Annotated in this window: 56 protein-coding genes and 1 tRNA gene (1 of these 57 running past the window's edge); 39 read left to right on the top strand and 18 right to left on the bottom strand. The window is 56.4% G+C overall.

Features of this window, described 5'->3' with window-relative positions:
* From miaB to IIA05_00205, 17 genes are all read left to right on the top strand, one after another.
* A protein-coding gene (gene miaB, locus IIA05_00285) for a tRNA (N6-isopentenyl adenosine(37)-C2)-methylthiotransferase MiaB (protein MCH9025539.1) crosses the window boundary here: on the top strand, positions 1–657 show its final stretch. Its footprint begins 684 nt before the window's first position; 657 of the gene's 1,341 nt are visible here — the last part of the coding sequence; its start codon lies beyond the left edge, outside the window; it ends in the stop codon at positions 655–657.
* Positions 658–1,614, top strand: coding sequence for a PhoH family protein (locus IIA05_00280; GenBank protein MCH9025538.1), 957 nt, complete (start codon positions 658–660; stop codon positions 1,612–1,614).
* A complete protein-coding gene (gene ybeY, locus IIA05_00275) occupies positions 1,589–2,086 on the top strand; it encodes an rRNA maturation RNase YbeY (GenBank protein MCH9025537.1) in 498 nt (165 codons plus the stop codon). Before IIA05_00280 ends, ybeY begins: the two co-directional genes overlap by 26 nt.
* A 60-nt stretch (positions 2,087–2,146) precedes the next feature.
* A complete protein-coding gene (locus tag IIA05_00270; protein ID MCH9025536.1) occupies positions 2,147–3,025 on the top strand; it encodes a CBS domain-containing protein in 879 nt (292 codons plus the stop codon).
* An 18-nt stretch (positions 3,026–3,043) separates the two neighbouring features.
* A complete protein-coding gene (lnt, locus tag IIA05_00265) occupies positions 3,044–4,543 on the top strand; it encodes an apolipoprotein N-acyltransferase (GenBank protein MCH9025535.1) in 1,500 nt (499 codons plus the stop codon).
* A 76-nt stretch (positions 4,544–4,619) separates the two neighbouring features.
* Entirely contained in the window at positions 4,620–7,070 is a 2,451-nt protein-coding gene (locus IIA05_00260; protein MCH9025534.1) for a leucine--tRNA ligase, read from the top strand.
* Positions 7,057–7,554 (top strand): hypothetical protein, encoded by a 498-nt coding sequence (locus IIA05_00255; GenBank protein ID MCH9025533.1) that lies wholly within the window; start codon positions 7,057–7,059, stop codon positions 7,552–7,554. Before IIA05_00260 ends, IIA05_00255 begins: the two co-directional genes overlap by 14 nt.
* Positions 7,555–7,823: 269 nt before the next feature.
* A complete protein-coding gene (holA, locus tag IIA05_00250; protein ID MCH9025532.1) occupies positions 7,824–8,813 on the top strand; it encodes a DNA polymerase III subunit delta in 990 nt (329 codons plus the stop codon).
* On the top strand, positions 8,810–9,469 hold the full coding sequence (gene nadD / locus IIA05_00245; GenBank protein ID MCH9025531.1) for a nicotinate-nucleotide adenylyltransferase: 660 nt from the start codon (positions 8,810–8,812) through the stop codon (positions 9,467–9,469). Before holA ends, nadD begins: the two co-directional genes overlap by 4 nt.
* 27 nt (positions 9,470–9,496) lie before the next feature.
* Positions 9,497–9,853 (top strand): ribosome silencing factor, encoded by a 357-nt coding sequence (rsfS, locus tag IIA05_00240; GenBank protein ID MCH9025530.1) that lies wholly within the window; start codon positions 9,497–9,499, stop codon positions 9,851–9,853.
* A gap of 14 nt (positions 9,854–9,867) precedes the next feature.
* Positions 9,868–10,338, top strand: a complete 471-nt coding sequence (gene rlmH / locus IIA05_00235) for a 23S rRNA (pseudouridine(1915)-N(3))-methyltransferase RlmH (GenBank protein ID MCH9025529.1) — start codon at positions 9,868–9,870, stop codon at positions 10,336–10,338.
* Between the two features lie 43 nt (positions 10,339–10,381).
* A complete protein-coding gene (gene maf / locus IIA05_00230) occupies positions 10,382–10,990 on the top strand; it encodes a septum formation inhibitor Maf (GenBank protein MCH9025528.1) in 609 nt (202 codons plus the stop codon).
* Positions 10,980–12,449: a ribonuclease G gene (gene rng / locus IIA05_00225; GenBank protein ID MCH9025527.1), complete on the top strand. Its 1,470-nt coding sequence runs from the start codon at positions 10,980–10,982 to the stop codon at positions 12,447–12,449. The genes maf and rng overlap by 11 nt, the downstream gene beginning before the upstream one ends.
* 16 nt (positions 12,450–12,465) lie before the next feature.
* Entirely contained in the window at positions 12,466–16,317 is a 3,852-nt protein-coding gene (locus IIA05_00220; protein ID MCH9025526.1) for a TIGR02099 family protein, read from the top strand.
* A gap of 17 nt (positions 16,318–16,334) precedes the next feature.
* On the top strand, positions 16,335–17,168 hold the full coding sequence (locus tag IIA05_00215) for a carbon-nitrogen hydrolase family protein (protein MCH9025525.1): 834 nt from the start codon (positions 16,335–16,337) through the stop codon (positions 17,166–17,168).
* Positions 17,165–18,607, top strand: coding sequence for a metalloprotease TldD (gene tldD / locus IIA05_00210; protein ID MCH9025524.1), 1,443 nt, complete (start codon positions 17,165–17,167; stop codon positions 18,605–18,607). Before IIA05_00215 ends, tldD begins: the two co-directional genes overlap by 4 nt.
* A 96-nt stretch (positions 18,608–18,703) precedes the next feature.
* The gene (locus IIA05_00205) at positions 18,704–18,934 is read left to right on the top strand and encodes a hypothetical protein (GenBank protein ID MCH9025523.1); all 231 of its coding nucleotides are present in this window, start codon (positions 18,704–18,706) and stop codon (positions 18,932–18,934) included.
* A gap of 15 nt (positions 18,935–18,949) precedes the next feature.
* On the opposite strand, the gene IIA05_00200 is transcribed toward IIA05_00205, so the two are convergent.
* The 5 genes from IIA05_00200 to IIA05_00180 all read right to left on the bottom strand — a co-directional run bounded on the left by IIA05_00200 (position 18,950) and on the right by IIA05_00180 (position 26,147).
* Positions 18,950–20,131, bottom strand: coding sequence for an AAA family ATPase (locus IIA05_00200; GenBank protein ID MCH9025522.1), 1,182 nt, complete (start codon positions 20,129–20,131; stop codon positions 18,950–18,952).
* Between the two features lie 133 nt (positions 20,132–20,264).
* Complete coding sequence (locus tag IIA05_00195; GenBank protein MCH9025521.1) at positions 20,265–20,813, bottom strand: DUF615 domain-containing protein; 549 nt, start codon at positions 20,811–20,813, stop codon at positions 20,265–20,267.
* On the bottom strand, positions 20,810–22,510 hold the full coding sequence (locus tag IIA05_00190; protein MCH9025520.1) for a Mur ligase: 1,701 nt from the start codon (positions 22,508–22,510) through the stop codon (positions 20,810–20,812). Before IIA05_00190 ends, IIA05_00195 begins: the two co-directional genes overlap by 4 nt.
* Before the next feature lie 6 nt (positions 22,511–22,516).
* Entirely contained in the window at positions 22,517–25,303 is a 2,787-nt protein-coding gene (cphA, locus tag IIA05_00185) for a cyanophycin synthetase (GenBank protein ID MCH9025519.1), read from the bottom strand.
* Between the two features lie 25 nt (positions 25,304–25,328).
* Entirely contained in the window at positions 25,329–26,147 is an 819-nt protein-coding gene (locus tag IIA05_00180; GenBank protein ID MCH9025518.1) for a cyanophycinase, read from the bottom strand.
* A gap of 150 nt (positions 26,148–26,297) precedes the next feature.
* On the opposite strand from IIA05_00180, the gene pmbA reads away from it, so the two are divergent.
* Positions 26,298–27,647: a metalloprotease PmbA gene (pmbA, locus tag IIA05_00175; protein MCH9025517.1), complete on the top strand. Its 1,350-nt coding sequence runs from the start codon at positions 26,298–26,300 to the stop codon at positions 27,645–27,647.
* A gap of 10 nt (positions 27,648–27,657) precedes the next feature.
* Here pmbA and IIA05_00170 read toward each other — a convergent pair whose 3' ends face one another.
* From IIA05_00170 to IIA05_00160, 3 genes are read right to left on the bottom strand one after another with little or no spacing between them, the layout of a single operon-like run.
* On the bottom strand, positions 27,658–29,010 hold the full coding sequence (locus IIA05_00170; GenBank protein MCH9025516.1) for a YihY/virulence factor BrkB family protein: 1,353 nt from the start codon (positions 29,008–29,010) through the stop codon (positions 27,658–27,660).
* A 42-nt stretch (positions 29,011–29,052) separates the two neighbouring features.
* Positions 29,053–29,964, bottom strand: a complete 912-nt coding sequence (locus IIA05_00165) for a phosphoribosylaminoimidazolesuccinocarboxamide synthase (GenBank protein MCH9025515.1) — start codon at positions 29,962–29,964, stop codon at positions 29,053–29,055.
* A gap of 12 nt (positions 29,965–29,976) precedes the next feature.
* The gene (locus IIA05_00160) at positions 29,977–30,507 is read right to left on the bottom strand and encodes a hypothetical protein (GenBank protein ID MCH9025514.1); all 531 of its coding nucleotides are present in this window, start codon (positions 30,505–30,507) and stop codon (positions 29,977–29,979) included.
* Between the two features lie 78 nt (positions 30,508–30,585).
* Between IIA05_00160 and djlA the strand changes: the two genes are divergently transcribed.
* The 3 genes from djlA to IIA05_00145 all read left to right on the top strand — a co-directional run bounded on the left by djlA (position 30,586) and on the right by IIA05_00145 (position 32,939).
* Positions 30,586–31,419, top strand: a complete 834-nt coding sequence (gene djlA / locus IIA05_00155; protein MCH9025513.1) for a co-chaperone DjlA — start codon at positions 30,586–30,588, stop codon at positions 31,417–31,419.
* A gap of 224 nt (positions 31,420–31,643) precedes the next feature.
* Positions 31,644–32,312, top strand: a complete 669-nt coding sequence (gene rpe / locus IIA05_00150; protein MCH9025512.1) for a ribulose-phosphate 3-epimerase — start codon at positions 31,644–31,646, stop codon at positions 32,310–32,312.
* 18 nt (positions 32,313–32,330) lie between these two features.
* Entirely contained in the window at positions 32,331–32,939 is a 609-nt protein-coding gene (locus tag IIA05_00145; protein ID MCH9025511.1) for an aminodeoxychorismate/anthranilate synthase component II, read from the top strand.
* 53 nt (positions 32,940–32,992) lie between these two features.
* Here the strand turns inward: IIA05_00145 and crp are convergent, their stop codons facing one another.
* Positions 32,993–33,649 (bottom strand): cAMP-activated global transcriptional regulator CRP, encoded by a 657-nt coding sequence (gene crp, locus IIA05_00140; GenBank protein ID MCH9025510.1) that lies wholly within the window; start codon positions 33,647–33,649, stop codon positions 32,993–32,995.
* 193 nt (positions 33,650–33,842) lie between these two features.
* On the opposite strand from crp, the gene speD reads away from it, so the two are divergent.
* The gene (gene speD, locus IIA05_00135; GenBank protein ID MCH9025509.1) at positions 33,843–34,643 is read left to right on the top strand and encodes an adenosylmethionine decarboxylase; all 801 of its coding nucleotides are present in this window, start codon (positions 33,843–33,845) and stop codon (positions 34,641–34,643) included.
* Positions 34,644–34,658: 15 nt separating this feature from the next.
* Here the strand turns inward: speD and coq7 are convergent, their stop codons facing one another.
* Both coq7 and IIA05_00125 read right to left on the bottom strand, forming a co-directional pair.
* The gene (gene coq7 / locus IIA05_00130; protein ID MCH9025508.1) at positions 34,659–35,300 is read right to left on the bottom strand and encodes a 2-polyprenyl-3-methyl-6-methoxy-1,4-benzoquinone monooxygenase; all 642 of its coding nucleotides are present in this window, start codon (positions 35,298–35,300) and stop codon (positions 34,659–34,661) included.
* Positions 35,301–35,305: 5 nt separating this feature from the next.
* Positions 35,306–36,595: a (Fe-S)-binding protein gene (locus tag IIA05_00125; protein MCH9025507.1), complete on the bottom strand. Its 1,290-nt coding sequence runs from the start codon at positions 36,593–36,595 to the stop codon at positions 35,306–35,308.
* A gap of 131 nt (positions 36,596–36,726) precedes the next feature.
* Between IIA05_00125 and IIA05_00120 the strand changes: the two genes are divergently transcribed.
* The 9 genes from IIA05_00120 (at position 36,727) to IIA05_00080 (ending at position 42,729) form a co-directional block, all read left to right on the top strand.
* Positions 36,727–37,449 (top strand): DUF481 domain-containing protein, encoded by a 723-nt coding sequence (locus IIA05_00120; GenBank protein ID MCH9025506.1) that lies wholly within the window; start codon positions 36,727–36,729, stop codon positions 37,447–37,449.
* A gap of 28 nt (positions 37,450–37,477) precedes the next feature.
* Positions 37,478–37,816 carry a (2Fe-2S) ferredoxin domain-containing protein gene (locus tag IIA05_00115; protein MCH9025505.1) on the top strand — a complete coding sequence of 113 codons (339 nt, stop codon included), beginning with the start codon at positions 37,478–37,480 and terminating at the stop codon, positions 37,814–37,816.
* Positions 37,817–37,947: 131 nt separating this feature from the next.
* Positions 37,948–38,376, top strand: a complete 429-nt coding sequence (gene rplM, locus IIA05_00110; protein MCH9025504.1) for a 50S ribosomal protein L13 — start codon at positions 37,948–37,950, stop codon at positions 38,374–38,376.
* Between the two features lie 28 nt (positions 38,377–38,404).
* Positions 38,405–38,794, top strand: coding sequence for a 30S ribosomal protein S9 (rpsI, locus tag IIA05_00105; GenBank protein MCH9025503.1), 390 nt, complete (start codon positions 38,405–38,407; stop codon positions 38,792–38,794).
* 30 nt (positions 38,795–38,824) lie between these two features.
* Positions 38,825–38,898, top strand: a tRNA-Gln gene (locus IIA05_00100).
* Between the two features lie 115 nt (positions 38,899–39,013).
* Positions 39,014–40,057, top strand: a complete 1,044-nt coding sequence (locus tag IIA05_00095; protein ID MCH9025502.1) for a tyrosine-type recombinase/integrase — start codon at positions 39,014–39,016, stop codon at positions 40,055–40,057.
* Entirely contained in the window at positions 40,050–40,688 is a 639-nt protein-coding gene (locus IIA05_00090; GenBank protein MCH9025501.1) for a hypothetical protein, read from the top strand. The genes IIA05_00095 and IIA05_00090 overlap by 8 nt, the downstream gene beginning before the upstream one ends.
* Positions 40,689–41,335: 647 nt before the next feature.
* A complete protein-coding gene (locus tag IIA05_00085; protein MCH9025500.1) occupies positions 41,336–41,719 on the top strand; it encodes a helix-turn-helix domain-containing protein in 384 nt (127 codons plus the stop codon).
* Between the two features lie 197 nt (positions 41,720–41,916).
* Positions 41,917–42,729 carry a hypothetical protein gene (locus IIA05_00080; protein MCH9025499.1) on the top strand — a complete coding sequence of 271 codons (813 nt, stop codon included), beginning with the start codon at positions 41,917–41,919 and terminating at the stop codon, positions 42,727–42,729.
* 519 nt (positions 42,730–43,248) lie between these two features.
* On the opposite strand, the gene IIA05_00075 is transcribed toward IIA05_00080, so the two are convergent.
* Both IIA05_00075 and IIA05_00070 read right to left on the bottom strand, forming a co-directional pair.
* On the bottom strand, positions 43,249–43,494 hold the full coding sequence (locus IIA05_00075; protein MCH9025498.1) for a hypothetical protein: 246 nt from the start codon (positions 43,492–43,494) through the stop codon (positions 43,249–43,251).
* Between the two features lie 5 nt (positions 43,495–43,499).
* Complete coding sequence (locus IIA05_00070) at positions 43,500–43,784, bottom strand: hypothetical protein (GenBank protein ID MCH9025497.1); 285 nt, start codon at positions 43,782–43,784, stop codon at positions 43,500–43,502.
* Positions 43,785–43,914: 130 nt separating this feature from the next.
* Between IIA05_00070 and IIA05_00065 the strand changes: the two genes are divergently transcribed.
* The gene (locus IIA05_00065) at positions 43,915–44,172 is read left to right on the top strand and encodes a hypothetical protein (protein ID MCH9025496.1); all 258 of its coding nucleotides are present in this window, start codon (positions 43,915–43,917) and stop codon (positions 44,170–44,172) included.
* 195 nt (positions 44,173–44,367) lie between these two features.
* On the opposite strand, the gene IIA05_00060 is transcribed toward IIA05_00065, so the two are convergent.
* Together IIA05_00060 and IIA05_00055 are read right to left on the bottom strand one after the other, a co-directional pair.
* A complete protein-coding gene (locus IIA05_00060; protein ID MCH9025495.1) occupies positions 44,368–44,538 on the bottom strand; it encodes a hypothetical protein in 171 nt (56 codons plus the stop codon).
* 118 nt (positions 44,539–44,656) lie between these two features.
* A complete protein-coding gene (locus IIA05_00055; GenBank protein ID MCH9025494.1) occupies positions 44,657–44,935 on the bottom strand; it encodes a hypothetical protein in 279 nt (92 codons plus the stop codon).
* A 281-nt stretch (positions 44,936–45,216) separates the two neighbouring features.
* Here IIA05_00055 and IIA05_00050 point away from each other — a divergent pair, with 281 nt between their 5' ends.
* From IIA05_00050 to IIA05_00040, 3 genes are all read left to right on the top strand, one after another.
* Positions 45,217–45,570 carry a hypothetical protein gene (locus IIA05_00050; GenBank protein ID MCH9025493.1) on the top strand — a complete coding sequence of 118 codons (354 nt, stop codon included), beginning with the start codon at positions 45,217–45,219 and terminating at the stop codon, positions 45,568–45,570.
* Positions 45,560–46,384, top strand: coding sequence for a hypothetical protein (locus tag IIA05_00045; GenBank protein ID MCH9025492.1), 825 nt, complete (start codon positions 45,560–45,562; stop codon positions 46,382–46,384). Before IIA05_00050 ends, IIA05_00045 begins: the two co-directional genes overlap by 11 nt.
* A gap of 84 nt (positions 46,385–46,468) precedes the next feature.
* On the top strand, positions 46,469–46,798 hold the full coding sequence (locus IIA05_00040; protein ID MCH9025491.1) for a hypothetical protein: 330 nt from the start codon (positions 46,469–46,471) through the stop codon (positions 46,796–46,798).
* Positions 46,799–46,954: 156 nt separating this feature from the next.
* Here the strand turns inward: IIA05_00040 and IIA05_00035 are convergent, their stop codons facing one another.
* From IIA05_00035 to IIA05_00025, 3 genes are all read right to left on the bottom strand, one after another.
* Entirely contained in the window at positions 46,955–48,664 is a 1,710-nt protein-coding gene (locus IIA05_00035; GenBank protein ID MCH9025490.1) for a hypothetical protein, read from the bottom strand.
* A 355-nt stretch (positions 48,665–49,019) separates the two neighbouring features.
* On the bottom strand, positions 49,020–50,753 hold the full coding sequence (locus tag IIA05_00030; GenBank protein MCH9025489.1) for a zinc-ribbon domain-containing protein: 1,734 nt from the start codon (positions 50,751–50,753) through the stop codon (positions 49,020–49,022).
* Positions 50,754–50,929: 176 nt separating this feature from the next.
* On the bottom strand, positions 50,930–53,098 hold the full coding sequence (locus IIA05_00025) for a hypothetical protein (protein ID MCH9025488.1): 2,169 nt from the start codon (positions 53,096–53,098) through the stop codon (positions 50,930–50,932).
* A gap of 191 nt (positions 53,099–53,289) precedes the next feature.
* Here IIA05_00025 and IIA05_00020 point away from each other — a divergent pair, with 191 nt between their 5' ends.
* From IIA05_00020 to IIA05_00005, 4 genes are all read left to right on the top strand, one after another.
* A complete protein-coding gene (locus IIA05_00020; protein MCH9025487.1) occupies positions 53,290–53,937 on the top strand; it encodes a tyrosine-type recombinase/integrase in 648 nt (215 codons plus the stop codon).
* A 347-nt stretch (positions 53,938–54,284) separates the two neighbouring features.
* Positions 54,285–54,977, top strand: coding sequence for a hypothetical protein (locus IIA05_00015; protein MCH9025486.1), 693 nt, complete (start codon positions 54,285–54,287; stop codon positions 54,975–54,977).
* Between the two features lie 377 nt (positions 54,978–55,354).
* The gene (locus tag IIA05_00010) at positions 55,355–56,518 is read left to right on the top strand and encodes an IS30 family transposase (GenBank protein MCH9025485.1); all 1,164 of its coding nucleotides are present in this window, start codon (positions 55,355–55,357) and stop codon (positions 56,516–56,518) included.
* Between the two features lie 319 nt (positions 56,519–56,837).
* Positions 56,838–57,464, top strand: coding sequence for a DsbA family protein (locus IIA05_00005; GenBank protein MCH9025484.1), 627 nt, complete (start codon positions 56,838–56,840; stop codon positions 57,462–57,464).
* Positions 57,465–57,671: the final 207 nt, after the last annotated feature.

Here is a 57,671-nt window from a genome sequence, read left to right as displayed (position 1 = left end):
GGCGGTGTCGAGCGGATCCGCTTTACGACTTCACACCCGGTAGAGTTTAGCGACAGCTTGATCGCAGCCTATGCCGAGATTCCCAAGCTGGTCAATTTCCTGCACCTGCCGGTGCAAAGCGGCTCGGATCGCATCCTCGCCCTGATGAAGCGCGGCCACACGACGCTCGAATACAAGCAAAAGATCAGGCGCCTGCGCAAGGTACGGCCGGGTATCTCGATTTCGTCGGATTTTATCGTCGGCTTTCCCGGCGAGACCGAGCGGGATTTTGCCGCCACCATGCAGCTGATCGCCGATGTCGGTTTCGACCAGTCCTTCAGTTTTATTTACTCGGCTAGACCCGGCACGCCGGCCGCCGCATACGCCGATGAATGCAGCGCTGAAGAAAAGCAGCGGCGCTTGGTTGTGCTCCAACAGCGGATCAACCAGCAGGCGCAGGAAATCAGCCGCGCGATGGTGGGCACGGTGCAGCGGGTGCTGGTCGAAAAGCCATCGCCGAAGAACCCCCGCCAGCTGTCAGGCCGCACGGAAAACAATCGCTGGGTGAATTTTGACGGCGACCGGTCGCTGATCAATCAGTTCGCCGACGTAGTTATCACCGAGGCGCTGCCGAATTCCCTGCGCGGCCGCCTCGAAATCGAGCGCCGCGTTGCCTGAATGAGCGAACGATTGCTGGAACTGACAATGGAACCCGCCGACAACCAACGGCTGGCCCGGCTGTGTGGCCAGTTCGACCAGCACCTGAAGCTGATCGAGAAGCATTTCGGCGTGGATGTCAGCGCCAGGGGAAACCACTTCAACATCGCCGGCGACCCGCAGAACATAGAGACCGCGGGCACGGTTTTGACGCAACTCTACCGGCAGGCGGGCGATGAAGACCTGGATCCCGAGAGTGTCCACATGGCGCTGCGCGAAGCCGGCATGACGCCGGTTGACGAAGACAGCACGCTCAATGGAGAAGTGCGCACGCGCCGCAAGGTGATCCGTTGCCGCGGCCGCAACCAGCTCACCTACCTGCACAACATGCGCAGCAGCGACCTGACTTTTGGTATCGGTCCGGCCGGTACGGGCAAGACCTACCTGGCGGTGGCGCGCGCGATCGAAGCGCTGGAGCAGGAAGAGGTTCGCCGCATCATCCTGGTCAGGCCGGCGGTGGAAGCCGGCGAGCGACTCGGGTTCCTGCCCGGGGACCTGATGCAGAAGATCGATCCTTATCTGCGGCCGATGTACGACGCCCTGTATGAAATGCTGGGCTTTGAGCGGGTCGCCCGGCTGGTGGAAAAAAGTATTATCGAAGTGGCGCCACTGGCGTTCATGCGCGGGCGGTCGCTGAGCGAGAGCTTTGTGATCCTGGACGAAGCACAGAACACCAGTGCCGAGCAAATGAAAATGTTTCTGACCCGCATCGGTTTCGGGTCGCGTGCGGTGGTGACCGGCGACATCACCCAGACCGATCTGCCGCGCGGGCAGGAATCGGGACTCAACCAGGTCGTGCGCATCCTGTCCAGGGTCAAACGCGTCAGTTTCTCCCGCTTCGACGCGCAGGATGTGGTTCGCCATCCGCTGGTGCAAGCCATAGTCGAGGCCTATGCGAAACACGACGAAGAGGACTGACGCCTTGCCCGGGCCAGGTGTCGAGCTTGCCGTGCAGGTGCTTTGCGATTTGGCAACGGTACCCGGTGAGAAGCAGTTGCACGCCTGGGTCAGCGCTGCCTTGCAGCGGCGCCGCGGGGAACATGAAATTACCATTCGTATCGTCGGTGAACCTGAAAGCCAGGCCATGAACAAGAAATACCGGAGCCAGGACCGGCCGACCAACGTGTTGTCGTTCCCGGCCGATCTGCCGGGGGGGGTTGACCATCCATTGCTGGGCGACCTGGTAATCTGCGCGCCGCTACTCGAGCGCGAGGCGGCGGCGCAGGGCAAGGACTCGCATGCGCACTGGGCCCACCTGGTTATCCATGGCGTTTTGCATTTGCTGGGGCACGATCATCAGCAGGCGGACGAGACAGCCAAAATGGAAGCCCTGGAAACCGCCATCCTGGCCTCGATCGGTTACCCGGATCCTTATGAGCATCCCGGCTAACGCCAGCCAGTTTGGCTGCACCATGCTTAGCCAGGGCCGGTTACCGTGGTAGACTGAGCTATGTCCGACGACCAGCCTCCAAGTACTAACGGTCCGCGGCAGCGCCGCTGGCTGAGCCGGATCAGGCAACGGTTCGGCGCCGCTCCGAAGGATCGCGCAGAAGTTGTCGAGTATCTTCGGAGGGCCAGCAAGAAAGGCCTGTTTGATGCTGATGAACAGGCGATGCTGGAAGGCGTATTCGAAGTTTCCGACACCCATGTCCGCGAAATCATGGTCCCGCGCTCGCTAATGGTGGTCGTGGAGCACGATGCCGATGCGCGCGACATATTGCCGATTATCATCGAATCCGGCCACTCGCGTTTTCCCGTTATCGGCGATTACCGCGACGAGGTCGCCGGTATCCTGATGGCAAAAGATTTGCTGCGCTATTTTGCCGATGGCGGCAACAGCGCGTTCGATATGCGTGAGTATATGCGCGCTGCGGTATTCATCCCTGAAAGCAAGCGCCTGAAATCCCTGCTCAAGGAATTTCGCGCCAGCCACAATCACATGGCGATCGTCGTCGATGAATACGGCGGAGTGGCGGGTCTACTGACCATCGAGGACGTGCTCGAGCAGATCGTCGGCGATATCGACGACGAGCACGATATCGAGGAAGACATTTTTATTCAGCGCGACAGTGCGACCCAGTTCAGCGTGCACGCGCTGACCCGTATCGATGATTTCAACGAGTACTTTGGCAGCGAATTCAGCGATGAAGACTATGGCACTGTCGGCGGCCTGATCCTCAGCGAAATGGGCAAACTGCCCGGGCGCGACGAAACCGTCACCATTGACGGTTTCGCGTTCAAAGTGACTCGCGCGGGCCGTCGTCGCATAGATACTCTCCAGGTAACGGTCAGCGGAAAGGACATCCCCGGTGTGGAAAAAGACCAGTAGCACGGGGTTGGCCGCCCTTTGATCGGATGGTCGCGCGGTCGCCGGGGGGACCTGGCAGCGTCGGTCTCGGGCTTGCTGTTGCCGATGGCATTCGCGCCGTTGCAATGGTGGCCGCTGGCGCCGCTTTGCCTGGGCGTCTTGTTTCTCTGCTGGCAGACCGACGATGCGAGGCAGGCGGCACGCAAAGGCTTCCTGTTCGGCGCCGGCGTTTTCCTTGCGGGCACCTACTGGCTTTACCACTCGATCCATGTCCTGGGGAAAGCGCCGCTGGCGCTGGCTCTGTTGCTGATGCTTGGGCTGGTCGCGATCATGGGCTTGTATCACGCATTGCTCGGTTACCTGGTCGTCCGCGGGAGACTGCAGCGTGGTCCGCTCGGCTGGCTGGTCGGATTGCCCTTCACCTGGATTTTGATGGAGTGGTGGCGTGGCTGGTTTCTGACCGGCTTTCCGTGGCTGGGCCTGGGATACAGCCAGACCGATACCTGGCTGGGCGCGCTGGCGCCGGTATTGGGTGTATACGGGGTCAGCCTGGCCGTGGCGGTGGTTAGCGGCGGCCTGCTCGCCATGCTGCTGGGCCAGCGGCGCCAGAAAATACTCGGCGCTGCGGTAATCGTTGTGCTCTGGTCGGCCGCCGCCTTGCTCGGGCGTGTTCAATGGACTGCGGATGCCGGTGACCAGATATCGGTCACCATCGTGCAGGCTGCGATTCCGCAGGAACAGAAATGGCTGCCCGAGATGCTGGTGCCGACCCAGGATTTGTACGTGTCGATGACCGATGGGCACTGGGACAGCGACCTGGTGATCTGGCCGGAGGCAGCCATCCCCGCGCTGATCGCCCAGGTTGACGGCTATCTGATGACATTGCGCAAACGCATGCTGGAACAAGGCAATACGCTGTTGCTGGGGATCATCGACTTCGAACCCGACAGTGGGGCATACCGCAATACGCTGCTGGGTCTCGGACCGCAGGTGGAGATTTATTACAAACGCCACCTGGTGCCTTTCGGTGAGTTTTTCCCGGTGCCTGAATTCGTTCGCCGCTGGATGCGCTTGCAAAACCTGCCCTACACGGATTTCGAAGCGGGGCGGGACGACCAGCCGCCGATGCTGGTCAACGGCATTAAAGTGGCGCCCAGCATTTGTTACGAAATCGCCTATGGCGCCGAGCAACGGGTATTTTTACCGGCCGCGGCGTTGCTGGTAAATGTCAGCAACGATGCCTGGTTTGGCGATACCATCGCGCCGCATCAGCACTTGCAGATTGCCCGCATGCGCGCGATGGAAGCGCGGCGTTACCTGCTCAGGGCGACCAACAACGGGATTTCCGCCGTGATCGGCTCGCGCGGCGAACTGCTCGAAGTGTCGCGGCAGTTTGTGCCGGCCGTGATCGACGCCACGGTTCAGCCGTTGTCCGGTGAGACCTTGTATGTGCGTTTCGGCAACTGGCCGCTGCTGGTGACGGTTCTGACATCGCTGGTCGCGCTACTGCTGTACCGGCGGACCTGGCGGTCACGATAGTGTCGCCACCGCTTCGGCTACGGTATCCTTGCGCGCTCGATACAACGGGCTGCCGGGAGCAATAGGCGCAGAACCCATGGAAGAGAATTACCTGCCAAAACCGATCGAAGCACAGGCGCAGGCCTGGTGGGACGAGCACGCGAGTTTTGCTGCCCGCGAAGACGCGGATGGCGAAAAATTTTATTGCCTGAGCATGTTTCCCTACCCCAGCGGACGGTTGCACATGGGGCATGTCCGGAATTACACCATTGGCGATGTCATCAGCCGCTACCAGCGCATGCAGGGGCGTAACGTGATGCAGCCGATCGGCTTTGACGCCTTCGGCATGCCGGCTGAAAACGCGGCGATACAGAACAAAGTGCCGCCTGCAAAATGGACCTACCAGAACATCGCATACATGCAGGAACAGTTGCGGGCACTTGGTTTTGCCTATGACTGGAATCGCGAACTGACGACCTGCAAACCGGATTACTACCGCTGGGAGCAGTGGTTGTTCGTGCAATTGTATAAAAAGGGTTTGGTGTACAAGAAAAACGCGGCGGTCAACTGGGACCCGGTTGACCAGACCGTGCTCGCCAACGAGCAAGTCATAGACGGCCGTGGCTGGCGGTCCGGGGCGCTGGTCGAGCGCCGCGAAATCCCGCAGTGGTTCATGCGTATTACCGCGTATGCGGACGAGTTGCTGGCGGAACTCGATCGCCTGGAGCACTGGCCGGAAGCGGTTCGTACCATGCAGCAAAACTGGATCGGACGATCCCAAGGGCTGGATATCAGCTTCCCGGTCGCCGGCGAGGCAGAACCGCTGAGCGTATTCACCACCCGCCCCGATACCTTGATGGGCGTCAGCTATATGGCAGTTGCCGCCGGGCACCCGCTGGCGATCAAGGCCGCGGCCGGCAACCCGGAACTGGCGGCGTTTCTCGACAAATGCCGCAGCACCGTTACCGCCGAAGCCGATCTCGAGACCATGGAAAAAGAAGGCATGGCGTTAGGTCTGGACGCAATCCACCCGGTGACCGGTAACAAGATTCCCGTGTGGACAGCCAACTTCGTCCTGATGACTTATGGCACGGGTGCGGTCATGGCGGTGCCGGGCCACGATCACCGTGACTGGGAATTTGCCACGAAATACGGACTGCCGATCGTGCAGGTCATCGAACCGGATGACGGCAGCGAAGTCGATCTTTCAACAGGCGCCAACATCGCTTATGGCACGCTGGTCAACTCGGACAGCTATACCGGCATGAGCAGTCAGCAGGCTTTCGATGCCATGGCCGAGCATTTTGCCGAGAACGGCATCGGTGGCCGGCGGACGAATTACCGGCTGCGCGACTGGGGTGTTTCCAGGCAAAGGTATTGGGGTGCGCCGATCCCGATGATTTACTGTGAAGAGTGCGGCGACGTGCCGGTTCCCGAAGACCAGTTACCGGTGATATTGCCCGAGGACGTGGCGGTAACCGGCGAGGGTTCGCCGCTCCGGCACATGGCGGAGTTTTACCAGGTTCCTTGTCCCGGCTGCGGCGGCGAGGCGAGGCGGGAGACGGATACTTTCGATACTTTCTTCGAATCGTCCTGGTATTTCGCCCGTTTCGCCAGCCACGACTGCAAGGACGCGATGCTGGATCGGCGTGCCGATTACTGGCTGCCGGTGGATCAGTACATCGGCGGCATCGAACATGCGATTCTGCACCTGTTGTATGCCCGCTTTTTCCAGAAGGCCATGCGCGATCTCGGGCTGATCAAAAGCGGTGAGCCATTTGCCCGTTTGCTGACCCAGGGCATGGTGTTGAAAGATGGCGCGAAGATGTCCAAGTCCAAGGGCAACACCGTCGATCCACAAGGAATGATCGACCGTTTCGGCGCCGATACGGTCAGGTTGTTCATGATGTTCGCATCACCGCCGGAACAAACGCTGGACTGGTCGGATGAGGGCGTCCACGGGGCATTTCGTTTTCTCAAGCGCCTGTGGAAGCTGGTGTATCGGCATGTCCGTGAAGGTACGGTAGAGGATCTGGATGTCGCAGCGTTGAATGCCGGGCAAAAAGAGCTCAGGCGCCAGACGCACGATACGATTGCCAAGGTCGGCGACGATATCGGCCGCCGCTTTACCTTCAATACGGCGATTGCCGCGGTCATGGAGCTACTCAACCATGTATCGAAATCAGCAGACCATAGTGTCCAGGGCAGGGCGGTCACTCAGGAGGCGCTGGAGGCGGCTTGCCTGTTGCTGTCGCCGATCGTTCCGCATGTTTGCCACCGGCTCTGGCAGGAGCTGGGTCATGCGCAGGCGGTGATCGATGTGCGCTGGCCGGCTGTGGACGAGGCCGCGAGAGCGCAGGACATGCTGGAAATTGTGATCCAGGTAAACGGCAAGCTCCGGTCGCGAATCTCAGTGGCGGCCAATGCCGATCGCGAGCTGATCGAACGGCTGGCACTGGCTGACAAGATAGTTCAACGATTCGTAGGTGACAAAAAGGTTCGCAAGTTGATTGTGGTGCCGGGAAGATTGGTCAATGTCGTCGTCTAGGCTGATGATCTCGTGCGTGTGCCTGTTGCTGGCTGGCTGCGGATACCAGTTGCAAAGGTACGACCGGTTGCCGGCGGAGATGCAGTTAACCTACGTGCAGGCCGGTGACCATTACAGCCTGTTCTATCGCCAGCTGCGCCGCGCGCTGGTCGACGCCGGCATCACGCTGACCAACGACCCGACACAGGCCACGGCCACGCTGGTGATCAGCCGGGACGATACCGGGCAACGGCTGGTCACCATTTCCGCCCAAAATCAGCCGCTCGAGTTTCAAGTGTTTTATGCAGTCAGCTATCGGGTCAGGTCGAACGACGGTGAGCTGTTGCCTTTGCAAGTGATATCGGTCGAGCGGGATTACACCTACGACCAGACCACCGTGCTCGCCAAACGCCAGGAGGAGGAAATCCTGCGTGAGGCGCTGGCCCAGGACCTGGTCAGGCGAGTGCTGCGTTCGCTCAATTCTATCGGCAATGGATCGACCTGATCGATGCTCAACCGGCGACGCTGTGTGCCAGGTGGATATTGGGGCGATTGTCGCAAAAGTCGCCTGCTCGACCGGGACAGGCTTTTTATCAAGGTGGCAGCCGCGGCAGCGCGCGGTTATGATGAAACCAACGAAACCAAAGGCTTGCCCGGCCTGGCGTGGAGACAGGATGCAGCCGCTGTGATGCCGGCAATGACAATAACCGCACAACCACTGGCCCGCCCTGAGAGTCGCTTCGCTGCACCCGGGCGAGGCACACAGATTCCTTAGTGACTACCGATAACCAGCACAGCCCCGAACAAATGGAACCCTTGCACCCTGTCTACCTGATCGCGGGGGATGACCCGTTGTTGGTCCAGGAAGCCGTCGATGCCATCAGACAGCGGGCTGCCGGCGCAATCCGCAAGACCTTTTTTGCAACCGATGATTTTGACTGGCAGGAACTGGCCGCCAGTGGCGACAACATGTCACTGTTCGGTGACCGGCAACTGATCGAGATGCACATCCCCGGCGGCAAGCCCGGGGCCATCGGCAGCCGCGTACTCCGGGAGATTGCGGCAGACCCCCCCGAACATGACGTTCTCCTGGTTATCGCCTCCGCTGCGCAGCGCTCCGAGCTGAGGAAGGCTGCCTGGGCCAAGGCGTTAACCGCTGCCGGCCGGCGGATCGACGCCTGGACGCCAAAACCCGAGATGATGCAGCAGTGGGTCCGTGACCGTATGCAGCAGGCGGGTCTCCAGCCGGACAACGCGGCGGTGCGCTTGTTGGCGGACCGTGTCGAAGGAAACCTGGTGGCCGCAGCGCAGGAAATTCAGAAACTGTTGTTGTTGCGTGGCTCGGGTCCGGTCGACGAAAGAGCGGTCAGCGAGGCGGTAACCGACAGCGCCCGCTTCGATGTATTCCAGCTGACCGGGGCTGCGCTGGCCGGCAGGGCGGATCGCGCCCTGCGGGTGTTGTATGGCCTGAAAGAAGAGTACCTGGCGCCGCAGATCGTGTGCTGGGCACTGGCCCGCGACATCATCGATCTTTGCCGGATCGCGGGTGCGCCACCGGGGAGCGGAGCAAAAATGGCGCCGTTCAGGATCCGGCAATTGGAACCGGGGGCCCGCCGGCTTGGCGTCGACAAGTGCCGGCAATTGCTGATGGCAACGACCCGCGCGGATGCGATGTGCAAGGGTCAGCTCCCGGGCGACGCCTGGGCCCAGTTCGCCGTTATCGTCAGCACGATGGCGGGTAAACAGGTCGGGACCGCGGCATGAACCCGATCGGAATTTTTGGCGGCACCTTCGACCCGATCCATTACGGGCACCTGCGTACGGCGTTCGAGCTGGTCGAAGCATTGCGCCTGACCGAACTTCGCTTTATGCCATGCGGCGTACCACCGCACCGCGAGGCGGCAGTCGCCAGCGCGGAGCATCGCCTGGCCATGGTCACGGCCGCGACCGAGGCGCAGCATGGCTTTGTGGTCGATGACCGCGAAATCAGGCGGCAGGGCCCGTCCTACTCGGTCGATACGCTCAGCGAATTGCGCGCTGAGTTTCCCGGCCGCTCGCTGTGCCTGATCGTCGGCATGGACGTATTTCTCAGCTTGCCGAAGTGGTATCAGTGGCGTGAGATTCTTCACCTGGCCCATGTCGTCGTTGCCCACCGGCCCGGCTGGCGCGCGCCAGGCCTGGGACCGCTGGGCGAGTTGCTGGTTGATCGTGGTACCGCGCGGGTCGGCGAGCTGCACGACTCGCTGGCCGGGTCAATTTACATACACGCCGTAACTCAGCTGGAAATTTCTTCTTCCGGATTGAGAAAGCTGGTCGCCAGTGGCGGCGACCCACGCTTTTTGATGCCGGACGCTGTCCGGCAACTAATCGCGGATACCGGCTGCTATTGCGAATCGACGCCAGTGAAAAGCACTGGCTGAACCAGTTTGTACAAACCGAGGAGCTGCATGGAAACCAAAAACCTGATCGACCTTGTGGTAGAGGCGCTTGAGGACCTGAAAGGGCAAGATATCGAAATCCTGGATGTCAGCGACATGACAACCATCACCGACGCCATGGTGATCGTCAGCGGAACATCCAGTCGCCACGTGCGCTCGCTGGCCGATGACGTGGTCATGAAAGCCAAGGAAAGCGGGCACCAACCCCTGGGCGTGGAAGGCGAACAACAAGGCGACTGGATCCTGGTTGATCTGAACGATGTGCTGGTGCATGTGATGCTGCCGAAGGTGAGAGATTTCTATAACCTGGAGAAACTCTGGAAAATCAGCGATGTGGCCAGGCGTGCCGGCCAGTCCAGTCTCTAGATCGGCGCTGCACCATGCGTCTGACGCTGATCGCTGCCGGAACCCGCATGCCGGCATGGGTTGAACAAGGTTACCAGGAGTATGCGCGCCGCCTGGGCGGTGACTGCCGGCTGGAACTGGTGGAAATCCCGCTGGGCTTGCGCACCCGGCGGTCCTCCAGTGACCGGGCCAAGAAGGCCGAGGGCGAGCGCATGCTTCGCCAGGTACCGGCCGGCGATCGCGTAGTCGCCCTTGAGGTCACCGGTAAATCGCTGGATACCGAGGGGCTGGCCAAATGTCTCGAGGAATGGCGCCAGGACGGGCGGAATGTCGCCTTGTTGATTGGCGGTCCGGACGGTTTGTCCGCTGCCTGTTTGCAAAAAGCCGAATTCAAGCTGTCCTTGTCCGCACTGACCTTGCCCCATGGGATGGTTCGGGTGTTGCTGGCCGAGCAAATCTATCGAGCCTGGAGCTTGCTGCATAACCACCCCTACCACCGCGCCTGACGGACGGCTTGCCACCTCCGCTGCGATGCCACAAACTGGCCGAATGTCTGCCAAATACCTGTACCTGGCGTCGCGCTCAGTGCGCCGTAAGCAACTGCTGAGACAGATCGGCGTGGATTTTTCCTGTCGGGTGGCCGCTGTGGATGAAGCCGTCCTCGACGGTGAGAAACCAGCCGTCTATGTCGAGCGTCTGGCCATCGAAAAGGCGCGAGATGTTGCCGGCAGCGTCGGACAAGAAAATTCCGCCGTGCTGGCTGCCGATACCACGGTCGTTTTGGGTGGGCGGATTTTTGGCAAGCCGGCGAACCGGGAGGATGCCCTGGAAATGCTGCAGGCCTTGTCCGGCAAAGGCCACCAGGTTTTTACTGCGGTCGCCATGGCCGTCGATGGCAAAACCGACACCCGTCTCAGCGTCAGCGAGGTGACAATCCGGCCGCTCAGCGAAGCGCTGATCGAACGCTATTGGCAAACCGGTGAACCCGCGGGCAAAGCAGGCGGTTACGCCATCCAGGGCTACGCCGCCGGCTTCATCAAAAGCCTCACCGGCAGTTACAGCGGCGTGATGGGCTTGCCGCTATACGAAACCGTGGAATTGCTTGAGCAGGCTGGCATCGGCTGGGCTTTGCAGCATGGGCCGGTGAATCATGCCTAAGGAAATCCTGGTCAATGTCTCCCCACGCGAAACGCGTGCCGCCGTCGTTGAAAACGGGCTGGTGCAGGAGGTCTATATCGAGCGTGCGAGCCGTCGCGGGCTGATCGGAAATATCTATAAAGGACGGGTCTCACGGGTTCTGCCGGGTATGCAGGCGGCGTTTGTCGACCTCGGTCTTGCGCGGACCGGGTTCCTGCATGTATCGGACATAGCCAGCGGCCGCCAGGATGACGGCAATGGGGACGCGCGCGCGGAGGATATCCGCAGGCGGGTCAGCGAAGGCCAGGAGTTGCTGGTACAGGTGCTAAAGGATCCACTCGGCAGCAAAGGGGCAAGGCTGACGACTTTCGTCACCTTTCCCTCGCGTTACCTGGTTTATCTGCCGCGCGGGAACGCTGTCGGCATTTCATCGCGCATCGAGGACGAGGAAGAGAAACTGCGTCTGAAGAGCCTGCTCGAAACGATGATGGATGAGCAGCCAAAAGGAGGGTTTATTGTCAGGACGGCAGCCGAGGGCGCCGATTTTGACGCTCTGCGCGCAGACATGATGTACCTGCTTCGGCTTTGGGATGTCGTTGAAAAAGACTACGCGCGCAGCGCTGCCGGAGAAATCGTGCACGCCGATCTCGATCTGCCGCTGCGGATACTCCGTGACCTGCTTGGCGACGATATGGAACGCATACGCGTAGACTCTGCCGGCAGCCTGCGCAAGATGAAGGAATTTGCCGCGACTTTTATTCCCGAACTGGCGCCGCGCATCGAAGAATACCCGGACGAACGGCCGATTTTTGACCTGTACAGCATCGAAGACGAAATCCAGCGATCCCTGGGCCGTACCGTACCGTTGAAATCCGGCGGTTACCTGGTGATCGATCAGACCGAGGCGATGACGACGATAGACGTCAACACCGGTGGCTATGTCGGTCATAGAAATCTCGAGGAGACGACTTTCCGTACCAATCTCGAAGCCACGGTTGCGATTGCCCGGCAACTGCGGCTCAGAAATCTGGGGGGCATCATTATTCTCGATTTTATCGATATGGACGAACCGGAGCATCGCTCGCAGGTACTGCAGGCACTGGAGAAGTCACTGGCCAGGGACCACGCGAGAAACAATATCGGCACGATTTCCGAGCTTGGCCTGGTCGAAATGACACGCAAAAGAATCCGGGAGAGCCTTGAACATGTGCTTTGCCACGCTTGTCCAAGTTGTGACGGTCGTGGTTTTTTAAAAACACCGGAAACGATATGTTACGAGATATTCCGGGAAATACTGCGCCAGAACCGGCAATTCGATTTCCAGGAATTGTTGGTGCTGGCGTGCCCGGAAGTCATCGAATTACTGGTCGACGAGGAATCGGCGAGCCTGGCAGAGCTGGAACAGTTCACCGGCAAGCCGATTCGGCTGCAAAGCGAATCGCTGTATGCGCAGGACCAGTTCGACGTCGTGTTGATGTGAGACCGTTGTTTGCGCCATGACTTTGAGACGAAGAATATTCAACTGGCTGGCCACACTGGTGGCAATATTGGTCATCGGTCTGGCCATATTGCTTGGCCTGTTCCGGCTGGCCGCGGCCCAGCTTCCCGAATATCGCGCCGATCTCGAGGAGAAGGCCAGTATCGCCGTTGGCTTACCGGTGCGTTTTGGTTCGGTGGACGCGCGCCTGCGCTTGAATGGGCCGGAGCTGATTTTCTATGATGCAAGAGTGCTGGACCCGGACACCGGTGCGGTGCTGGTTCGCGCGCGCAGGGGCGGGGTCACTATCGATCTGATCGCCCTGATCAGGGACAGAAAATTCAGCGCGACCCGGGTATCTCTGGATGGCGCCAGCATCAGGCTGGAACGGACACGCGACGGTGTGACGCGGATCCAGGGCTTGGAAACACCAGGCACCGGTTCCGGAGAGGGTCTGCGCGCGACGGAATTCCCGGTCGGTATATTCGAACTCACGCATACTGATTTTGTCATTGAAGATCTGAAAAACGAACTCGGGCCGTGGAGTTTCCGCGATGTCGAATTGCAGCTGGAAAATGACGGCCAGAACATCGTTATCAACGGCAGAGTCGAACTGCCCGATGATCTCGGTGAGTCGCTTTCCTGGCATGTGGAAATGCACGATATCACTGCCGGTCAGGATATCCAGCAGTGGCAGGCGCATGTTCAGGCGACCCAGCTAAACCTTTCGAATCTGTCGCAACTGACGCCGGAGCGCTACCGGGTGATCGAGGAAGGCAGCGGTGACATAAGTTTGCATGTATTTGTAGAGGGCGGCGAGTTGCAGCATGCCAGCGTCCGGGCGGACCTTGCCGACGCCAGAATATTTCTCGCACCGGAGTCGGTGGCATCGATTGCCTACGAGGCGATAGACGGCCGGCTCGAATTGGACAGGCTGGGCAACGGCTGGTCGGCCGCCGCCAGGGGTTTTCGACTTGAGCAGGCAGGCAGGGGTTGGGAAAAGAGCGATGTTCGGCTCGATTACCTGGATCTGCCGGCAGCGGAATCCGGCGATGAGCCAGGCGCAGCGGGCCATGAAATAAACCTTAGCGCCAGTTTTGTGGGCATCGAGGAGCTCGCGGTGCTGGCGGGCTGGCTACCCGACACGCAGATCAAGGATTGGTTGCTGGCGTTGCGGCCCGCAGGGCGCTTGCGCAACCTGTCGTTGAACTACAGCGATCGCGCTGAGGGAGCGGGCGAATACCGGTTCAGCACGGAATTTGAAGGCTTGGCGATGTCGGCGCAGCGCGGCCTGCCGGGCGTGCGCGGCCTGTCGGGAACGCTGACCGCCGAAAACAATGGCGGGACAATCATCCTGCACAGTCAAGGGCTGGAGCTGGATGCTCCGTGGCTGTTTCGTACTCCGCAGCTGTTCGATTCTGTCACTGGCGAGTTGGAGTGGCAGCGGCAGGCGGGGGGTCTGCGGGTTTTGGCAAGGGATCTGACGATGCGGCACCAGGCCATGGAGGTGGTTACCTCGGCGAGCATCGACTGGCCCCGGAGCGGTGAGCCGCAAATTCAGTTGACCACACAAATCAGCGATCTGCATGTGTCATATATTCCGGGGCTACTGCCAACCGGCGTCATGAGCGAAAACCTTGTGCTGTGGCTGGACAGCGCATTACTGGATGGGTTCATCCCCGAGGCAAAACTGGTAATCGATGGGCCATTGCAAAAGATTCCTTTTCGAAATGGCGAAGGTATTTTTAGCGCGGAGTTTCCGCTACAGGATCTCAAGCTTCAATATGGCGATGACTGGCCTGTCGTTAGCGGCCTCAATTTGCAAGCCAGCTTTTCAGGATCCAGGTTCAGCGCTCATGGTGAGGGCGGCCAGGCACTGGGAACTCAGGTGCGGGCAATAACGGTGGGGATCGAGGACTTGGCGCTGCCGGTACTCGAGCTGCAGGCGAACATCGGGGGCCGCATGGAAGACACCTGGCAGTTTGTGCTGCAAAGTCCCCTGGCGGATTTGCTGGGCGAGCCGGTGGAGTTGTTTACCGTTTCCGGCCACGACGAGATCGATCTGGAGTTGCAGCTTAACCTGCGAGATATTTCCGACCTGGAGGTCAGGCTGGGGATCGAAATCAAAAACGGCACCCTGGATATCGATGGACTCGAACCGGGGTTTTCGCAAATCAACGGCAGCCTGCGCATAGACGATAAGCTGATCACCGCCGAACGGCTGGAGGCGCGCTTCCTGGATTACCCGGTACAGATCAGCATCGAGCCTCAGCTGACACCGAACAGAATACTGGCGGTGATCAGTATGGATGGTCATATAGACGGTGACGATTTTGCTCGTCTCGGCGTGCCGCTAGCATCCTTGGCAAGCGGCACGGCGGCCTATCGGGCGAACGCGACCGTGGCGACCAGTGGCGGCGGCAATTTTCTCCTGCGGGTCGAAAGCAATCTCGAAGGCATGATTCTGGATTGGCCCGAACCGCTGAAAAAAACCGCGGCGAGCCGGTCGCTGCTGCTCTATTTGGAATTGCTGCCCGACAGGCTGATGGACCTGATGATCGAGTACGAACCGGGCATCAGTGCTGCCTTGCGGCTGACCCACGAGCCTGGTGAATCCTGGCGGATCATGACCGGGATGGTGACCACCGACGGCGGGGCCACCTTGCCCGATGAACCGGGGCTGCTGGTCCGCGGATACCTGCCCCACGCCGATCTGGGCGAATGGCTGAGCCTGAACGACCCGGACGGCGGTGAGTCCGGGGTGGAGTTGCATACCATCGTGCGCGAGATCGATGTTTCGATCGGGCAAGGCCGCGCTATCGGCTTTGAGTTCGGAGCGCTGGGTTTGAATATGCGGCGCTCGGAAGATCGGTGGTTGCTCGCGGTAACGGGCGAAGCATTAGAGGGGGCGATGGAGATTCCATACCGGCTGAATGAAGCAAACGTAACGGCCGACATGCAGCGGGTCTGGCTGACAGAAAAAATCGTTGCGGAGGATGGGGGCAATCGCCACCTGGTCGATCCGAGAAACATTCCAGGGGCGGATATCGTCGTCGCCGACTTCAGGCTCACCGACATGCGGCTCGGGAAAGCAACCGCCAGCGCCAGGCGCAGTATCGGTGGAATCGTCGTCGAGCACCTGGAGTTTGAAACGAAATCGATGAAGGGGACAGGCAACGCGAGCTGGTTGTATCTTGAAAGTGGCGAGGAGACGCAGCTGGACCTGGTGCTCGAATCGAATGATCTTAGCGCCGCCCTGGAAGATCTGAACATGATGCGGTCGTTGCGAGCCAAAAAGGGCGACGTCAGTCTGCAGGTTTACTGGCCGGGGGCCCCCAACGATGATTTTCTGCCAGTGATATCCGGCAATATCAGCATGGATTTCCGCAACGGAGAACTCCGGGATCTAGAACCGGGCGCCGGCAAGCTGCTGGGTTTGCTCAGTATCACGGCTTTGCCACGGCGTCTCGCCCTGGATTTCAGCGACGTGTTCGCGGCGGGGTTGTCCTTCGACCGGCTTAGCGGGGACTATGTACTGCGTGATGGCGATGCCTTTACCAACAACCTGACCCTGGATGGCCCGACCGCCAAGGCCGTTTTGGTGGGGCGAACCGGTCTGGGGACCCGGGATTACGACCAGACCGCGGTGGTTACCGCCAGCATCGGCAACACGCTGCCGGTGGCCGGGGCGCTCGCCGGTGGACCGGCGGTCGGCGCCGCCGTCTGGTTGCTGTCGAAGATGTTCCAGAAACCGCTGGACGACTTGTCCCAGGGCTACTACCGGATAACCGGTAGCTGGGATGACCCGCTGATCGAACCGGTGAACGCGGAAACCGAGGTCGCAAACGCATCGACCAGCGAAAGCGGTTGAACCCCGACTAGACGCAGATGAGCAAGATAGCGCTAATCCAGATGCGCAGTGGTGGGAAAGTTGCAGCTAACCTCCAGGATGCGGCGGCATACCTGGCGCAGGCGGCGGCACAGGGCGCCACGCTGGCGATATTGCCGGAAAACTTTGCGCTGATGGCAAATGAGTCGCAGCGGCGCGAAATCGCCGAAGCGCCTGGTGCCGGACCGTTACAGGATTTCCTGTCGGAGCAGGCAAGAAACAACGGCATCTGGCTGGTTGCCGGTACCATCCCGCTGCTCGACAACGACTACGAATCTGCGGATCGTCCGCCGGCAGCCAGTTGCCTGGTCATCGACTCCAAAGGCAACCAGGTAGCCCGTTACGACAAGATTCACCTTTTCGACGTGGGCATCCCCGGGCGAGAAGAGGCATACCACGAGTCCGCCCATACCCACGCCGGCAGCAAGGCTGTTTGCGTGGATACGCCGGTTGGCCGGCTCGGTCTGGCAGTCTGCTATGATATTCGTTTCCCGGCGCTGTTCATGCGGCTGATGGATCAGGGTATGGAAGTCCTGGCCCTGCCGGCCGCTTTTACCGCGGGAACCGGGGAGGCGCACTGGGAAATACTGCTGCGGGCACGTGCGATCGAGAGCCTGTGTTATGTTGCTGCGGCTGCGCATGGCGGTCGCCATGAAAACGGACGAGAGACCTGGGGGCACAGCATGCTGGTAGACCCCTGGGGTGCCGTTAACGCTGAGATGGACAAGGAACCCGGGGTCTTGATCGCGGCAATAAACATCGATGAGCTCAAAAAGATTCGGCAACGATTTCCGGTGCTGACCCACGGACGACTGGATAATAATTACGGATGAGCGAAAAGGCATTACAAATAGCGCGCGAGCGAATCCTGGAACCGTCGGGCCTGGAAGACGATCACCTGATCGGTTTGCTGGCCAGGCTTAGTGGCCCCGACATCGATTACTGCGATTTGTATTTCCAGCATTCACGGCACGAATCCTGGGTACTGGAAGACGGAATCGTTAAAGAGGGCACGCAGAGTATCGACCAGGGTGTCGGCGTGCGTGCGATCAGCGGCGAAAAAACCGGGTTTGCCTATTCCGACGAAATCCTGTTGCCGGCGCTCACCCAGGCCTCCGATGCGGCAAGAGCGATCGCCAGGTCAGGCGGATCAGGGCGGGTTCAGGCATGGCAAAGCAGCGGCAAGCGGCAGCTCTACCTGCCGATCGACCCGATCGATTCGCTCGAGGACAAGGAGAAAATTGCCTTTCTGGAAGCGATAGACCGGACCACCAGGGCTATAGACCACAGGGTTCAGCAGGTTATTGCCAGTATTTCCGGTTTGCACGAAGTGGTGCTGGTTGTCGGCAGCGATGGCACCTTGAGCGCCGACGTCAGGCCGCTGGTGCGCCTGAATATCTCCGTTATCCTGGAACAGGACGGGCAAAGAGAGCAAGGCTATGGCGGGATTGGCGGTCGTTACGATTACCGGCAATTATTCGCTGATGGTGGGCCGGAGAACCTTGCGCAGGAGGTGGTCCGGCAGGCCAGCATGAATCTTGAGGCAAAACCCGCTCCCGCGGGCACCATGACTGTCGTGCTTGGTCCAGGCTGGCCGGGTGTCCTGTTGCATGAAGCGATAGGCCACGGGCTGGAAGGCGATTTCAACCGCAAGGGCACTTCCGCTTTTTCTGGCCGGATCGGCGAGCGGGTCGCCAACGAATTATGCACGGTTGTCGATGACGGCACTTTGGCCGGTCGCCGGGGCTCGCTGAACATGGATGACGAGGGCACGCCGACCCAGCGTAATATCCTTATTGAAAATGGCGTCCTGGTTTCTTATCTGCAGGACAAGCTCAACGCTCGGCTGATGGGTCAGAAATCGACCGGCAACGGCCGCCGTGAATCGTACGCCCACATTCCGTTGCCCAGAATGACCAATACTTTCATGTTGCCGGGCCCGCACGAGCATGAGGAAATCATCGCCTCGGTCGAAAAGGGTATTTATGCGTCAAATTTTGCCGGCGGCCAGGTGGATATCACGTCCGGAAAGTTTGTGTTCAGCGCGAACGAAGCCTGGTTGATCGAAAAAGGGCGCAAGACGACCCCGATCAAGGGAGCGACGCTAATTGGCAATGGCCCCGACGTGTTGACGCGCGTCAGCATGGTCGGCAACGACCTGAAACTCGATGGTGGGGTTGGAGTTTGTGGCAAAGACGGGCAATCGATCCCGGTTGGCGTCGGCCAGCCGACGCTGCGCATCGATGGTCTTACCGTCGGTGGCACCGGTTGAGCGTCCAGCTTATGTAAACAGGCGCTTGGTTTTGCTTTTTGCCACTGGGCCTGAGTTCGACAGGCTGCTAGGATGAAAGGGAAACGGAGACGGACTGTGTGGTTGACTAAGCCGGTTTACGAAATCCTGCCCTACTTTTATATGGCCGCTGGGGTCGTGTCGCTGGTGGCGTCTGCCTATATCAATTATTGGTATTGGCCGACGATCGGACTGGTTGTGGGTCTGGTCTGCCTGATTGCGGGCATGGTGGTCTGGCTCAAGCGCAAGGATTACCGTCGCAATGAGGAAGAATACGGCGGCGACTCGCGCAAACTCGATGAATCCTAGCCCGGCAGGATCCTGCTAGTCTTTTCTCCGGCGCGTTTCCCGGCGCTCTTTATAATAAGTGATCGTGTGCTGGCCGAGGCCGATAATGTCCCCGGAGGCCAGCTTGTACCGCCTGATTTTGCGCTTGCCGATAAACAGCCCGTTGGTGCTGTTGAGATCCTCGATCAGCGACTTGCCATCCGCACCGGTAATGATCTGCGCGTGATGACCGGAGACGAACTTGCTGTCGATCTGTAAATCGTTACTGGTGGCGCGACCGATCAGCAGCTTGCCCATAGACAGCGGAAATTCGTTGGTGGTCCGGCCCTTGTACGCGATCGAAAGAATGCCAAACCGCTTTGCATCGGGAAGGTTCAGCAGCGGAACCATGACCGCATGCTCATTGGTCTCCGCGGTCGCTTCCTGCCATTTCAACTCCCTGGCTGCTGCCTCGATTGCATCTTCGTTCACCGTCTCCTGATCCTGCGACCCGGCACCGATCATCGCGGTGTCGCACAGCGTATTGATAAGCCGCGGGATGCCGCCGCTGTATCGGTACACGCCAGCCAACGCCGCTTTGGTGAATAATTCCGTGCCTGCGGCGCCGGCGACAGCGAGACGATGCAAGACATAGGCGCAGGTTTCCTGCTTATTCAGCGAGCCGAGATCGAGGCGCAAGCGAACCAGCCCCTGGATACCGGCCGCATCCATCGTGTCGTTGAGATGCGAGTGACCGCTGAGAATGATGCGCAATGCCGCGAATTTTCTTTGCTCGTCTACGAACATGCGGCCGATGTCTTTGAGTACATTCTTGGACAGGTTTTGGGCTTCATCGATGATGATCAGTGTTTTCTTCCCAGCCGCGGCTTTTTCGGACAGGAAGTGCGCGAGCATGTCGAGCAACTGGGCTTTTCTTTTCCTGAATGGCTTGAACCCAAACTGGGCAAGAAGGAGTTGCAGAAACTGAACCGGCGACAACTGGGTCTGATTCATATTTGCCAGGCAAACTTCATCATCGAGGCGGTCGATAAAAGCATTGATCAGCGTGGTTTTCCCGGCGCCGATCTCGCCGGTCATGGAAACGATGCCATTGGGGAAATCCCAGACCGATTCCATGTACGATCTGGCCCGCTCATGAAAATTGCTCAGATAGAGAAAATCGGGGTCGGGACTGGGTTCGAATGGCTGTTCATTCAGCTTGAAGTGTCGCAGATACATGCCAGCTTCTGATCCGGATTCCTTGCCCAGGCCACACGTCGTTATCAGGGCAAGTATAGACCAAGCCGGCGTTGCGGGGGTCAGACCGGGATACCGGTGGGTAGATGAGCCTCGCCACCGGCGCATTCTGTCATTAATCCTGCCTACTCGAAACGGACTTTTTCTCTGCGGTCAGAGCCGCATGCAGAAATCGATAGAGTTTTTTTCTTTCGGTGGCCAGGCCGATTTCGCTGCCGGATTTTTGATGCTTCCTGATGATTTGCCGCAGTCGTTGCCGGTCGCTGCCCGGGTATTTCTCCAGGAAACTCTCCAGCGCCGGGTCGCCCTCGCTCAGTAAACGGTCGCGCCAATTTTCGCAAAGCTTGTGGGTATGCTTTTCTGCCAGCCCTTCCTGCGCTATTGCCGTCAGAGCTTCGCGGATCGGTTGCGCATCGATCCGCCGCATCAGTTTGCCGATGTATTGCTTTTGCCGGTTGAGTGCGCCGAACTTGTGCATTTTTCTGGCCAGCATGACCGCTTCCCGCAACGCATCCGGCATGGGTACGGACGCCAACCGGGCTGCGGGTAAATCGAGTAACTGCTCACCCAAGGCCTGCAGTTCGTGCATTTGCTTTTTTAGCGCCGTTTTCGAAGGTACCGGTGTATCGGCAGCGTCAGCCGGCGGTCTGTGCTTCCTGCTCATGCCGATCGCGTTGCCCGGTTCTTCGCGTCATTCAGCATGGCCAGGACATCCTCTATCTGCTCGTGGATTAAAAGTATCAACAGGTCGCCAGGTTGCGACCATTCCAGCGCGGCGCTGACCGCTTCAGGCTCGGTTGAAAAATAATCAAGCTGGTCGTCGTCCGCGCCGCATGCCAGCAGCGCATTCTTGATCAGGCCGGCGACCTCACCGGGTGGTCTTCCCCTCGCGTATTGCGGCATTTCCTTGATGATGACCTTGTCCAGCCCGATGCTCCACGCGCTCGCCGCCAGTTCACGGATTGCCTCATCGCTGCGGTCGCCCGCCTGCCCGATCAGCAGCAACCGGCGTTTCGCCGGTCGCACCCGGGCCAGCTCGAAAATCGCGGCGATGCCATGCGGGTTGTGCGCAAAATCCACCAGCACATCCGCGCCGTCAATGGCAAACAGGTTGCAACGACCCGGGTTATCCTCGGGCCCGGTTTTGCGCAGCCCTTCGGCGATGGCTTCGCGCGGCAGACCCAACGCACTGGCGAGGCCGATGGCCCCCAGGGCGTTTGCGATGTTGTGGCGAGCGGCGCCATCCATCGTCAATGGAATTTCACCGGCTTCGAGGATCGGTATTTCCTGGCCGTTTTCGATCAGGACCAGCTGCCGTTTCCTGAGTACGACCACGGTTTGCTTTAGCCTCACTGCCTCGCGGATCAGGGGCAGCTCAGGATCCAGGCTGAACCAGCTTACCCGGAAGCGGGCGGCCAGACCGCGTTTTACCAGTTTTTCGTCTTCGGCGTTTAGCACCGCGGTACCGTTATTGCCCAGTACGCTGGTGACGATCCACTTGACGTTAGCCAGTTCGTCGAGGTCCATGACGCCGAATTCACCCAGATGGTCTTCGGCGATATTCGTAATCAGTGCGGCATCTGCGTGGGCGACACCCAGGCCGCGCCGCAACAGCCCACCGCGGGCGGTTTCCAGGATCGCCATGCTGACCCGCCGATCGCGCAGCACTTTCCTGGCGCCGCCAGGTCCGGACCAGTCGCCGCGATCCAGGATATCGTCGTCGACCGCAATCCAGTCGGTCGAACTGACGCCGACAGTCTGCCCGGCGGCGCGCGCCATGCGGGTCAGGAAACGGACCGAAGTGGTCTTGCCGTTGGTGCCGGTGACCAGGGCCAGCGGAATTTCCCCGAGGCGGCTCCAGTCCACAGCCGGTATTTCCGGTAACCGATCGACCGGCCAGCTTTGCCCGTTGACGCCGAGACCGAGCGTTAGTTCTTCATCGTCGCTCAGCCACTGCAGCCCGCGTTTTTCGGCCTCTGCAGCGAGCGCGATCAGCTGCGGATTTCTTTCCGCGGCCAGCGTCTTTGCCAGGCGCTGTTCCGCCTGGGTCAGAGTCTCCGGGACTTCGTCATCGGCGGTTTTTCCGGTGACTGCGGCCCAGGCCCAGTCGTTGATTTCGGTTGCCGTGTACAGCGCGTCGACCGGGGCGCTGATCGCGAGGCTGGCGCCATCGGAGAAACGGCGGACCTTGATCGATTCATTTTCCAGACCAAGCCGGCCCATGATTTCCCGCACCTTTTCCTGCCATGCCTGGATCAGGGTATCCGCCTCGTCCGAACTCAGGCGCACATCCACTACCGCGGCGGGCCGGTCCCAGACCAGCCCCGGTCCCGTCAGGCGGCGCGAGTCCAATAGCTCCATGCGGGTCTAATCCGCCTCTTCCGGTTCGCGGGCGATGCGGACGCCGCGCTGGTCGCGAATGATTTCCACGTCTTCCAGCGAAAAATCGCCCAGTGCGGTCGCGGACAGTTTGATCTGCACCGGTTTTTCGTTTTTCTCCGCTTTCTCGCCCGAATCGAAATAGATGATTTGTTTCCAGCAACGCTTGATGTTGTCGCCAAAAACAAACACCAGGTCACCCGGTTGCGCCATGGCAAGCGCGTGGTCGACCGAGGTTTTTTCGTCGTCGATAATTTCGATCCTGTCCTTGCCGACAGCGGACTTAAGCAACATTTTTCTGAGTATGCCCGGTACCTCGTCGCGATCCCGGCCGCGCGCTTTATCGTCGGTCTTGAGGATGTAATGATCGAAGTGTCCGGCCGCAATCGTGCCGATTTCCTCGATGTCCTGGTCCCGCCGGTCACCCGGCGCCGATAACACCACGATCTTTTTGCCATCCACATCCAGGCGATCGACCAGGTCGCACATGACTTTGACCGCTGCCGGGTTGTGGCCGTAATCGAGTATGACCTTGAACGGATGCTCGTCATACAGGTTCATGCGCCCCGGGGCCTGGAAGAAGGTGGTATCGAAAGTCCGCAGGCCGTGGCGGATATTTTCCAGGCTGATATCCAGACTGTAAGCCAGCGCGGCTGCAAACATCGCGTTCTGCACATTGTGCAGCGCACGTCCTTCCAGGGTCGCGGGGATCAAGTGGGTCCACAACAGCGGGATGTGATTGCCGTGGTCATAAATCGTGATCATGTGGCCGTTGAATCCTTCCTCGAGTACCACGGCACGCCCTGCCGCGCGTATGTGCTCCTTGACCAGTTGGTGGCCCGGATTCATGGTCACATAACACAAGTGTTCGGCCTCCGTGTAATCAGCCATGCGCAGGCAATGTTCGTCGTCGGCGTTGAGCACCGCGGTACCGGTTGCGCTTTCGATCAGTATCCGCTTGACCAGGGCCAGCTCCGCAATTGTTTCGATGCCGTGCAGACCGAGATGGTCGGCCGTGACGTTCAGGCAGGCCGCGACATCGCAGTGGCTGAAACCCAGGCCCCGTCTGAGCATGCCGCCGCGCGCTGTTTCCAGCACCGCCGCATCGACCGATGGGTCGCGCAGGATCATGCCGGCCGATACCGGGCCGGTCATGTCGCCTTCCACCGTCAGGCGGCCGTCGATATAAACGCCATCGGAGGACGAAAGGCCGACCGTGTGACCCGCCAGTTTCATGATGTGCGCCAGCATGCGCGATGTCGTGGTCTTGCCGTTGGTGCCGGTTATCGCCGCCATCGGTATCGTCGATGGCGCACCCTCGGGGAACAGCATGTCGATGACCGGTCCCGCCACATCGCGCGGTGTGCCCTCGCTGGGCGCAACATGCATGCGAAATCCGGGTCCGGCGTTGACTTCACAGATGGCGCCGCCGGTGACTCGCCACGATTCCGAAATATCCGAGGTCAGGAAGTCGACGCCGCCGATATCCAGGCCGATCGCAGCTACCGTGCGAACCGCCATTTCACGATTGTCCGGATGAATGATGTCAGTGACATCGATGGCGGTGCCACCAGTCGACAGGTTTGCGGTCGAGCGCAGGTACACAACTTCGCCTTCGGCAACTACCGTTTCCCGGGTGTAACCCAGTTTCGATAACAGGCGTTCGGCCTGGTGATCGAATTCGAGACGGGTCAGGACCTTTTCATGGCCCACGCCGCGGCGCGGATCGCTGTTGATTTCGTCGACCAGTTCGGCAATCGTGTTTTTGCCGTTGCCGACCACATGCCCCGGGACTCGTTTCGCGGCGGCGACCAACTCGCCGTTGACCACGAGGATTCGGTGGTCGAACCCGCTGATAAACTTTTCGACCAGTACCGTGCGGCCGTGCTCGCGCGCTTTATCAAAAGCTGCGTCCACTTCGTCCGGCGTTTTCAGATTAATGGAAACGCCGCGGCCGTGGTTCGCATTCAAAGGCTTGAGTACGACCGGGTATGCGATGCGCTCGGCGGCGCGGCGCGCCTGCCGCGTATTGTAAACGAGGAATTGTTTTGGCACCGGCAGCCCCAGGTCACCCAATATCGCATTGGTTTCCTCCTTGTCCGAGGCCAGGTCGACGGCGATGTTCCCGGTGGCGCTGGTCGTCGTCGCCTGAATGCGTTTCTGGTACTTGCCGTGACCAAGCTGGATCAGGCTGTAACGGTTGAGACGTATCCACGGAATATCCCGGTCCTCGGCCGCCTTGACCAGCGCTGCCGTGCTTGGGCCCAGCGCCCGCCTTTGCGCGTAGCGAATAAATTCGTCCCGTTCTTTGGCAAAATCCCAGTCGCCGTCGGGGGCGTCGTCAGGTTTGATCTCGGCCGGCAGTAAAAAGTGGATCAACTGCAGCGCCAGCCGGCTGGCGTCGCGGCCAACCTCGGCGTCTTTATACTGGAAAACCATGTTGTACTGACCGGGTTCGCCGGTCGAGCGTGTCCGGCCATAGGTAACCAGCGAACCGGCTTCGTTCTGCATTTCGATGGCGACATGCTCCATCACGTGCCCCAGCCAGGTGCCCTCGTCCTCGCGCATGCGGCGTACAAAACCGCCAGGTTCGCGATAGGAACAGCCGTGTTCGTGCAGCCCCGGCAATAACTCAAGCAATGGGTCGATGAAATCGTTGCCCAGCCGCGCCGTTGGCCATTCCTCCAGTGCGCCCAGGTCGAGCAGATGGCGGATAACCGGGAAACGGGCGTAAATGCTCGGACCGACATATACGTTGGTGGACAGGATTTTCATCAACGGGTCTCCGTTTTTTATTTGCTTACGGACGCGCCTTTCGTTTCGCGATGTCGTAGCTGCCGCCGGCAACCAGTATATGCAATCTGATGCCAATCAGGCTGACCGGCTGGTGGCGTCCGGCCGAATCCATCGAGGAAAACTCCAGCTCGCTGGGGTCGATCACGGTGATTCCGCCGCTGCCGGCGACTTCCATGATGTCGTCGGGGCCGATAAACGCAGCCGTGTCCTCATCCAGACCGATACCGATGGCGAAAGGATTAAAAGCCAGCGCGGTCAGCAAACGGCCGAGGCGGTCGCGCTCGCGAAAATGCTGGTCGATGATTAGCCGGTTGGTCAGACCCAGACCCGGCGCCAGCGTCACCATGTCGGGCGAAGGGGTCGATCCTTCGTAGCCACCAGCGATCATATGTTCAGGGACGAAGGCGGCGCCGGCAGATGTGCCCGCGACATGCATGCCCGCGGCATTGCGCCGGCGTATCTGCTGTGCGACCCGGGTCCCACCCAGCGTGGTGGACAGGCGCAACTGGTTACCGCCGGTCATGAATACGCCATCGGCCCTTTCCAAAAGGTCGATAGAGTCCTGGCTGTTGCATTCCTTGCGATCGTCACAGTGCAGGATGCCGACCTCACCCGCACCGAGTTCCCTGAACAAGTCCCGGTAGCGCGCGCCGGTGTCGTCCAGCTCAGAGGCAGTCGGTATGACAACGATATGCGCGTTCGAACCACCGCACATCTCAAGATAGCGGCTCAGTATTTCGCGGTCTCTGAGTTTGTCTTCACCGCCGCCAATGGGAACGATAAAGCCCCGCTGGCCGTCTTTTTCCACTTGTGCCGGACACACGCCGCTTCCCCGTCAAAAAATAGCCGGCTATTCTATCATGGCGGCCAAAATAAACTCGGCTCCTTTGCGGCGATGTATGGGCGGCTGTGCAGGCACACGGCAGGCGGTTAGAATCCGTTCCTCGTTCGCTTTTTTGCATGGGTAAAGTCTATGGGCCAGGCACAGCCGCTCACTAAAGAACTGAAGCAGCAGGATTTGCAGGACCTGGTCGCCGGCTGCCTCCTGCAGGCTGAAAAAGAGGGCGCCAGCCAGGCCGAGACAAACGCCAGCCTTTCATCGGGCTTGTCGGTGACGGTTCGCATGGGCGAAGTTGAAACGCTGGAGTCCCAGCGCGACCGCTGCCTTGGCATTACGGTGTTTTTCGGCCAGCAAAAAGGCTCGGCGAGCACCACCGATCTCGGTTCCGGAGCCGTCGCAGAAACCGTGCGCAAGGCCTGCTCCATTGCGCGTTTCACCTCCCCGGATCCATACGCCGGACTCGCCGACGCCGCACTGATGGCCGCCGAGTTTCCGGAACTCGACTTGTATCACCCATGGAATCTTCCTGCGACCCAGGCGATAGACCTGGCGACCCGTTGCGAGGCAGCCGCATTGACGGCCGATCAGCGCATCCAAAATTCCGAAGGCGCCACGGTATCGAGTAGTGAGGGCGTTGCGGTCTATGGCAACAGCCACGGTTTCATGGGCGTCAAACGCGGGACCAGCCACAGCGCCAGTTGCGTCGTCATCGCCGGACAGGACCAGGAAATGCAAAGAGACTACTGGTACACCAGCGCGCGCGACCCGGGCGAGCTGATGGACCTGGAGGCGCTGGGGGAAAAAGCGGCGCAGCGGGCGCTGGCTCGGCTGGATTCGAGGAAGCTCGATACGCGCGAGGCGCAGGTGTTGTTTCCGGCCGAGCTCGCGCGCAGTCTCCTGGGTCACCTGGTCGCTGCGATTCGGGGAACCGCGCAGTATCGCAAGGCATCCTACCTGTGTGGTGCAATCGGTCAGCAGGTGCTGGCGAGCGGGATCAATGTTTACGAAAGGCCACACCTGAAAAAGGCGGTCGGCAGTACGGCGTTTGACAGCGAAGGCGTGGCAACCGCAGATCGCGACCTGGTGAGTGATGGTGTCTTGCAAGGCTACGTGTTGAACAGTTACACGGCACGCAAGCTCGGCATGACGACGACCGCAAACGGTGGCGGGGTGCACAACCTGGAACTCGAACCCGGCCTGGCAAGCCCGCAAGAACTGATGGAGCGAATGGGCAGCGGCTTGTTGCTGACCGAGTTGATCGGTCAGGGCGTCAACATCCTGACCGGTGACTATTCACGTGGCGCCGCCGGCTTCTGGGTGGAGAACGGGAAAATCCAGTACCCGGTCCATGAAATCACGATCGCCGGCAATCTTGCCGCCATGCTGACCGGAATTCTGGCGGTCGGTGACGATCTTGATGTGCGTTCCGGGATTCGGACGCCGTCATTGTTGTTGAGCGAGATGACCGTGGCCGGAAATTAGCAATATCGTCTTAATCCAGCATGTCCGCCAGTGTCGTGTCTCCGGTCGCGCCGGATATGGCGTCGTTTACCCGGGTGGTCAGCGCGCCGACTTTCGGTTCCCATTCGAGCTTTGGGATATCCCGGTTCTCGCGAATCGCCGAGAGTATATCTCCGATCCGGATGCGGCTGATTTCGCGTCCCGGCAGCAGCATTTCATGCTCGGTAATTGCCAGCATCCCGCTGCTCAGCAGCCGGTCAACCACCGGACTCAGAGCGGTGGCAGGGACCCCCAGTCGTGATGCCAGCCGGTTGATCGACCACTGCAAGGCATTGTCGCGGAAGGACTGGGCGACATTGATCATCACCGACAAAGCCAGGCCTTCGCGCAACTGGCCGACCGGCTCGATCTGCCGCCGGCCGCGGCGCATGTACTCGGGCCGCTGGATGTAAAACGAGATCTGCGCGCCCAGCAGCAGGATCAGCCAGCTCAGGTAAAGCCAGATCAGCGCCAGCAGAACAATTGCGAACCCGGAGTATATGGCGGCGCGCGATGCCGAACCGGCGACGAAGGATGCGAATACCGCGCCGGTGAACGCCCAGAGCACCCCTGCGACCGCGCCGCCGCCGAGGGCTGCGCGAATTCTTACCGAGGTGTTGGGTACGAACGCATAAACAAAACTGAACAACAAGACGATGAGCACATAAGGCGCCAGCTTGCCCGCCAGTATCAAGGTCGTGCCAAAGGGTTCGATGGCGGCCAGTTTCTGAACCAATGCCGTGTTGTTTATGGAAGCGATCATGCCGAGCGCGAACACCATGATTACCGGGCCGATCAAAATGACACTGATGTATTCGCTGAACCGGCGGGCCATGCTGCGTGGTTTTTCAACCTGCCAGACATAGTTAAAACTGTCCTCGACTTTTTTTACCATGGAAAAAACGATCCAGATCAGAAACAGCAGGCCGATACTGCCAAGCACGCTGCCTTTCACGTTATCGACGAAGCCGATGACTTGCTCGGTTAGCTCGGCGCCGCGTTCGCCCAGCGGCTCCAAAAATTTAAACAGCAGGGGTTCGAGTTTCTTGTGTACGCCCAGACCCTTGAGCACGGAAAAACTGAGCGCCAGGAGCGGCACGATGGACAACATGGTCGTATAGACCAGGCTCATCGCGCGCAGGCTGAGCGCGCCGCCAGACAGGTCGCGGGCGAGAGCATAAGGCAGGCGCAGTATTCTCAGCAGCCGATGCTCGATGGCTGTCGATCTGTCGATCGCGGGATTCCACAGTGCTGCTTCCGCGAGATTTTTTATTCGTTCGAGCATCTGGTCTGCCGCTGAATGGACTCGCCGCCTGTGCCGGCCATCACCGGCATTGTACATCATTGTATTTGCCGGCCGGCCAAGCCGCCGCTTCACGTTTGCCGATCAGTCAGCAATCAGCCTGCTCAGCGCTTCGGCATACTTTTCGCTGCTGCGGCGAACGATGTCCGCGGGTAATGACGGACCCGGCGAGGTCTTGTCCCAGTCCAGCGTTTCCAGGTAGTCGCGCACGAACTGTTTGTCAAAACTCGGTGGAGAGATGCCTGCGCGATAACTTTCCGCCGGCCAGAAACGCGACGAGTCGGGGGTCAGCGCTTCATCGATCAGGACCATCCGGTTGTCGTCATCGAGACCAAACTCGAATTTTGTATCGGCGATGATGATGCCGCGTTGCAGTGCGTATTCAGCGGCGAACCGGTACAATGCCAGCGCAGTGTCGCGAGCCTGGGCGGCGATATCCTCGCCCAGCAACTCGACCGTCGCCCGGTAAGAGATATTCTTGTCATGATCGCCGACATCCGCCTTGGTGGCAGGGGTGTATATCGGCTCTGGCAACCGACCCGCCAATCGCAGGCCCGCAGCGAGTTCGATGCCGCAAACGGCGCCAGTCGCCTGATAATCCTGCCAGCCCGAACCGATCAAATACCCGCGCACGACCGCCTCGATGGGCAGGGCCTGCAGCTTTTTGACAACGATGGCCCGGCCCTCTACCTGGCTTCGCTCAACAGGGTCCGGCAGAACTTCGTTCAGCGTGAGATCGGCGATGTGGTTGGGAATGATATGGCGGGTCTTGTTGAACCAGAAATTCGACATTGCAGTCAGCGCGCGTCCCTTGCCGGGGATCGGGTCCGGTAGAACGACATCGAACGCCGACAGACGATCCGAAGTCACGATCAGCATATGCTGGTCATCGATTGCGTACAGATCGCGAACCTTGCCGCCACAAATCTTTTGCAGGCTGGGCAAATTTGATTCGAACAAGGCTTCGGGGGATGTTGGTGCGGCGCTGGTAATCATGCCCGTGTGAAATTACTTAATGATATCGAAGTCGTCGTTGCCGGGAGGCCGGCTGGTTTCGGCCGCGGGCTCCCGCGGTTTCAAAACCTGCTCGACTTCGCGCGGAAAGTTGGTGGGGTCTTCCAGCAAGGCGGCGAACCGTTCTGTCGCCTGCTCATTTTCTCCCCAGGCCCAGTCAATCGCTGCCTCGCGGCCGGCACTTTTTATGGTGAGCGCCGCGTCGTCAACGGCGCGGTCAAGCAACTTCACCGTGGCCACGATCTGTTCTTCGGTCGCGGTGCCGAACGCTACCATCGTCTCCGCCATGGTCGCCAGTTTTTCGGCGGCGGTCAGTTTCTCCTTCAGACTTTCGTCATCACCGAGGGCATCCACTGCACCATAGATGAAAAACAGAAAATAATCGTGCATGACCAGATCGCTGAAGATTTCCGGGGGCACGTTTTTTGCGCTTTTTTCGCCGAAAACCAGGGCCTTGCTGGTCACTTCACGGAGTACGGATTCACGATCATCGGCCGCGTCATGCATCTTGTCTTTGCTTACCATCTATTTGGCCTTGGGTTAAAGTTGGGCAATGGGAACAATCAATTTTCTCAGCCCTCGAGTGTTACGGTCAAGTCGAATATGGTCAGCATGCGGAATACCGGCGCGCGGGCGCGGCTGATGCCGGGCGCGTTTATCGGCAAGCTGATCGGTGGCTTTATTGGCCTGATATTCGGCGGACCCATCGGATTCCTGATCGGGGTTTTTCTGGGTCACCAGTTCGACAAGGGATTCGTGCGCACCGGTGGCATCAACCTGGGCGGTCTCAATCCTCAGCGGGCCCGTGAAACGTTTGTACGTACGACCTTTCAGGTAATGGGGCGCATGGCCAAGGCCGATGGCCAGGTTTCCGAGCAGGAAATTCACACCGCCCGCAACGTAATGCGGCAGATGCGCATGACCCCGGAGCAGGTCACGGAGGCGATCGCCTGGTTCACCGAGGGCAAGCGGCCGGATTTCCCGTTACGCGAGTGTTTGCGCAGGTTTCGCCAGTTCAGTCATTTTCACGCAGGATTGACACGGGCTTTCGTCGAGTTGCAGGTCCAGGCGGCGATGATCGGTAACGGCATGCACCCGGGGGAGCGGGAAATTCTCTGGATGATCTGCCAGGAACTGGGCGTAAGCCGCGCGGAACTCGCGCAGATCGAGGAACTGGTTCGCTTGCATATGGGCGGGTCCAGGGACGCCAGGTCGCCAGTGGACGAACTGGCGCGCTCCTACAAGGTGCTGGGTGTGGCGGAGAATGCCAGCGACCGCGACTTCAAGACGGCCTACCGGCGCCTGATGAACCAGCACCACCCGGACAAGCTGGTGGCCAAGGGTCTGCCCGCGGCCATGATGGACGAGGCCAAGGTCAAGGTTCGGGAAATCCGGGCTGCTTATGACCTGATCAAGAAAAACCGCGGCATGCGCTAGCAGGCTTTTGAAAAAGCCTCATGCGGCACATTCCGGCGTTAACTGTGGCTCACTAATTCTCATGTGCCGGCGTGTGCTAACAAGGATCAAGCAAGGGCGTGAGCGCATTCATGAAAAATCCGGGCTAAAGCTGCACTGCGAAGACGGCACCGTGGTTTTTTTCGGTGTCTTTGTGGTTTACTGTGGCCGCCAGTTTTTGACGCCCGGATCAGACAGGACTCGCCATGTCAGATTACCTGATTGCACCTTCGATATTATCTGCCGATTTTGCCCGCCTCGGGGAAGAAGTCGAAGCCGTTCTTGCGGCTGGCGCCGATATCATCCATTTCGATGTGATGGACAATCATTTCGTGCCGAATCTGACCATCGGTCCACTGATCTGCGAAGCGCTGCGCAAGCATGGCGTGACCGCGCCGATAGACGTGCATCTGATGGTCGAGCCGGTGGACCGCATCATTCCGGACTTCGCCAGTGCCGGGGCGGATTACATCACTTTTCACCCCGAAGCCAGTACTCATGTGGATCGCAGCCTGCAGCTCGTCCGTGGCCTCGGTTGCAAGTCCGGGCTGGTATTCAACCCGGCGACGCCGCTGAGCTGGCTCGAGTATGCGTTGGATAAAATCGATATGGTGCTGATTATGTCGGTCAACCCGGGGTTTGGCGGGCAGAGCTTTATCCCGTCGGCGCTGGACAAGTTGCGCAAGGCGCGTGAAATAATCGAAGCCAGTGGGTTCGATATTCGCCTGGAGATAGACGGTGGCGTCAAGGTGGACAATATTGCGCAGATCGCCGCTGCAGGCGCTGACACTTTTGTCGCCGGCTCGGCTATTTTTGGCGCCGACGACTACCAGGCCGCAATCGTCGCCATGCGCGAGCAGCTTGCTGCCGCCTGATCCGGCAGGTATTCAACCGTGTTGTTGATGATCGACAACTACGATTCCTTCACCTACAACCTGGTCCAGTACTTCGGGGAACTGGGCGAGGATGTTCAGGTTCATCGCAACGACAAAATAAGTGTCGCCGATATCCGGCGCCGGTCGCCCGATTACCTGGTGATCTCACCGGGGCCCTGCACACCGGAAAAGGCGGGTATTTCAGTGCAGGCGGTGCGTGAACTTGCCGGCGAAATACCGATCCTGGGTGTTTGTCTGGGTCACCAGAGCATCGCCGAGGCCTTCGGCGGCAAAACGATTCACGCGCGCGCAATCATGCATGGCAAACCCTCGAGGGTCTGGCACGATGGCCATCGTCTGTACCGGGGTATCGAACAGCCGCTGGATGCGGCCCGCTATCATTCGTTGATTGTCGATGCAGACAGTCTGCCCGAGTGTCTTGAAGTCACCGCCTGGACCCGGGGCAGCGATGGCGTCAACGATGAGATTATGGGGTTGCGTCATCGCGTATTGCCGGTCCAGGGCGTGCAGTTCCACCCGGAGTCCATACTGACGCGTAAAGGTCGCGCGTTGCTGAGAAATTTCCTGTCGCTGGAAGGCTACGCCCGCAATCGCCATTGCGCCTGAGCAAACGAAGGAGCACGGCATGCCCGTCGCCCCTTGCCGATCGAGCGCAGCGGCTATCGGGTATTGTCGCCCGGCCTGGCGTTGAAAACGACGATGGTCTTGCCCTTGGCCGTTACCAGGCCTTGTTCTTCGAGTACCTTCAGAACACGTCCCGCCATTTCCCGCGAGCATCCGACCAGCCGGCTCAATTCCTGGCGGCTGACCTTGATCTGCATCCCGTCCGGGTGCGTCATCGCATCCGGTTCGTTGCACAGATCCATGATCGCATGCGCTATCCGCCCGGTGACATCGACAAACGCGAGATCGCCGAGCTTGCGATTGGTCCGGTTGAGGCGGCTCGCCAACTGGGTGGCGAGTTCGAAAATCAGCCCTGGTGATTCGGCCGCGATCTGGCGGAACCTCGGGTAGGTCATCTCGGCGAGTTCGCATTCGACCCGCGTGCGCACCCACGCGCTGCGGGTCGGCTGTTCGTAAAACAAACCCATTTCACCGAAGAATTCGCCCTTGTTCAGGTAAGCCAGGACCATTTCATTCCCGTCTTCATCCTCGATCATGACCTCGACCGAGCCACTGACCAGGTAATAAAGAATATCGGGCAGGTCGCCTGCGTGAATTACCACGGTTTTCTGCGGCACGGTCCTTATGCGGCAATAACGTAAAAAGTTGTTGATTGCCGGGATATCGCTGAGCGCTTTTTCGGCTTTGTTCATGGATTAGCCCCGGTTTCGCGAAAAAAGGAGAAATCCCACCATCTTTTACCTAATGCAGGGCTCAGGGGCAAGTCGAGACCTTCCTTTTGGCCCGGCGGCATGCGAAAAAAGTCGCCAGACCGGCGGCTTGGGGATAAAATGCGTTCCTTTTTCCAATCTGGCGCTGACAATAATCAAACCGGACGGCGATTACATGACCACGCACTCTGCCTGCAGCAACGGCAAGCTGGCCTTGCATGGCTTTAACAACCTGACCAAGACCCTGAGCTTCAACATCTACGATGTGTGCTATGCGCGCTCGCCCGCGCACCGCCTCGAATACATCGAATATATCGATGAGGAGTACAACACCGATCGTTTGACCGGCATCCTGACCCGGGTTGCCGACATGATCGGCGCCAATATATTGAATATCGCCCGTCAGGACTATGAGCCGCAAGGCGCAAGCGTGACCTTGATGGTTGCCGAAGGGCCTATCGCGGTGCCACTGAAGCATCCGTTGCTGCCCGACGCGGTCGTGGCTCACCTCGACAAGAGCCACCTGACCGTCCACACCTACCCCGAAAGCCATCCAGACCGGGGGATCTGCACGTTTCGCGCGGATATCGACGTGGCAACCTGTGGCGAGACTTCACCTCTGAAAGCGCTCGACTACCTGATCGGCGAGTTCGAGTCGGATATCTGCATCATGGATTACAAGGTGCGGGGTTTCACTCGGGATTTGCAGGGCACCAAGCATTACATCGATCACGATATCGACTCGATCAGCGATTTTATTTCGCCGGAGATTCTCGCCGGTTTCCACGTCGAAGAAGACAATATGCCGGCGCAAAAGTTTTTTCACAGCAAGCTGAAACTGCGCGAAACAGATCTCGATCGTTACCTGTTCGGCTCTGGTGTCAACGAGTTCGAGCCCGGGGAGTTGGATGAAATTGCGCGCCAGATCGATAGCGAGATGCAGGAGATTTTTTACGGCCGGAATTTCTCCGGCTGACCAATCAGGTCGGTGTCAGATTCGGTAAGCCGTTGTGGTCATGACCTTGGCGGCCAGGGCCATCAGTCTGCGCACCGGTTCGGGCAATTCCGCGCCACCGGCACGGCTGGCGATTTCGCCATGGCGTTCTTCGTCTGCTTTCATTTGCTCAAGAATAGCGCGCGTACGGTGATCGCCTGCGGGTAACTGGGCGAGGTGTGATTCCAGGTGCTTTACGACCTGGCGCTCGGTCTCGGCGACGAAACCCAGGCTCCAGCGGTCGCCCGCCAGACCCGCCAGCGCGCCGATCGCGAATGAGCCCGCGAACCACAACGGGTCCAGGCGGCTCGTTTGATGGTTGAGTTCGCGTAGCCTTTCTTCGCACCAGGCCAGATGATCGTTTTCTTCGTCGGCCGCCTGCTCCATTGCGCCACGCACCTCGTCCAGCCGCGCAGTCAGTGCCTGGCCCTGATACATGGCCTGTGCCGCGATTTCACCCGCGTGGTTGACCCGCATGAGTCCGGCAATATGGTGGCGCTCTGCATCGCTGAGTTCAGATTCGGTGTCGGCCGCCGGATTTTCACGACTGGCAGTCGGCGGCCCGCCAAACATGGTCCTCAGCGCCTGGTCGGCCTGGCTGAGCAAATGATCCAGCGGTGTCAGCTGACGTTTTTCCATATCGCTCATGATATATCAGCGACCGATGCCTGGTTTGAAAAGCTTTGGCTTTCGGCCAGCAGGCTGACCGGATGGGCAACCTTAGCGGCGATGCCTTGTTGCCGGCACAAGGCTTCCAGCTGCAGGCGACAGCCAATATTGGAGGTCAGCAGGAGCGGCGCGACGCCGATATCGTAGCGTTCGGCCAGCGCCTGCGAAGACTCCGGCTGGTCAAGCAGGTAAGCGCCGGCGGCGCCACAACATTGCCCGTTGCCGAGGGTCAGGCAATCGATATTCGCATGCTGTGCCAGCAATTCGCGCGCCGCCTGCGAATTACCCGGTATCACCTTGCGGCTACAGGGCGTGTGCAGCGCCACGGCCCCGGCGACATCCGACCGGGCAACTTTTGCCTGGTCCGCTGCCGGGGGTGGCAGTTGTTCATGCAGAAATTCGTTGATGTCGGTGCAGCGTGCGGCAAATTGCCTGGCATTCTCGCGCCCGCCTTCGTCCTGGAAAAAATCGGCGTATTCGCACAGGCTGACCAGGCAGCCGGTGGAAACCACGATCACCGCACCGTCACCGGCGAATGCCCCGATGTTAATTGTCGCCAGCTGGGCGGCTTTTTGCGGGTAACCGGCGTGCTGGTGGACAGCGCCGCAGCAGCCTTGTTCGCCAGGAACCCGGACATCGAAACCCAGGCGGTTCAACACGCGGATTGTCGCCCGCAACGTGTCTTGTTCCAGTGCCTCGCCAAGACAACCGGTGAATAGCTCAACCATACCTCGTTTTTCCGCCGGGTCATTTGCCGGATGAAAACGAGCCAGCCGCGATATCGAAACCTGGTCGGGAATCAGCCGCAACAGACGGCTCAGGCCGCCGCGCCGCTTGAATGAAACTCCGCTCGCACGGCGCAGCCGGCCAAGCAGCTGCATGAATACTGCGCCGAGCCGAACCAGCCAACGCGATTGCACGGTGAGGGCAAAAAAACGCCAGCCGAGGCCTGGTTTGACCCGCTGCCCGCGCAGCAGGCCTCTGGCGGTATCCAGCAGCCGGCCATAAGGCACCTCGGCGGGGCAGACGATTTCGCAGGCCCGGCAGCCCAGACAACCATCCAGGTGGCGGATCATGCCATCGCTCACCGGCAGTTCACCGCTTGCCAGACCCTCCATTAACGCTATCCGTCCCCGCGGAGAGTCGCTTTCCAGCATTTCGAGCCCGTAGGTCGGGCAATGGGGCAGGCACAGGCCACATTTGACGCAGCGGTCCGCAGCCTCGCTGACATAGCGGCTGGCCATCGTTGGATCGGTTTTGCTCAAGAAAGGTCCCGCCGCTGGAAAAATCGTGTGTCGCCGTTATCATAGCAGCCCTTTGTACGCCAACGCTGTCAGGTTCAGCTCATGGATGGCCAGCGGCAGGCGGGGGCGAAGCTGCGGACGGGAGAGGTTTCTTGAATCACACGATTTATTTTGCACCGTTGCTGGCCGTGGTTATGCTGGTCACGCCCGCGCATGGGCAAGAGACGGCAACGGAAAAAAGCTTTAGCGGCGAAGTGCGCCTGGGGTTCGAGAGTACGACCGGCAATACCGACACCCAGTCGCTGGCGGGTGCGGTTTCGGCAAAATACCTGCGCGGCCGGTGGGTGTACTCGGGCCGGATTTCAGGGTCGGGTCGGCAGGACGCTGGCATCAGCGCCGAAGAGCAATATCATTCGGAGTTAAAGGTAGAACGCCACTACGGCGAGAAAAACTACCTGTACGGGCAGATTCTGTATGACCGCGATCGATTTGCAGGCGTGGTCCGCCAGCTTTATGAAACCGTCGGTTATGGCCGCCGGATCGTGAAAACGGAAAAACATGAATTGAACCTCGAGGCAGGCGTCGGCGCCCGGCAAACCCGTTTGCTGGATAACACCGAGGCGGATGGTGCCGTGCTCCAGCTTGGCGGGGACTATCATTGGCAGATCAATGAGCACGTTTCGTTCAAACAGGAGCTGACCGTTAACTATGGCAGCGGCAATACCTATACCATGTCGCTGAGCACGCTGGAGAGCGCCCTGGCCGGTAATCTGAGCATGCTGTTGAGTTATCGTGTCGATAACAACAGCGAGGTGCCTGCAGGCAGCACGAAAACCGATACCAAGACTATACTGGCGCTGGGTTACAAGTTCTGAATTTGAGTATGTACCGGATCGCGAAAACATGAGTTACTACCAAAGACATGCATTTTTCTGCACCAACCTGCGCGCGGATGGAAGCGTCTGTTGCCGCCAGGCCGGGAGCCTGGAAATGCGTGAGTTTGCCAAGCAGCTGAGCAAGGAACTGGGGATTTCGGGGCCGGGCGGCGTGCGCGTCAATATCGCCGGATGCCTGGATCGCTGCGCGGAAGGGCCGATCGTCGTGGTCTATCCGGAGGGGGTCTGGTACAGCTATGTGGACGAGGAAGATGTGCGCGAAATTGTCGAAAGTCACCTTGGCCGCGGCGAGGTCGTCGAACGGCTGCTCCTGCCTCAGAAAAGTACTGAGAAAACAGATAGTTAGAAGCAGCTACGCGGGTTCGGGGGCGAACAGCCAAATCAGCCGCTGAAGATTGCAAATAATGCCCCCGTCCAGTAAAATTCCGCGCCTTTGCTTTGCGGCTTCCGCGAAAGCACAAACCGGTATTGAGATCGATGAAAACCTTTTCTGCAAAAAATGAAGAAGTGAGCCGCGACTGGTATGTCGTGGATGCCGATGGCAAGACCCTGGGCCGCCTCGCGAGCGAGCTCGCCCGGCGTTTGCGTGGCAAGCACAAACCTGAATATACACCGCACGTGGATACCGGCGACTACATGGTCGTGATCAATGCCGAAAAGATCCGGGTCACCGGCAACAAGATGAAGGACAAGATGTATTATCGATATACCGGCTATATCGGTAACCTGAAATCCACCAGCCTGGAAAAACTGCTGGCCCGCAAACCGGAACGCGTGATCGAACTGGCCGTAAAAGGCATGATGCCGCGTAACCCGCTGGGCCGCCGTATGCTGCGCAAGCTGCGGGTTTTTGCGGGCCCCGAGCACAGCCACGTTGCGCAGCAGCCAAAACCGCTGGAACTGTAAGCAGCGACGAGACAAGGACAAAAGAAGCATGAGCGAAGTTTATTACGCCACCGGCCGCCGCAAATCCTCGACCGCGAGGGTTTACATGCGCAAAGGGACTGGCAAGATCACGGTCAACAAGCGTCCGGTTGACGAGTTTTTTGGTCGCAAGACCTGCGGCATGATCGTGCGCCAGCCGCTGGACGTAACCAACCTGCATGATAATTTCGATATCAATGTGACCGTATCCGGTGGTGGTACGACCGGTCAGGCTGGCGCGATTCGCCACGGTCTGACCCGCGCGCTGATGGTCTATGATGAGGACCTGCGCCCGGTGCTTCGTAAAGCCGGGTTCGTGACCCGCGACGCACGCGAAGTCGAGCGCAAGAAAGTCGGGTTGCGCAAAGCACGCAAGGCGACACAGTACTCCAAGCGTTAACGACATCGGCCGCGTGCGGCCGATTTCAGTTGGGGGATCGTCTAGTGGTAGGACTGCGGACTCTGACTCCGCCAACCTAGGTTCGAATCCTAGTCCCCCAACCAATAAAATCAAAGACTTACAATCTTTCAGCCGCTTTTCAGAGCGGATTTCTTTGTTTTTGTCGCAAATTTGTCGCACACTGTAAACAAAATCACACTGAGCGATAGAAGGTGATCAATGGCGTACTTCCGAAAACGAAGTAGTAAGAATGGGGTCCGCTGGCAGGCTGTAATCCGAACGGGCGGTCGAAAGCCACAGGTTGCCACTTTCCGCACGAAAGGGGAGGCCGAGGACTGGGCACGCGAAATCGAAACAGCCATTTCAAAGGGTGGCTATTTGCCTTCTTATGAAGCCAAGCGACGAACCGTCAAGGATCTGCTTGAGCGATACAAAGAAACCGAAATTCCCAAGAAGAAGGATCAGAAAAACCCAAGTAGACAAGCAAACTTTTGGATAAAGCGGCTGGGGAACCTGAGGCTAATCGAGCTAACACGCTCAGCGGTTGTCGAGGTACGTGACGAGCTGGCCAAGAAGAGGGCGCCCGCAACAGTCAATCGGTATCTGGCACTTTTAAGTCACGCCTGCACGATGGCGGAACGTGAGTGGGAGTGGATGGACACAAATCCGCTTCGTAAGGTGAGCAGTTTGGAAGAGCCCAGGGGGCGGGTGCGTTTTCTTTCCAATGCAGAAAAAGACAGATTGTTAAACGCAGCCAGAAATAGCTCCCATCCCCATTTGTACGCAATTGTGCTGATTGCGCTTACTACCGGGGCGAGAAAGGGCGAAATCCTGGGATTACACTGGAAAGACGTTGATTTGGACTCCAATAGAGCCGTCCTACACCACACAAAGAACAACGAACGTCGCACACTTACCTTGGTAGGCCCAGTTGTCGATGAATTGAGGATGCTGCAGAAAATCCGTCGGATTGACGATGATTTGATCTTTACCAATTCGAGGGCTGGCACAGCAAATTCTTCTTATTTTGAAAAAGCATGGCAGAAGGCGAGAAGCCAGGCTCAACTCAAAGACTTCCGTTTCCATGATCTAAGGCATACTTGCGCATCAAATCTTGCAATGAACGGGGCAACCACAGCTGAGATTGCTGCTGTTCTCGGCCATAGAACGCTGGAAATGGTGAAACGTTATAGCCATTTGTCAGATGAGCATGTCAGGGGTGTTGTCGAACGAACTGCAGCAAAGGTGCTTGGCAGTGAGTGAAACTATCTACAAAATCGGTGAATTTCCCGGACATGAAGTTCTAGCGAGTATTCTCGATGACAACCTAATGCCGGAAAACCCGGGCAGAAAGTTGAAGGCTGCAGCGTTTGATTTGGACGTTCTGAACCGTTATCTCATGACGGTTCAAGGAATATTAGAGGAACTTGGCTATCCAAAAACGTCGATGGAACTCGATGCACTCGTCTTTGACATCGATAGCGGAGAAGTACCTGACGAATTGGCCATGACATTTACCTTACTTTTGAGACTAGTCCACCAAACTAGGTCAGCTTGGAAGGAAGGCGAGTTAAGCAAATTCGGGTTTTACATGGGCCAATTATGCAAGGTAACAGCAGAGGCAAAGTATTATGAAAGGTTGCCACACACGATAAGCGGCATGAAAAGTTACGCTGGTGCCCAAAAAAGTGTGGAACAAAGAGCCAAATATAGAAAAATTAAGCCTTCACATGAGAGGATCCTCCGCGAAGGGACAAACCTACTTTCTCTTGGCTCCGCTCGCCACGAGCTAGCATCACGCGTACATCGCAGGTTTTCGCATCGAGATGGTTTCCCGTCAAGTCTCAAACAATACAGAACGATCCTCAAACCTTTGATAAGCAAGAAAGACTAAAAGAAAAGCGGAAGCTCAGGGGTTCGGTTTCCCATTCTTCCTGTCCAATCTACTAGTGCGTGAAGTTGCGCACAGTTATTTTGATTGAATGGAGAATTACAAATGAATCCTATTCCATTATCCAAATGGGAATCCGTCGGAAACGTTTGGCCAACTAAGAATAGTTGGTACAACATGCTCAGGCCGGAAAATCTTCGCAGCGAACTGGTTGGCGCCGGTGTTTGTAACAAGGTCAATGGGCGCTGGGTCATATTTCCGGACAAATGGCAATTGTATTGCGCCGAAAACCATAGGCCGAACTAATGAGTGCTTCGAAAAGGAGCTCACTACGCGCCGCCATTAACAACAAATGCCGTTCATGTATTTTCGATGAGGAAAATGCTGGTAGTTGGCTTGTTCAAGTCACGCTCTGTAGTTGCAAAGACTGTCCATTGTATGAAGTGCGACCTGTTACGAAATCACCAATCTCGGAAGGGACACTGAAATCCTATGGTGTGGTAGGCGCTGAATTTGAGTTCTACCGGCAGTCAGACCCCCGAGAAGGCCACCTGACAGAAGAAACTCCTGTCGAAGAACCCGAGCAGAGTCTGGCCTAAATGGGTACGGGAAATGGCCTTTGTACGCCTGTTCCGTGGGACCACACGGGTATGGACTGGAGAAAGCTAATCGGCAGTCCCTATTGCAATCTTCCATCTGGACAAAAGCACATTCTGACGGTTATGGCGAGGTATGGGGATAAATGTGGTGACTCCATCTATCCGAGTCAGCGAGAAATCGCATTTCGGGCCGGTGTATCGCAAAGAACCGTAGCAAATGCCATGCAACGAGCGGAACACGAGGGTTGGATTATTCGGCATTCAGAATTTGGACACCAGGGCTACAAACGGCATTCGTACGAGTTAGCAGTCCCGGAGGGTGTGCTTAATGCAGTTGAATTGATGCTGAAAACAAGGTTCTGGGAACCACCGTACACACACAAGTTAGCCAGACAAAGTGCGCGAGTGTTTTTGGTTGAGCGGTCACAGACTTGAGTACATTTCTTCCATTACTTGAGTACTTTTCTTCCATTACTTGAGTAAAAAAGTTCCTCTTAACTAAGTTAATAACTAAGTTAATAACTAGGTTAATAGTCTACATGAAGAGTGTAAGGGAATTGTGAAATGAAAAAAGATGATGACGGAAAAAAGGCCGGGCAAGAAAAGCTATCTTTAGAGGGCGAGTTAAAAATATGAGCATGTTTCGCTCCCAGGCTGTGGCAGCACTCCGAAAGGTTGAAAATGACGAATCGTTCGATGAGTCTGATGTTGCAATCACCGTTATTGCTCTGAACCGGATAATTCGAGAGGGGCGCACCCCTTTCCAACGGCATAGGGATCATTACATCATCGGTACGGAGAGATTTCCGGTGTTGGACGGCCTTGACTACCTCAGAGTCATTTTGATGCACCAAAAAAACACCGTCCGGCACTCAGGCACAAATTTGGGCGAAATCAGTGCGGTGGAGGTCTATACGGCGCTGCAATCCGAGCCGCCGCAAGCTTACAACTCTGACCCGGAGGACGCTACCGCCGAAGAATACGCATCTGACCTATTGGGATTTGATCCAAACTCAGATATAGGCCCTAGTGGTGGCGGTTCATTGCAACGTGTTCTTGAGCCAGAAGCCATCGCATCGCTAAGGCAATATGCTAAGAAACTCAAAACCCATGATTCCATAGCAGCAGTTGAGAAGGCGCAGGAGTTAGAGCATTGGCTTCGCCAGCAGACGCCCGGTGCCGAAAAAGTTAAGCAAGGCAACCTCGAAGGCGTTGTAGAGGCGTATCACTGGAAGCAGTTCCATTATGGCAACCCCCGCGCATTCCGCAAGCCAAGCCAGAACATCGCAGACAATGTACGCAAGTCGGTTAAATATGCCCTGGATGCACTACGCAAAAATCCATTGACGGTAGATATCGCTGACCACCTAGAAAGATACTGCGATATCGGGCAGACATGTGAATACACGGGCGACTGGAAGTGGCTGTTTTTGGAAAAACCTTGAAAATAATTAGGGAATTCTCCGAAACCGGCATTTTTTCCCGCCCTTATATAAGGGAAAGGCAGCTCAGGCACATACATGGGGTTACTTATTTTGCACTGGTCAGATTGTTCAACAAATAACGGTCCTGCTTATGGGCCTGGACCTTGTGATTGCGGATGGGCTAAAGCTGACACTGTATGGTATCGAAGGCTGCATCAAGTCTTTTGTATCCGTCTCTCGGCCCTGCAAATGTCTCTTGAAGGATGGTTAATCCGGAGATTCGGTCAACGTGGAAAAATCGCCAAGCGGGCAATTGACCTAATTTGGTGTATCCCCGGACCTGGTAAGCACGCAAGGCCCGATGACCCTTTGTATCGACCCCGTAAGTATGTGGCTCAACCACGCGAGAATGCCCATCGTAGATAAAGCTGATGAGCTGTAAGTCACTAATTGCTTGGCAAATATCGTACATGGGTCAAGTCGGCAACATGATAAATGAGGTTACTTAAATCACACATATTGATTACTGCCTATATTCGCTCAGTCGGCTTGGTGGGCGGTCGGGATTTCGTTGAATCCGCCGCACTTGCCGCACTTGAAAACCACATTGGCAAATCGCTCTATTCTGGCCCCTTGGATCAGCGTCTTGCCACAAGTTCCGCATTGGTAACTCCTGGGGCCAGTTCCCATGAAGGTAGCGACGGGGGCGTCGCAGATAAAAATGCTTCTGGTCCCCGCTTCAGGCTCGTCAATTACCTTCAGGCGATATGTCGTTTCCTTGGTCATGGTTTCTAATGAAGGTTTTTAATATCTGGCGCAATTTCCTGAAACGTTGCAAGAACATGTCTGCGGCCCCACTCGCCCATAGAGTAGATGGCCCGCATCGTGGATACGGTATTCGCCGCCTTTCCGGTGAAGCGAAAGCAACAATCAGTGGAAATCGTATTGTCGTCGAGGCCGAAACTGTCAACCCCCGCATAGACAAAGGTGCATGACTGAAAAGTGCAGCCTTCGTAGTGGTGCCCGTCTAGCGGAACGTCTTGATTTGAAAAGGTTTTGCCTTTGATCTGTTCCATACGGTAACTCCGGGATATCTATAGTCTCATAGAGGCTATGGTTAGTCAGGCATTTTATCGTTCTGGAAAAAGGGAATCAAAGCAGGAGAGTTTATTTGCATGTTTAATGACATATCGAAAGGAGGCTTTCATGAAAACAGCACGAAGCCAGTTTATTAAATCTGTTGGTCAGGCGGTTGACATAGCCGCAGAGGAAGGAGTCGCACCAATAGAGATGATTTCTAGTCTCGGCTCCTATGTAGACATAGTGGTTCGCTGCACAGGTGGCGACAAATCGGAAACGTCTAAGATGCTTTCAGCATTGTCCGAAAAGTACAGTAGCGAGAACGCGATAGAGCAGCTAACTGGTGAGCCAATATATACATCATGTTTTGCGGCCAATGGGTAGGAGTCAACCGAAGTAAGAAGGACGAAAAGCGGTATGACGCGCTAATGTGTAGGTTAAGTACGCCACCAGATCCTCGCAAAGCCAAGGAAGGGTAAATCAGAACAAGAGAAACCCGCCAAATAGGCGGGTTTTTATTAGGAGTAAATAGAATGGGCTGGATAACGACCGTGGTTTTCACGGTGATTTTTCTTGTAATTATATCCAGCCGAAAAAGGCACTCACGCGCGCGACAACCAACCCGCCGGACACCGTGATAATAAGAATGCCCCACCAGGTGGCGTACCAGGGGTCTGGTTGTACTTCTTGAATCGTGTTGTCTACGTATTCTTCAAGTAGATGTCTAATTTCTGTTTCTATGCTCGCCATATCTCCTGAGATTTGGTTGTTTATGTTTACGTGGAGATTTTCCACATTAATCGTAATTGATCTTTGAGGCCTTTTCATAATGCTAAAGAAGGTGTCCAATAAAGGCATCAAAATTTGCTCAGTGTCTGAATTTCATATCTGGGGCAATGTCATTGAAAGTGTGAACAATAAGATCTTTACCGCCTCCACCCATCGAGTACAGTGCCTTCATAAAGGCAACCGTATCCGCAGCGGGGCCTTGGAAAGTCCATCTGCAATTTCTAAATTCATTATTAGTTAGCCCGACTGAACCCACGCCATTGAATATCAACTCACAATTATCGAATGTACAGTGGTCAAACTCGTTATTGTTCAGGTTGACCGACTCGTTTTGGAAAGTCTTTTTATTAAACTTCATGACTTGCCTCGCTTGTCTAAATAGTCATCATTACTGTGCCACTCGAAGTCTATCGCACGCAGAGCATTCATAGCTATTTCATAGGCAAATCGGGACTTTTCCCTAGTTGAATGTTCCTTTTATACACGCCATGCGTGGTTTATTGGCCAGCACACACACTGACTGACTGAGCAAAACAGGGTTTATGGAACACTACGCTTGCCAGAGTTCGCCATGAAAATAAAGGCCAGCGGGACCCAACGCTCAGCATACTTCGGCACCAAAAATGAGGAAAACACAGAATGAGTAACGTAATTCCACTGTTTCCTGCTGCAACCGACGAGCATTACGAAGACCTGATTATGCCAGCTTTAATTGAGGCAATGCAGATGCTGTGGGCTGCAGCGGATGCAGGGCAATATGAAGATATTTGCAAAATATCTAAGTCATTGTTGCTGTACGTATACAGTTCCATGGAAACGCTAGACGCCCATCGCCGTGGTGGTACATTTGACGACAACAAACTGCCGCTAAATGTTGCTCACGCTATCGATAACCTAGCTGCTGACTACGTAGAAGCTATGGCCGGGGGAGATTTTAGGGAATTTGCCGACAAACTCAGAAAGAGGCGGCCAACTAAGAAACATGGAAATTAACGTGGTTAAGAGAGCAGTAATACCTAAGCAACCAGGCAGCCAATACACTGACCAGCAAAGACGAGCAGTGATAGCTGACTATGCTGCAACAGGGAATATCAGCAAAACAGCAAAGACAAATAACCTACCAAGAACCACTGTAACTGGGTGGGTTAGGTCTGATTGGGGCAAAGAGATGGCCGTCGAGATTCGCCATAGTGACGAGCAAGCATCAGACACGAATCTGACAAAACTCAATGGCAATACGATGGGGACAGATATATCAGTAGACAAGGGAAGTAAGTATACAAACCAGCAAAGACGGGAAGCAGTAATCGAATACGGTATTCATGGCAACATGACCAAGGTAGCGGAAGTAACGGGTATACCTGATGCGACTTTATCTAATTGGAAACGTCACACTGATTGGTGGGACACGATGCTTGGAGAGGTCCGGAACGAAATAAACGACCGAATTCTCCCGCAGAACCTAAAGATAGCCGAGAAAGCAAACGAAAGGATACTGGACAGCCTTAGAAATGGCGATGAAAAGCTAGTTTGGGATAAGGCCAAGAATGACTATGTTATCAAGCGCGTAAAACCAACAGGCAAAGACGCTTCTGTGATGGGTGGGATCGCCCAGGACAAGGCTAGGGTACAGATGAACCTACCTACCTCCATAACAGACAACAGAAGCACAGAAGAGGCTATCAAGGCCCTGGCTAAGGTATTCACTGACCTATCGGACAAGCACAAGGCAGAACAGCTTAATGAGAAGCAAGCCAGTGCTATTCCAGGCGAGTACAAGAAAATAGAGGAAGATCAGGAGAAATAGGCTACCTGTGATGGTCGGAACTTGATCAGGCAGGTACTGTCAGACAAGATCGAGCCTGTTGGACATCAAGCCAGAGACCAAAACATGACTGTAAAAAGACAACTAGCAGAATCCTTCAATATTCCATCAGCGGATATATCAGAATCAATTCTCAATATTTTAAAAGGCAAGCAGCCCTCTTATAAATATGTAAATACTTCTGAGGTCAAGGAAAATTATTTCAAAACAACTATAGAGCCAAATATTTGGCCATTGCTTCTTTCAACGAAGTTTGAAGTTCAAATAATTCCTGATGGCTCCCAAAGTAAGGTTGTCGCTAAGACAATTTCCCAACCATATCTCTTTGGTGGCGATATCTTTGATTTTTATAATGGCTACATTCGGGATTTCTTCTCTACTTTACGCAACAAATAGCTAAGAATTCGCTGTCGGTCGAACTCGATCTAATCGGACAGTGTTTGTACGGTCGGGTTTGAGTTATTACAACTAGCCGATAACGTCCGCTTCCGGCCAGAAGCGGACATTAGGGCCGTTCAATCATAAAAGAATTGTGCGTCAGAAATCACTTCGCTATTCCAGCCCATGCTTCTCAAGTAACGCGTCAAACTCCGGCAATTTACGTAAGGGTTCGAATTCCTCGCTTCCCTTCAGCCAGGCAAGGTCCTTGAATCCCATTGCCATCGCTTGGTCCAAAAGTCTCAGCGCCTCTGCAGTATTATTCATCCCGCTATGGGCGGATGCTCTGGCCGCTAATGTTAGAGACGTAGGGGGCCTTCCACTTTGTGATGTTTCCATATATTCGAGCGCTCTACTGTAGTTGCCTTGCGCAAGTTCAATCCAGAATCGGCCCAAATAGGTCAGACTGCTGCTTGGCCAAATATCTTCTAGCTGCGTGATCGCTTCGTTTGCTTCGCCGTATCGTGCCTGGGCACTCAAAGCACGCGCGAGGTGGTAATAGATTTCACCGTAACTTGGCGCAATTCGCAGAGCTTCCCGACAGACCCCTTCAGCTTCCTCGGCCCGTGCTGGCGTTTCATAGCCGAGGGACCAACAGAGAAGATCCCGAACAAAGTAGTTATCAGGTTCCAGCTCCAGCGCCTTGCGAAACTGGCCAGAGGCACCCGAGTAGTCATACCGCATGCCCATTACTTCACCACGGCCAACGATTGCACGAACGAGGTATGGATCCAACGCTTCGGCAGCATCCAAAAGCTGATCCGCGCGCTCAAGACGCAAGGGGTCAGAATCATGGTTCCGATAGGTCTGGGCCTCGACGCTTGCCAAGCCCGCCATCGCTTTTGCGTAGCCCGGGTCGAGGTCCAACGCGGTCTGGAAAAACTCGCGAGAGGCACTGAGCATTGCCCGGTTGTCCCAGTGTTCAACCAAGGCCTGTCCACGCAGGTAGGCCTCATACGCCGGGACGATTTTGGTAGGCGAGCTGGTTATCGCGTTGCGATTGAGATCTGTGAGGTGGATCCCTAGCGCGCCTACGATGGCTTGCGCAATGTTCTCCTGGACTTCGAATACGTCGTCCGATCTTGCGTCAAAGCTGTCTGACCACAAGGTACTGTCATCGTCCGTATCGATGAGTTGCGCAGTGACGCGTATCCTGTCGCTATCCTTCCTCACGCTGCCTTCCAACACGTAGTTAACCCTCAGTTTGCGGCCAATGCTGGGCACGTCTAGCGGTGAATCCTTGAACTGGCCAACCGTGGTTCTTGAGATCACACGCAGTTCGCTGATATGAGACAATTTAGCGATGATCTCCTCAGTCATGCCGTCTGAAAAGTATTCCTGATCACCCGTCGACGACAGATCATCAAAGGGCAAGACGGCAATAGAAATGTCAGGAATCTCTGATTTTACAGACTCGGTGACCTTCTCGGTTACGACTTCGGTGGTCGCCTGCACCAGTTCAGCGTCCCGCGACGGATCGAGCACGAACTTGTCGAAAGCGAAGAAACCCAGCGCCAACACCAGTGCCGCGATTATGAAGAAGTCGAATTTGCGCCCGGATATGTGAGTGATGGACTGGTTGCGATCAACATCCTTTTCAAGTTTGATGCCTTCCGGGGTGAGTTCGAAGGCCCAGGCAAAGATCAGTGCAATCGGGAAGCCCACGATTACCAAGAAGATGAACACCTGCATGATCCATTCTGGAGCCTTGAATGTGGGAAGGACGACGGAGGCCATTTCCACCAGCAGCCAGCCCACGATGGTATAGGCCACCGCGACCTTAACGACGTTGCGTCGTCTTAACTCCGCCCAGACTGAGGCCATGCCTCCCCCCGCATACGAGAGTCAGAGATAATCCTGATTCTACCTAGATTGTGGCCCTCGAAGGCCCAAAATTGGATGAAATCTCACCAAATTGTGGTCGAAGTCGGTCCACTAGAGGAAAATTTCTAATGTCCGCTTCGGGTCGTTAGCGGCCCCTCACGACTCTACCATCCCAACGGCCGCTTTGGGGTGTAAAGCGACCTTTCACCAGGATCAGCAGTTTTCAGGCTTTAAGTTCCGCTTTCGGCCAGGAGCGGACATTGAGCAGAATCAAAAATGAGGGGCGGAGGGACTAAGTTTTGACCAAATCTAATCCTCTCAACATACAGTGCATCGGAAACCTTCAATTCCCTTACTAAAAGAGGTCGTATTGATTTTGGCTCTTTTCTTTTCGAGCCTTTTCCACCCGAGTTCTAGACAAAATATCAGCCTTCCACTCTCGACCCTTGTGATCTTTCCACCAAACCTTTTTCCTTGAACTTGGTGCGAATTGAGCAGGAACCAATGGTTGATTCTTTTCATAATGCCACTGACTAGCGATCTCAGGGAATAAGAAACTGATAGATCTCTCGTAAACCAAGCCATTTCTTTCAAATTGAATTTTATCAAATTCGTCAGCGGCTACCCAAGCATCACTTTCTAAATAGACTCCAATTTCGCTTTCATACTTTGCAGTTTTTAGAAGTGGACTATCCAAAATGAACCGAAATATTTCTTTCATAGTTTCTAGAGACATTTCTTCCCTGCTTGCCAAAATATCGCTTTCTGACAATTTCTCTAAGCCAGCTTCACGCACTCTCAAGAGAACTATTTCGTCCTCTAACGCCCTATTTTTTTCTCTATCCAATTTCGCTTTGTCTTTATGCCAATACCAACCATCGTATTCGACACCTAAATTTAGCTCAGGAACATAGACATCAACTTCACGTCCCAATATTTTTGTGCGATTTACGGTGGCAGGAAAAATCTCCTTTAGCTCACAATAAACTCGAAGCTCTGGAGCAGATTTTGCCGATTTACACTTGGGACAGCCTGTTCCCTGAACCCGCATGTTGAAAGACGTTTTCCATTCATGGTCATCACCTCTTGGGCATTTCCACCAAACGGTTTTATTTGAGTAGGGCCTGTACCTATTAGGGTCCAAGTTGCCATTCTTTGTTGGATGTAGTTGTCTTGCTAATTCGGGGTGTAATGTTTGAAAGCTATTTGAATCAACAACCTTACGCCCTATACATATAGGACAACCTCTACCATCACTTCGCCTTTTTACATCAGCTCGCCAAACATGATCGTCGCCTTCGGGGCACTTCCACCAAATAAGCCTTCCAGATCCGGACCCTATGTTGTAAGGCGTTAGTTTGCCGTTTTTACTTGGATGCCATTGTTCTGCCAAGTCTGGGTGTAAAGTCGCTAAACAATTAGATAGAACGACCTTTTGATTTGAGCATATAGGACAACCCAAGCCCCGATTCCTATTGTTAACAATTGCTCTCCATTCATGATCATCCCCATTGGGGCATTTCCACCAAACACGCTTTTTTGAATTTGGCCCAAGTTTATACGGTGTTGATTTACCATTTCTTGTAGGGTGCCATTGCTTGGCCAATTCAGGGTTAACTGTTGCTAGGCAGGTCGAAATGACAACTTTCTTCCCATCACATATTGGGCAGCCTTTCCCGCCAGATCGGCTGTAAACAACCGTCTGCCATTCATGATCATCGCCCTTTGCGCACTTCCACCAGACCTTCTTTGCTGAACCTGGATGGACATCATCAGGCGTAAGGTCTTCATTCTTGGTTGGGTGCCACTCACTGGCCAACTCAGGATTTTGTGTTGCAAGGCTATTTGATTTGACCACTTTATAGTTGGAACAAATCGCGCAACCAATGCCTCTATGCCTATCCGCAATCACAGCATCCCACTCGTGGTCATCACCTTCTGGGCATTTCCACCAAGCTTTGATTGTGGACCCTGCTCTGACGTCATAGGGCGTGACATCTACATTTCTTGTGGGATGCCATTGCTTTGCCAAGTCAGGATTTACGTCCGCCAAACTCTGCCCAACTTCGGGTTTAAGAGGCTTTTTCATAACCTTTTCTTTTTGTCGAGCAATGTCCCCTTTGGGTCATAAACAGACATTACTCAAGAACCAGCAGTTTTCAACCTCTTAATGTCCGCTTTGGGTCGTAAGCGGACATACCACTAAGATCAGCAGTTTTCAGGCTTTAATGTCCGCTTTCGGCCATAAGCGGACATCGCGAAGAGTCAGTTTCCAGCGGTCGCCGCAAACCGTTCGCAGGTCCCCTCTTCGGGTTGCCAGACGGCCGCGTAGGGATTGTCATTACAGACGATGTTAAGGAACCTGTCTCGTTCGCGTTTTTGGCGAGCCTCCTGTCCTGCGCGGATGGGGGCAAATCCCGGATCGTCATAAAGCGCTTGCAGATAAGCTAGTCTGGGCATGATGAAATACCCGTCTTCGGCCCCCTTAGCAATCAGCGCGAGGCCTTTTTCGCGCTCGCCGACCAGAAAGTCTGCAAGGCCTTCTTCATAATTAGCGTCCGAGAGTAGCCCAGTCCTGATGATCCCGGCCTCGTGGAGGCGGCGCACATTGTCCTTTATCGCTGCCACGAGTTCGTCGATCCCACCCTCTTCACCGGCGTCGCGGCGGATGGCAATCAATGCTGCCGCGTCATGGGTCCGAAACAACGCGAGCGTGACCCGCTCGCCGCTTCGTTGCCACATTTCCTCCAAAATGGGCCGGGCGCGGGCGTAATCACCGGCACCAGCCAATGCAATCCCGAGCGCGCTTGCTGTGCGAGAAAGCGGGTCATCGACAAGACGCGCCTCCACAATGGTAACCGCGTCTTCGGGTTTTCCCAGAAACCACAGTGTGGTGAGCAGTGGAGTATCCCTAATGGCAAGCGCTTCTTTCTCAAGGCCGATGGCAGCAAAATAATAGTGCATTACAAGCCGCGATCCTGCAATTTCCGGATCGATTCGCAATCCATCCAAGTAGCCCAGGATTACGTTGGCCCATTTTCCGCCGAGGGATGTTAGAACGCCACGTACCTGTGCGTACTTAACCGGGGCGATGGAAGCAAGCTTTTCCATTGCCAGGGCGGCCTCGTCCAGCCGGTTCCTGTCGATCAGTGCAAATACGTAGTCAACTCTACCCGGGATCGAAAGCGGATCAAGACGCAGCGCGGTCTCGGTCGCGGCAAAGGATTCGGCATAGCGTCCGAGTTGGCCACCGAGGACGATTGCTATCCAATTATGAACGATCGCATAGTTGGGGTTGATCCGGATGGCATGTCTGAAGTGTGTCAGGGCCTTTCCCGGATTTCTCTGTTCCCAAAAGACAAAACCTGTTGCAGCGTGGGCTTCGGCGAGGGTCGGATCAAGGGCCATCGCCCGCTCGACATGGGGTGTTGCCTTTGTAATGGCTTCGGTCAAATTCATGTCACCATACCTTCTTAGTAAGAGGATGGCCATGGCCAACTCCGCGTGGGCAAGCGCATAGTCGGGGTCGAGCGCTATCGCCTTTTCAAACTCGCGAACCGCACCCTCAAGTGTGACCGTCGTGCGCTGAACCACCAGGTACCGACCTCTCAGGTATGTTTCGTGGGCCTCGGTATTTGCTGCTGCAATCACTCGAGGCACCGCCGCAACCTGAAGCCCTAGATGTTCCTTAAGCGCCCCAACAATGGCCGCCGCAATCTCGTCCTGCACCGCGAAGATATTTACAAGTTCCCGGTCATAGGTCTCCGACCAAAGATGGAAGCCGTTGCTGGCATCGACAAGCTGGGCGGTGATGCGTATTTGAAGGCCCGCCTTGCGGACGCTGCCTTCCAGAACTAAGGCCACATTCAATTGCTGGCCGATGTCAATGACGTCCCGGTTCTGGCCCTTGAACTGAAACGATGAGGTCCGCGCCGCCACCCGGAGACCGGGTATCTTGGCCAGCACGTTTAACAGCTCTTCGGAGATACCGTCGGAGAAATACTCTTGGTCCCCCTCAGGGCTTAAATCGGTGAAGGCGAGGACGGCGATGGATTTATCAGCAGTACTATCAGCATCCTGACCTTCCTCGCCTCGCCAATCATGAGTAAAGGCAAAAAATACGAGTGCAATAGACAGTGCCGCGATAATGAGGTAATCGATCTTTCGCCCGGTTATGTGAGTGATGGACTGGCTGCGATCGACATCCTTTTCAAGTTTGATGCCTTCCGGGGTGATTTCAAACGCCCAGGCAAAGATCAATGCCACGGGAAATCCAATCATCAGCAGCACGGTAACAAAGGTGGCGGTCCAATCGGGTAGCCTTAGCATTGGAAAGGTCGTGGCTGTGACCTCGATCAACAGCCAAGCCACAATCGCATAGGCAATCGCCACCTTGATGACGTTGCGGCGCTTGAGTTCCTGGACAATGGGCATCAGTGGATTCCCCTGTCCTTAGCTTAGTACAACCCTACGCCCTTGGGCAGATTGAGACCAGTCAGGGCGGGTAGTCAAAACGTGTGCTGAATGTCTGCTTTGGGTCGTAAGCGGACATTCACAGCCCACTGGAAATTGCCACAGAGTCGATATATACTTTCCCATAAATAACCCTTAATGGGAGAGTTAGTATGCAACCGACTAGCAAAGTTGTGCCTTTGCGGAGCAACACACAACCCAGACTAACCATCGAAAATGGGAAAGTTAATCCGCCACCGCGGAAAACCAATCAGGAAGTCAGATCCAGGGAGTATTTGACAGCCAATGAAGTAGACCGTCTGATGATGGCTGCTAAATCGCTCGGTAGACACGCCCACAGGGACGCCACATTGATTCTGATAGCTTACCGACATGGACTTAGGGTGTCGGAGCTAGTGGCGCTTAGATGGGACATGGTGGACCTAAAGCAGGGACTACTGCATGTCAGCAGGCTAAAGAATGGCGTTGAGTCCACCCATCCAATACGAGGCCCTGAACTAAGAGCATTGCGGAAGCTACTGCGAGATTATCCCGACACTCCGTATCTATTCGTGACGGAAAGGAAAGGACCGCTAACAACGTCAACAGTCAGGAAGATCATAGCCAGGGCTGGCGAGAAGGCAAAGATCGGGCTGCCAGTACACCCACACATGCTCAGGCACAGCACCGGGTACAAGCTGGCCAATGGCGGACACGATACCAGGGCGATTCAGCACTACCTGGGCCACAAGAACATTCAACACACTGTTAGATACACCGAACTAGCAGCCAACAGATTCAAAGACTTTTGGAAGGACTAATTCCCAAGTGGGTGCCCGGGCAAAAAAGCTTTTTTCATATATGGATATGACCCATTTTCAAACACATGAGCAAAAACAAAGGGACTCTTCCCAAAATTTTTTTGCAAAAATAAAAGGGACCATTTATGACCCTGCTCGGAAATAGCGCCTGCGCTTCTGAACCACCAGTTAACGGTGTTATATTGCTCCATCCATATAATTACCTGTTAGACGGCACGGTCAAACTTGTTCCAATTCAGTGTCAGCTTCCGACCCAAAGGAGACTTCCTGAGATAGCATGACTATTATGATTGCTTATCCTGAGGTTCCCCAGTTGGGCGAGTGCAATCAATGCAAAAGAGGGTTCGATGACGACTCATCAGACACTGGACGGACTGATTCATCAACGCTTGATCAAAGAAATGATCGACGCGCACTGTTGCCCGTCCGCCGCCGAACTAGCTAAAAGACTTGAGATTCCACCATCAGAGATCAAATCATCTCTGCAACGATTGGAAAGCAATCATGGTCTTGTTCTGCATCCGCATCAGTGCTCTGTTTGGATGATCCATCCGTTCGCCACCTCGCCAAGCAATACCTGGATTCACAAGGAACATGGCGGATGGTGGGCGCCGTGTATGTGGTGCGCGTTAGGCGTCGCAGTATTGGTTGGCGGAAAAGTGACTATTCACGCGCGCATCGGTGGGGAAGCCGAGGCGGTACAAATTCCCGTTGACGACGGTTATCTGGACGATACCGAGATTTACGCGCACTTTGCTTTACCCCCAAAACATGTCTGGGACAATGTGCATCACTACTGCGCGATGTTGCTTCCTTTTCGAGGCGAGCAACAGATCGATGACTGGTCGGCCCGTCACGGATTACCACGGGGAGAAGCGGTGCCCATCGAGCAGGTTGCTGCATTGGCACGTGCATGGTACGGAAAGCATGCTGAGCCAGATTATCGGAAATGGACACCCGAAGAGGCTCAGAAGATATTTTCAGACGTTGGACTAAAGGGCGCGTTTTGGGAGCTGGATAGCGACTCGGATCGATTCTAACGAATGGCCTGACTGGGAACGCTGGGTATCTACGTCTAAAATGGCCGCTAGTGGCCGAAAACAGACGGACTGGCAAGCGGACACAAATGCCTTCTAACCAGTCGCTGCACTTGAGGCCTGTTCGAATAGCTTTCTAAGGTCCGCTGTTGGCCGAAAGCAGACATTTAAAGCTTCGTTCCTGTGGTCATCTGAATGACCGCTATTGATGAAAGCGGACGTTCAGTACTTGCCTTGATTTCAGACTCATTCCAATCGTCCGCTATACGCCCGAAAGCGGCCGTTCGACTGATATGATGACAAAGGGCCGCTAATGACGGTGACCTCAACTGATCGACGCAACACTATCATCTTAACCGGAATAGATGGAGTGATTGCAGATGAGAAGAAAATACCATCGGGTTGGTTTCACGACCGCACAGAAGACGGAGCTGTGGGACCGCTGGCAAAAGGGTGAAGGGCTTAAGTCGATTGGCAGAGCGTTCGGCAAGGGCTCGTCGTCTATTTACAGTCATTTATCACCTTATGGCGGTATTCGACCGCGGCCGCGACGACGTTCTCGGTTGTCACTGACACTGTCCGAGCGTGAAGAGATCTCCAGGGGGATTGTTGCGGCGCGCTCGATACGGTCGATTGCAAGCTCACTGCGCCGAGCACCATCGACAGTGAGTCGTGAGATTAACCGCAATGGTGGTTATAGGCAGTATCGTGCGGCGGTAGCGGATAAGCGCGCCTGGAGCGAGGCGTTACGACCCAAGCGGTGTAAGCTGGCGCGACACCCATGCTTGAGGCTCGCTGTTGAGAGAAAACTCAGACACAACTGGGCGCCGGAGCAGATCGCAGGCTGGCTGAAGCGCCGTTACCCAGACAATGAGGCGTACCACGTGTCTCACGAGACCATTTATCGCAGTTTATTTGTTCAAGCCCGCGGTGTGCTTAAGAAAGAGCTGATGAAGCATCTACGCACGGGACGACCGATTCGTCGCTCCCGGCACGCCACAGCGAAGGCCGACCGTCGCGGGCAAATCCCCGACATGGTCTCGATCCGTGAGCGTCCAGCCTCGGTGGAGGATCGGGCGGTGCCGGGGCACTGGGAAGGGGATCTCGTCGCAGGTTCCAATAACAGTTATATGGCGACCTTAGTGGAGCGGCACACACGTTACGTGATGTTGGCGAAGATACCGAGTCGCGACACCGAGACCGTTATCAATGCGCTCATCAAGCAGGCGAATAAACTACCGAGAGAACTCTATCGATCATTGACCTGGGATCGAGGCAAAGAGCTCACCGATCACAAACGCTTCACCCTGGCTACGGACATCAAGGTTTACTTCTGCGATCCACAAAGTCCCTGGCAACGCGGCTCAAACGAAAACACCAATCGACTATTGAGACAATACTTTCCGAAGCGTACGGACCTGTCAGTTCACTCGCAGGCGCACCTGAATTGGGTCGCCAGAGAACTTAACGAACGACCGAGAAAAACGTTAGACTTTGAAACACCGGCAGAACGATTTGCCGCATGTGTTGCATCGACCGGTTGAAATGGCAGCCGAAAGCGGCCCCTCAAAACAGTGGATTTCGGGCATTCTGAACGACCGCTATTGGGAAAAGCGGCCGTTCAGCCAGGGACTTCTGAAAAATTGTTTCCGAGTGGCTGCTTTCCCCCCGGAAGCAGACATTAAGCTAGTATTGGTCCGAAGGGCCGCTACCGACCCAAAGCGGGCATGCCACTTGTAAGGCGTTATCCTGTCCAAAGCCTATTAGGTAAGGAGGCGGCAACACCCTTTATTGCTGCAGAGTATGCTGACCGCTATGGAAGTTCGCGCATCCGAGCCTCTTGATCGAGTGAACGCCAGGGAGATGCCCAACCTCTATTATATTCACGACCCGATGTGCAGCTGGTGCTACGCGTTCGCACCAGTGTGGAAGCACGTGCGTGAGGCGGTGGCCGAAAGGGTCACCGTGAAGACGGTACTTGGCGGCCTCGCACCAGACAGCAACGAGCCCATGCCGGAAAAAACGCAGCGTTACGTCAGGCGGGTGTGGCGACGCATCGAGAGCGTCGTACCCGGCACTGTGTTCAATTACGAATTCTGGGAGCGTTGTGAGCCGCGGCGCTCGACCTATCCTGCGTGTCGAGCAGTCATCGCCGCGCGGGATCAGGGACTGGAACACGAGAAGGCGATGATCGCCGCGATCCAGCACGCCTATTACCGCGAGGCCAGAAACCCTTCCCTCCCAGATACCCTGACGGAGATCGCCGGCGAGATCGGTCTTGATGCTCCGAGATTCGCGAACTACCTCGCAAGCGACGTCTGCGAGCAAACGCTGCAGAAAGAGATCGGACTTGCGCGCTCACTGGATGGTCGCGGGTTCCCGAGCTTGGTCCTCGTAAGCGGGCAAGCCGGGAAGCAGTTGCACCACGACTATAACAATGCCGACCTTACCGCCCAGCGCATCGACGAAGGCATCGCGGCACTAACTTGACAGTTACGACGGTGATGTCGGGAAGTCGGCGTCACCCTGTTTGACGCGGCCCGCGTTACTGATCACTAATGGATTGGCGGAGTTTCTTTTTGCGTTCTCGGTTGTGACGAACGTCCGCTTATGGTCGAAAGCAGCCGTTGAGAAACTCCATATTTCAACGTTTTGAACGACCGCTATCGGAAAAAGCGGACGTTTGTGGGTTCATGT

The sequence above is a fragment of the Pseudomonadota bacterium genome (assembly GCA_022572885.1).
Taxonomy (GTDB): Bacteria; Pseudomonadota; Gammaproteobacteria; order Steroidobacterales; family MnTg04; genus MnTg04.
The sequence above is the reverse complement of the archived record's forward strand: the minus strand, read 5'-3'. Positions and strand labels throughout refer to the sequence as shown.

Excerpts from the sequence above, each read along its gene's own strand:
- IIA05_00095 (MCH9025502.1), top strand. The coding sequence starts at position 39,014 with ATGGCGTACTTCCGAAAACGAAGTAGTAAGAATGGGGTCCGCTGGCAG.
- rsfS (MCH9025530.1), top strand. The coding sequence starts at position 9,497 with ATGGAAACCAAAAACCTGATCGACCTTGTGGTAGAGGCGCTTGAGGAC.
- IIA05_00075 (MCH9025498.1), bottom strand. The coding sequence starts at position 43,494 with ATGACCAAGGAAACGACATATCGCCTGAAGGTAATTGACGAGCCTGAA.
- IIA05_00260 (MCH9025534.1), top strand. The coding sequence starts at position 4,620 with ATGGAAGAGAATTACCTGCCAAAACCGATCGAAGCACAGGCGCAGGCC.
- IIA05_00200 (MCH9025522.1), bottom strand. The coding sequence starts at position 20,131 with ATGTATCTGCGACACTTCAAGCTGAATGAACAGCCATTCGAACCCAGT.
- IIA05_00010 (MCH9025485.1), top strand. The coding sequence starts at position 55,355 with ATGAGAAGAAAATACCATCGGGTTGGTTTCACGACCGCACAGAAGACG.
- nadD (MCH9025531.1), top strand. The coding sequence starts at position 8,810 with ATGAACCCGATCGGAATTTTTGGCGGCACCTTCGACCCGATCCATTAC.
- IIA05_00195 (MCH9025521.1), bottom strand. The coding sequence starts at position 20,813 with ATGAGCAGGAAGCACAGACCGCCGGCTGACGCTGCCGATACACCGGTA.
- crp (MCH9025510.1), bottom strand. The coding sequence starts at position 33,649 with ATGAACAAAGCCGAAAAAGCGCTCAGCGATATCCCGGCAATCAACAAC.
- IIA05_00030 (MCH9025489.1), bottom strand. The coding sequence starts at position 50,753 with ATGAAAAAGCCTCTTAAACCCGAAGTTGGGCAGAGTTTGGCGGACGTA.
- IIA05_00280 (MCH9025538.1), top strand. The coding sequence starts at position 658 with ATGAGCGAACGATTGCTGGAACTGACAATGGAACCCGCCGACAACCAA.
- IIA05_00160 (MCH9025514.1), bottom strand. The coding sequence starts at position 30,507 with ATGGTAAGCAAAGACAAGATGCATGACGCGGCCGATGATCGTGAATCC.
- ybeY (MCH9025537.1), top strand. The coding sequence starts at position 1,589 with ATGCGAAACACGACGAAGAGGACTGACGCCTTGCCCGGGCCAGGTGTC.
- IIA05_00025 (MCH9025488.1), bottom strand. The coding sequence starts at position 53,098 with ATGCCCATTGTCCAGGAACTCAAGCGCCGCAACGTCATCAAGGTGGCG.
- IIA05_00220 (MCH9025526.1), top strand. The coding sequence starts at position 12,466 with ATGACTTTGAGACGAAGAATATTCAACTGGCTGGCCACACTGGTGGCA.
- coq7 (MCH9025508.1), bottom strand. The coding sequence starts at position 35,300 with ATGGAAAAACGTCAGCTGACACCGCTGGATCATTTGCTCAGCCAGGCC.
- IIA05_00070 (MCH9025497.1), bottom strand. The coding sequence starts at position 43,784 with ATGGAACAGATCAAAGGCAAAACCTTTTCAAATCAAGACGTTCCGCTA.
- rpe (MCH9025512.1), top strand. The coding sequence starts at position 31,644 with ATGTCAGATTACCTGATTGCACCTTCGATATTATCTGCCGATTTTGCC.
- IIA05_00015 (MCH9025486.1), top strand. The coding sequence starts at position 54,285 with ATGACGACTCATCAGACACTGGACGGACTGATTCATCAACGCTTGATC.
- IIA05_00050 (MCH9025493.1), top strand. The coding sequence starts at position 45,217 with ATGAGTAACGTAATTCCACTGTTTCCTGCTGCAACCGACGAGCATTAC.
- pmbA (MCH9025517.1), top strand. The coding sequence starts at position 26,298 with ATGGGCCAGGCACAGCCGCTCACTAAAGAACTGAAGCAGCAGGATTTG.
- IIA05_00115 (MCH9025505.1), top strand. The coding sequence starts at position 37,478 with ATGAGTTACTACCAAAGACATGCATTTTTCTGCACCAACCTGCGCGCG.
- IIA05_00045 (MCH9025492.1), top strand. The coding sequence starts at position 45,560 with ATGGAAATTAACGTGGTTAAGAGAGCAGTAATACCTAAGCAACCAGGC.
- IIA05_00020 (MCH9025487.1), top strand. The coding sequence starts at position 53,290 with ATGCAACCGACTAGCAAAGTTGTGCCTTTGCGGAGCAACACACAACCC.
- IIA05_00065 (MCH9025496.1), top strand. The coding sequence starts at position 43,915 with ATGAAAACAGCACGAAGCCAGTTTATTAAATCTGTTGGTCAGGCGGTT.
- IIA05_00080 (MCH9025499.1), top strand. The coding sequence starts at position 41,917 with ATGAGCATGTTTCGCTCCCAGGCTGTGGCAGCACTCCGAAAGGTTGAA.
- tldD (MCH9025524.1), top strand. The coding sequence starts at position 17,165 with ATGAGCGAAAAGGCATTACAAATAGCGCGCGAGCGAATCCTGGAACCG.
- rlmH (MCH9025529.1), top strand. The coding sequence starts at position 9,868 with ATGCGTCTGACGCTGATCGCTGCCGGAACCCGCATGCCGGCATGGGTT.
- IIA05_00085 (MCH9025500.1), top strand. The coding sequence starts at position 41,336 with ATGGACTGGAGAAAGCTAATCGGCAGTCCCTATTGCAATCTTCCATCT.
- maf (MCH9025528.1), top strand. The coding sequence starts at position 10,382 with ATGTCTGCCAAATACCTGTACCTGGCGTCGCGCTCAGTGCGCCGTAAG.
- IIA05_00190 (MCH9025520.1), bottom strand. The coding sequence starts at position 22,510 with ATGGAGCTATTGGACTCGCGCCGCCTGACGGGACCGGGGCTGGTCTGG.
- IIA05_00215 (MCH9025525.1), top strand. The coding sequence starts at position 16,335 with ATGAGCAAGATAGCGCTAATCCAGATGCGCAGTGGTGGGAAAGTTGCA.
- IIA05_00165 (MCH9025515.1), bottom strand. The coding sequence starts at position 29,964 with ATGATTACCAGCGCCGCACCAACATCCCCCGAAGCCTTGTTCGAATCA.
- rplM (MCH9025504.1), top strand. The coding sequence starts at position 37,948 with ATGAAAACCTTTTCTGCAAAAAATGAAGAAGTGAGCCGCGACTGGTAT.
- IIA05_00270 (MCH9025536.1), top strand. The coding sequence starts at position 2,147 with ATGTCCGACGACCAGCCTCCAAGTACTAACGGTCCGCGGCAGCGCCGC.
- IIA05_00060 (MCH9025495.1), bottom strand. The coding sequence starts at position 44,538 with ATGGCGAGCATAGAAACAGAAATTAGACATCTACTTGAAGAATACGTA.
- IIA05_00005 (MCH9025484.1), top strand. The coding sequence starts at position 56,838 with ATGCCCAACCTCTATTATATTCACGACCCGATGTGCAGCTGGTGCTAC.
- IIA05_00170 (MCH9025516.1), bottom strand. The coding sequence starts at position 29,010 with ATGATGTACAATGCCGGTGATGGCCGGCACAGGCGGCGAGTCCATTCA.
- IIA05_00040 (MCH9025491.1), top strand. The coding sequence starts at position 46,469 with ATGACTGTAAAAAGACAACTAGCAGAATCCTTCAATATTCCATCAGCG.
- djlA (MCH9025513.1), top strand. The coding sequence starts at position 30,586 with ATGGTCAGCATGCGGAATACCGGCGCGCGGGCGCGGCTGATGCCGGGC.
- rpsI (MCH9025503.1), top strand. The coding sequence starts at position 38,405 with ATGAGCGAAGTTTATTACGCCACCGGCCGCCGCAAATCCTCGACCGCG.
- speD (MCH9025509.1), top strand. The coding sequence starts at position 33,843 with ATGACCACGCACTCTGCCTGCAGCAACGGCAAGCTGGCCTTGCATGGC.
- IIA05_00055 (MCH9025494.1), bottom strand. The coding sequence starts at position 44,935 with ATGAAGTTTAATAAAAAGACTTTCCAAAACGAGTCGGTCAACCTGAAC.
- IIA05_00255 (MCH9025533.1), top strand. The coding sequence starts at position 7,057 with ATGTCGTCGTCTAGGCTGATGATCTCGTGCGTGTGCCTGTTGCTGGCT.
- cphA (MCH9025519.1), bottom strand. The coding sequence starts at position 25,303 with ATGAAAATCCTGTCCACCAACGTATATGTCGGTCCGAGCATTTACGCC.
- IIA05_00035 (MCH9025490.1), bottom strand. The coding sequence starts at position 48,664 with ATGGCCTCAGTCTGGGCGGAGTTAAGACGACGCAACGTCGTTAAGGTC.